Here is a 56,123-nt window from a genome sequence, read left to right as displayed (position 1 = left end):
CACGGCTGTCCGGCGACTACCGGCTGGACCACGATCCGCGCACCGTCGAATGGCTGACCGCCCGGCGCGCCGGTGGCGATGCCATCGTGTTGCACGGCTACGACGACGCGGCCACCAAGAAGCGCCGTGGCGAGTTCGCCATCCTGCGGGCACACGAGGCCAACCTTCGGCTGATGGCCGCCGACCGGGTGCTCGAGCACCTCGGACTGCGTACCCGGCTCTTCGCCGCACCGGGTTGGACCGTCTCACCTGGCGTGGTTAAGGCATTGCCGGGCAACGGTTTCCGGCTGCTGGCCGATTTGCACGGGATCACCGACCTGGTCCGTCACGCGACCGTGCGCACCCGGGTACTGGGCATCGGAGAAGGATTCCTCACCGAGCCGTGGTGGTGCCGCATGGTGGTGCTGTCCTCCGAGCGGATCGCCCGTCGCGGCGGGATTGTGCGGGTAGCGGTCGCGGCCCGCCAATTGCGCAAGCCGGGGCCGCTGCAAGCGATGCTCGATGCCGTCGACCTGGCTGCGATGCACGGGTGCACGCCGACGGTCTACCGCTGGCGGCCCGACAAGGCGGTTCTCGACGCGGCCTGACCTAAGCCGTCTGATTAATCGCTGCGGCCCGGGCACTACCCTGATCCGACATGGGCGATTCTTCGGCGGCCGGCTTCGTCGCTGACGCGATTGTTGTCGGGGCCGGCCTCTCCGGATTGGTGGCCGCCTGCGAGTTGGTGGACCGCGGGCTGCGGGTGCTGGTCCTTGATCAGGAGAACAGCGCCAACCTCGGCGGTCAGGCCTTCTGGTCGTTCGGTGGTCTGTTCTTCGTCGACAGCCCAGAGCAGCGCCGGCTGGGCATCCGGGACAGTCACGAGCTCGCGTTACAGGACTGGTTGGGCACAGCGGCTTTCGATCGCGAAGAGGACTACTGGCCACGGCAATGGGCACATGCCTACGTGGATTTCGCGGCCGGGGAGAAGCGCAGTTGGCTGCGCGAACGGGGCCTCAAACTGTTTCCGTTGGTCGGCTGGGCCGAACGTGGTGGCTACAACGCGCAGGGACACGGCAACTCGGTGCCCAGGTTCCACATCACCTGGGGCACCGGCCCAGCCCTGGTCGACATCTTCGCGCGGCAACTGCGCGATCGCTCCACGGTCCGCTTCGCGCACCGGCACCAAGTCGACGAACTGATCGTCGAGGCCGGCGCGGTGACCGGTGTCCGGGGTACCGTGCTCGAACCGTCGACCCAACCGCGCGGCGTGTCGTCATCGCGAAAAGCTCTGGGGCAATTCGAGTTTCGTGCATCCGCGGTGATCGTCACCAGCGGTGGGATCGGCGGCAACCACCATCTGGTGCGCAAGAATTGGCCAAAGCGAATGGGTCGTGTGCCCGAGCAGATGCTAAGCGGCGTGCCGGCCCACGTGGACGGCAGGATGATCGGCATTTCCCAGCAGGCTGGGGCCCGCGTGATCAACCCCGACCGGATGTGGCACTACACCGAGGGCATCACGAACTACGACCCGATCTGGCCGCTGCACGGCATCCGGATCATCCCGGGGCCCTCGTCGCTGTGGCTGGACGCGGCCGGCAACCGGTTGCCGGTTCCGCTGTATCCCGGGTTCGATACGCTGGGCACGCTGGAATACATCACCAAATCCGGGTACGACTACACCTGGTTTATCCTGAACGCCAAGATCATTGAGAAGGAATTCGCCCTTTCCGGGCAGGAGCAGAACCCGGATCTGACCGGGCAGAGTGTGCGCGAGCTGGTGCGCAACCGGGCCAGCTCCGGGCCGCCCGGACCGGTCCAGGCGTTCATCGATCGAGGTGTGGACTTCGTCAGCGCGGATACGTTGGGCGAGTTGGTAACCGGCATGAACAAGCTGCCCGACGTGGCCCCGTTGGACTATGCCACGGTGGAGGCGGAGGTGACCGCCCGCGACCGTGAGGTCGCCAACAAATTCACCAAAGACGGCCAGATCACCGCGATCCGCGCCGCTCGCGGGTATCTGGGTGACCGGTTGGGCCGAGTGGTGGCACCGCACCGGTTGACCGATCCGAAAGCCGGGCCGATGATCGCGGTCAAATTGCACATCCTGACGCGAAAGACGTTGGGCGGCATCGAGACCGACCTGGGGGGGCGAGTCCTCACCGACGGCGGCACCCCGTTGACCGGACTGTATGCGGCGGGAGAGGTGGCCGGGTTCGGCGGCGGCGGCGTGCACGGTTACCGCGCCCTGGAAGGCACCTTCCTGGGCGGCTGCATCTTCAGCGGCCGCGCCGCCGGTCGCGGTGCCGCCGACGACATCACCTAGCGAGCGCGAGCGTCACCTGCCGAATGTCACGCCAGAGTGACGGTGAACCGCGAACGTCGCGCTTGGCGTGACGCTCGAAGCCGCGGACGTCAGAAGGTGACCGCGCTTTCCTCCGGCAGCACCTGGAAGTCGGTGTCGGTCATCTCGGTGAACCGGCCGTAGTAGATGCCCCGTGCCTCGGGGGCGACGATGCCCTGGTGGATGGGCACCGCCCGCGTCGGGGACACCGCGCGCAGGTAGTCGATGGCCTCGGAGATCTTCATCCACGGCGCGGCCGCCGGTGCGGCCAATACGTCGACCGGCTCGTCGGGCACGAACAAGGCGTCACCGGGATGCATCAACCGCGCGCGATGGTCGCCGTCGTCGACCAAATACGAAAGGTTCTCGATCACAGGGATTTCCGGGTGAATCACCGCATGCTTTCCGCCGAGCGCCCGAATCCTCAGTTCACCGACCGTCAGCTCGTCGCCGGCGTGCACCACCTGGAAGGGCGCGTCGAGCTGCGCCGCGGTTTGTGAGTCGGTGTAAAGCGCCGCACCGGGGTTGGCCTCGATCAGCGCCGGCAGTCGCGCCGGGTCGACATGATCCGGATGCTGGTGTGTGATCAGGATGGCGTCCAGGCCGGTGATGCCCTCGAAGCCATGCGCGAAGGTTCCGGGGTCAAAGAGCACGGTAGTGTGATCGAACTCGGCAAGTAGGCAGGAATGCCCGAAATGCGTCAGTTGCATGCCTACGATTGTGCCCTGACGGGGGTGGTCGTGTGCGGGTAGTTTTCGCGACGATACTGGTTGCCGGCGGCCTGGTGGCCGCCCTCATCTTCGTGGTCCCGGCCTCGGCCGAACCGGAGGCCTGTCCGCCCACCTGTGACCAGATCCCGGCCACCGCGTGGATACAGCAGCGCGCCGTGCCGCTGAACTCCACCTACAACTGGCCCGCGCTGGCGGGCCTGGCGATGCAGGTGACCGGGGCGGGCAACGGGCCGCGGTTCAGGTTCGAGGAGCTGTGCGCCGCGCAACCGGTGGCCCAGGACCCCCGAGCCTCGGCGGTGGCGGCCCGCGCGAGCGTGGACCATCCGGGCGGCCAGTGGCAGCTCAAGGCTCAGATCGTGCACTGGCGCGGTGATACCGCCCGTGGCGGCGCGATCGCCTCCTCGGTGTTCGGCAATGCCGTCGCGGTGCTGCGCGGCTGCCAGCTGGGCGCGCCGCTGCAGTCGCCGTCGATCACGACCGACGAACCCAATCGGATGGCCGCGGTGATCAGCGGGCCCGTGGTGATGCATACCTACCTGGTCGCACACGTCGCGAGCAGCACGATCAGCGAGCTGACGCTATGGTCTACCGCCCCGCCGCAGCCGCCGTGGCCTTCGATGGCGGACAACCAGGTACTGGACTCCATGACGGCCCCGCTGTGCGAGGCGTATATCGCGTCGTGCCCGTGAGCCGCGTCCGGCAACGGCCGCCGGTAGAGTTGGCGCCGACAGCGACTCGTCAGGAGGAACGCCGGTGGCGCGGGTGATCGTTCATGTGATGCCCAAAGCGGAGATTCTCGACCCGCAGGGTCAGGCGATTGTCGGTGCGCTGGGCCGACTCGGACATCACGGGATCTCAGATGTCCGTCAGGGCAAGAGGTTTGAGCTCGAGGTCGACGATACCGTCGACGATTCCGCGCTCGCCGAGATCGCAGAATCGCTGTTGGCCAACACCGTGATCGAGGACTGGACGATCAGCCGGGAAGACCTGTGACGGCGCGGATCGGCGTCATCACCTTTCCCGGCACGCTGGACGACGTGGACGCCGCTCGTGCGGTGCGCCGCGTCGGCGCCCAGCCGGTGAGCCTGTGGCACGCCGACGCCGACCTCAAGGCGGTCGATGCAGTCGTGGTGCCGGGTGGGTTCTCCTACGGCGACTATCTGCGGGCCGGCGCGATTGCCCGCTTCGCCCCCGTGATGTCGGAAGTGGTCTACGCGGCGGGTCGCGGCATGCCGGTATTGGGGATCTGCAATGGTTTTCAGGTGCTGTGTGAGACCCGGCTGCTGCCCGGGGTATTGACCCGCAACGCGGGTCTGCATTTCATCTGCCGCGACGTGTGGCTTCGGGTGGCATCCAACTCGACGGCGTGGACGTCGCGCTTCGAGCCCGGCGCCGATCTGCTGGTCCCGCTGAAATCGGGCGAGGGCCGCTACGTGGCGCCGGAGAACGTGCTCGACGAGCTCGAGGGCGAGGGACGGGTGGTGTTTCGGTACCACGACAACATCAACGGCTCGATGCGTGGCATTGCCGGCATCAGCTCGGCCAACGGCCGCGTGGTCGGGCTGATGCCACACCCCGAACATGCCATCGAAGCACTGACCGGACCGTCTGACGACGGGCTGGGCTTGTTCTATTCAGCGCTGGACGCCGTGCTCGCCGCTTGACATATTCTGCGTGGGAAACCCTGCGGCACTGCGTAATTCGATGAAGGCCTGCGCCATGGCTTCAGTTGCTTCATGCGGGTCTTTGAACGTCTTGTCGTCGGTGAGTACCGCGATCCCGAGCCCGTCGGCGTAACTCCACACGGTGATATTGACCGGTGCGCCCGGCGAGAGCACCCCGGTGGAGTAGATCTCCGTGACAGCGGCGCCACCGAAATGGCCCCGCTCACGCGGCCCCACCACGCTCGAGACCGCCACGTTCATCAGGTTGTTCGGCACGTCGTGGCGGCCGAGCCACCGGCCGGACGGCTCAGCCGGCGTCTAACACCAACGGCTGCGAGGGGCACTCGGCGACCGAGTCCACATCGGCGAAGAACTCGATCGCGGCGGCGATGGTGTGGTCGATGTAGGTCGCGAAGTCGTCGAAGTCGACGGGCTCCCGAACCTTGCGGGAGCTGCGCGCGAGGACGCCGACCCGCTGTGGGTCAGAGGATCCGTGGACGGTCACCACGACGTCGCGGCTGCGCCGGTTCCACGAGTCGGCAAGCTCTGCCAGCTCGTCGCCGTCGGCGGCGGGGAAGAAGCAGCCGGGCGTGACCTGGATCGTGAACTCGTCGCGGTGCCAACGAGAGATACCGAGGTGGACGTGCAGCCGTCGCGGACGGGTGTTTGCGACGTAGAAGAATTCACCGTCGTGCTGGCCGCGGAAATATCGGCTGCCGCGGGTGCACAGGTAGCGTTCGATCAGGTCGGCGGACAACGCCTCAGTCGTCATGAGATTAATGGTGAGGCCTGCGGCTTTACGGATCCTTTGAGTCCAGCGATGTGTCGGCAAAGAAACTGGTGAGAATTTGCTGAGTTTGTCACGAATCAGTCACGCGAAGTGAACTGCCCTGCAACGGAATACGACTGAAGCGTTCAGGGCAGCACGCGCACCGGAACGTTCGACCTTCGCGCATCCGTCCACAGGCCGGATAAGGGTCATTGAGGAACTCCTTTGAGAGCGGATCGAAGGCCGGTTGCGCGGTTGCCATGATTGCTCCTGAACCCCAGCAAGGCGTGCTGAGGATCTGCTCAGCATTAGCCGTTGCGCCCGGTCAAGGGCGAGGGGTCAATGGACTGGTGGTCATGCGATCCACTCCGCGGGTAACGGGTCGAGTTAGCGCTGGGAAAGCCGGATTCGGCCGTTCGATTCAGGGTCGGGCGCGATCTGTAGTCTCGTTCTCAGTTCGAGCTAGGAGGGGTCGAAGATGGGGTTCGCGGTGCAACGGCTGGACCATATTGTGGTCAACTGCAACGATATCGAGGCGACGGCGGCGTGGTACGAGCGAGTGCTCGGCATGACCCGTGAGACTTTCGGGCCGTCCGGCCGTACCGCGCTGAGCTTTGGAAATCAGAAGATCAACTTGCGGCCCATCGGCGCGCTCGCCGACGATCCGGACTGGGTGACCGGGGCAGTCGAAGCGGCGGGCTCCGAAGACCTGTGCTTCATCACCGATTCCAGCCCCGGCGAGGTGCGTGCGCACCTGCAGGCATGCGGTGTCGAGATTACCGCGGGACCAGTCACCAAGACCGGTGCGCTGGGGCCGATGACCTCACACTATTGCCGGGACATCGACGGGAATCTCGTCGAAATCGCGGTCTACTGATCGCTTTCGAGCGGGTAGAGCGCGGGCAGATTGACCACGATCGCCTCCTGGCTGCTGCGCGCGATCACGACCTCGGCGATCGTGCTCGGGTCGGGATTCTCTTCACGGTGCGGCAGATACGGCGGGATGAAGACGTAGTCGCCAGGCGCGGCCGTGATGCGTACCTCGTCAACGCCGTCGTGAAAGACGAACTCCGGGTGGCCGCTTCGCACATATATGGCGGTCTCGGACTCGCCGTGATGATGGTTGGAAGAGACGGTCCCGGGTAGCGCGTGCGTCTCGCCCATCCACAGCTTCTCGGCGCCGACCGACTTACCAGACAGCGCCGCGAAGCGCCGCAGTCCGTCCGATTGCGCGGTGTCGGAACTGATGTCCGACGCCTTGATGTGGTGCACCCGGCCCTGCGGCACCTGCTGCCTGGTGGCGTCGAAGTCCGGGTGAAATCCGTCAGCAGTGGCCATCTGCGCTCCTGTCGCTACTCTCGGTTATCCGAATCCCGATAAGCCTCAAGGAGTCTCAGCCACGGTTCGCTGATCGTCGGAAAGCATGGCACCGCGTGCCAGAGCCGAGCGATAGGAACCTGGCCCGCGACGGCGATGGTGGCAGAGTGCAACATTTCGGTGGCACCCGGACCGACCAAAGTCACCCCGAGCAAATACGCTGATCCTCCTCGACCACCATACGCGCTCGGCCACGGCGGGTAATGGGGGCGCCGGATGGGTACATAGCGGGGACTCAGCTCGGCCCGGCGATGAGTCGGCCGGCCAGTTGGTGCAGGTCGTCGACCACCATCGTCGGCTGCGGCAGTCCCTCGGCCCGCAGCGGGGCATTGCCCGGACGGGTGACGAGCGCGGAGCTCAACCCCACATTCTGCGCGCCGAGTAGATCCCATACGTGGGCGGCCACCATCATGCAATCCGCGGGCGCCACACCGAGTGCCTCGCAGGCGTGCCGGTAGACCACGGGCGACGGCTTGAAGGCGCGACACGATTCCACGCTGAGCTGTCGATCGAAAAGGGATGCAAGCCCGGCATTGTCCAGCGGCGTCGCGACACCGGCCCGGTGTGGTGAGTTCGTCAGCGTCGCCAATCGAAAACCGTTGTCGCGCAGCTTAGCCAGCGATTCTGCGGCGTCGGGGTGCGCCGGCATGGTGCGCATCTGCTCTTGCAGGCGACCCGCGTCGGCGTCGGTGACCTGCACCCCGTACGCGTCGGCCAGCATGTGCAGTACACCGCGACCGAGGGTGAAGAAGTCAACATAGCGATCGGCCATCGTGGCCGTCATCGAGTACGTGACGAGCTGGCCGAACCACTCACGAAGCACCCGCTGCTCGCCGAACAGCTCGCCGAAAAGCGGTGCGATAGAACCGATATCGATCAATGTTTCATTCACGTCGAAAATCAGGACAGAGGGTGTCGTCGGCATACCTAATGTTTTCCCAACTCCTGATCGGTGTCCAGTTCGCGGCTAATCCAGCACCACGACGACCTTTCCGCCGGCCTCTCCCGACTCCGCCACCCGGTGCGCCTCGCGAATCTCGTTGAATGAGAAGACTCGCGCCGGCTTCGCGTCGAGCTTGCCGTCGGCGATCTCTTGGGCGATCTCGCTCAGCGGTATGTTCGACACCTCGAAGCCCGGATTTCCAAAGACGGGACTGGCGAAGAAGGAGAAGTTCACACCGCTGGCCATGCGTGCCAACGGGTTGAAGTCACCAATGGGCGCGAGTCCGCCCAGCCATCCTGCCAGACAGGCGGTGCCGCCTACGCGCAGCATGTCCAGGGAATCGAGGATGGTGCTGTTGCCGACCAGGTCCAGCACCGCGTCGATGTGCTTGGCCTCGGCGATGTGAGCGGCCAGGTCGGGCCGTTCCAATTCGACGCGAGCGGCGCCGAGTTGCTCCAGCATGGGGAAGCGCTTCTGGCTGCGGGCGGTGGCGATGATGTTGGCTCCGGCGATAACTGCCATCTTCAAGGCGGCCTGGCCCAGCGCCGACGTCGCGCCCCGGATCACCAGTGTCTGTCCGGCTGTCAGGTTGAGATTGCGAAACAGGCAAGTCCAGGACGTCGCATACGTTTCGGGCAAGGCCGCTAGTTGCGACCACGGCAGGTCGGATTCCAATAGGGTGACGTTCGCCGCGCGTACCCGGGTGTACTCCGCATAGCTTCCGTTGACAGTCCGGCCCAGGCCACCCATCAGTGCGGCGACCTTGGCGCCGACCGGGAACTCGGCACCCGGGCACGAGTCGACGATGCCGACGCATTCGATGCCGCTGACTTCGGCCGCTTCGGCCCACTCGCCGCGGCGCATGTGTATTTCGGCGTGGTTGACACCGAAGGCCTTGACTTCGATCACTACTTCGCCCGCCTTGGGCAGTGGTTTGGGGATCTCCGTATGGACCAGGCGTTCTAAACCCCCGAACCCGGTCAGGATGATCGCCCGCATCGTGTCCCCGCCGGGCTGCTCGCGTACCACTGCCGGAGCGGTCGGCAGCGCGGTCGCATGGCTGGTGGTGGTCATGACCTGCCTCTTCGCAAATCCTCAGTCAGACTTTGGACATCGACGTGTGCTAATAATGGGCCGTATGACCCACTATTATGGGCCGCTCGGCCCAGAATTGTCCACCCCGCGCCAAGCGATGGATGGGTGGGGATGCGGCGCTCAGGATTTTCGCTTGCGCGACAAGCGCTTTCGGCGTCGCACGTCGACCTCGAAGGAACGTACATAGTCGACGGCGGCATTGACGGCCACCCGCAGTGGTTCGGCCTCACCGGTGGCGTGCGTGACCATGGCGCCGCCTTGATGCGCGACGACCAGCGCGACGGCCAGATGCCGCGGGTCGGCGTCGGGGCGCAGTTCGCCGCGGCGGCGCATCGCGTCGATGCCGGTGCGGAACAGTTCGAGCCATTGGTCGTAGCCGTGCGCAAGGTCGTCGCGAACTTCGTCGTCGGCCTCGATCAGTTCGCCGGCCAGTGACCCGTAGACGCATCCGCCCAGCCGATACACGGTGTCGACGTTGTCGACGCAGGCGTCGGCCCAGGCCTGCAGCGCCGCGATGCTGTCGAGGCCCGCGAGTCGGGGTTGGGTATGAAACTCGATGACGTCGTTGCGGCGCGCGGCGATGACCTCACGGGTCAGGTCGCGTTTGTCGCGGAAGTAGTGCGACATCTGCGACCCGCCCACCCCGGCGGCGCCACGTACCTCGTCGATGCTGGTGTTGGCCACGCCACGCTGGAACATCAGCCGGGCGGCGGCCTCGACAATGCGCGCCCGCGTTGCCTGTCCCTTGCGGGTGAACGGCGACTTCCCCTCAGTCACGTTGTCGCCCTTGGCCTCCCGTGCCGCCCGCGGGGACGTCGCGGGGGCCGGGGCATGCGTTCGCCGGCATCGGCGGCAAACATTCGCAGGTAGTTGACCGCGAACCGGGTGGCATCGGCATGCGGCCACGCCGCCCGATAAGTGAAGGCCAACGTGCCGCCGCCCTGGTGGGCGCAGACAATGGCGAGTGCCAGTTCCCGTGGATCGGCGCCGGCGATCAGGACCCCGGTGTCCTTCATCCGTTGGATGGCGTGCTCGAGCAGATCCACCCACTGCCAGTAACCCGCGGCCAAGGTGGCGCGGGTCTGGTCGTCGGACTTGGCGAGCTGGGCGGTCAGCGCATGGTAGGTCGGTGTGCCACCGGAGGTTCCGATACGACGCAGGTAACGCATGTTGAGATCGATCCATCGCTCGAAGTCGTCGAACGAGTCCAGGCCGCCGAGTGTGGCTTGGCGATGGAAGTCCAGAACGACGCCGATCTGACGTCTGATCACCGCGCGAATCAATTCGCCCTTGTCGGCGAAGTAGTGGGCGAGCTGAGAGCCGCTGACCGACGCGGCCTTACGCACATTCTCCATGTTGGCGGCCGAAAGGCCTTCGGTGACGATGAGCTGGGCCGCGGCCTGCACAATCCTGTCGCGGGTGGCACGCCCCTTGGCGGTCAACCGTTGTTCGTGCTGAACATCGGGATGGGCCATCGCGTCAGGCTAACTCGCGAACGCCGCTGATTATGGGATATGCAGCCCATTGCTAACCGCGCCGCCCGCGAACCCCGGTTAGGCGGGCACGCGAGCCTCGAGGAAGGTGCGGATCAGCCCGGTGACTTCGTCGAGGGCGGACTCCAGCAGGAAATGCCCGCCGTCGAGCAGATGAATCTGCGCGTCGGGCAGGTCGTCGGCGAACGCTTCGGCGCCGGCGGGCCCGAAGATCTCATCGCCGCGGCCCCACACGGCGAGCAGCGGAACCCCGGTGGTGCGAAAGTACTCGTGCACCCGGGGATACATCGCAGCGTTGGTGGCATAGTCGCGGAACAGCTTTAGCTGCACCAGGTCGTTGCCGGGCCGCGATAGCAGCGCGAAGTCGTGATGCCAGCACTCGGGGTCTACGAGGGTCTCGTCGGGCACGCCCGTGACGTATTGCCAGCGGGTCGCGTCCAAAGTGAGAAATTGGCGTATCGGGGCCTCGGTCTCCGCGGTCGGGTTGGCCTGGTAGGCCCACACGGTCTTCCAGAAACTCTCCACGAACCCGGCGTCGTAGCCGTTGCCGTTCTGGCTGATGATCGCCGTCACGGCGGACGGCTGACGCAGCGCCAATCGCCATCCGATCGGGGCGCCGTAGTCCTGCAGGTAAATTGCGTACCGATCGAGCCCGAGGTTGCGTAGCAGGCCCGCCGTCAGGTCGGTCAGCGCCTCGAAGGTGTAGTCGAACTCGGTGACGGCTGGGGCGTCGGAGAATCCAAAGCCCAGGTGGTCGGTGGCGATCACGCGGTAGCGGTCGGCCAGCGCCGGAACCAGGTGCCGAAACATGTGGGAGCTGGTCGGAAACCCGTGCAAGAGAAGCAACGCCGGCTTACCCACGTCCCCGGCCTCACGGTAGAACAGCCGATGGCCCTCGACGGTTGCGTAACGATGATGAACAGCCGGCATGGGATTCCTCCTGCCGCACCTTCCATATTTTGGGATGCATATCCCAGTATGCACCAAAACTACCGCCTCGCAATAGTTCCGCAGAAGTTGACGACAGGGGCGCTCCGAAATATTCTGGGTCGTACATCCCAATCTGACCACACTGAGGAGCGCTGTGGGTGACACGTTGCGGGACAAGACCGTCGTGGTGGTGGGACGCGGCAGCGGGATCGCGCATGCGGTGGCTTTGCTGGCGCGGTCGGAAGGCGCACGCGTCATCGCGGCCGGCCGCGACAGAGGCAAACTCGTCGACGTGTACCGTGACAGCGAGATCAGTACTGAAGTCGTCGATCTCACCGACGACGAGTCGATTGCCGCCCTTGCCGGTCGGGTGGGCGCCGTCGATCATGTGGTGTCGACGGCTTCGGCGCGCGCTCGCGGCGAGCTGTCCTCGCTGCAACGTCGCAACCTTCAGCTGTCCTTCGACACCAAAGTCCTGGGACCCACAATGCTCGCCAAATACTTTGCACCCCTTATCAATCCGGGTGGTTCCTTGGTGTTGTTCTCGGGGGTGCACGCCTTCAAACTCAACGCCGGCTACCTGGGCGTGGGTATCACCAATGGCGCCGTTGATTTCCTTACCCGCTGGCTGGCCGTCGAGCTCGCACCGACAAGGGTCAACGCGATTTCGCCCGGTGTCATCGATACGGGTGCATGGGACGCCCTTGGCGACCAGGGGAAGCAGGATTACTTCGCACACGTCGCGGCGGCCAACCCGGTAGGGCGGATCGGCACACCGGACGATATCGCCAATGCGGTGCTGTTCGCGATGAACAACGCTTTCATGACCGGTATGACGTTGAAAGTCGACGGCGGCGAACCACTGATCTAGGCTCTTCTAAAGCCAAAGGAGACAACCGTGGGCAGCCTCGTGTCGGTGAACGTGGGCATGCCCAAAAACGTGCAGTGGCGCGACAAGACCGTCTACACCGGGATCTGGAAGACGCCGGTCCAGGGCCCGGTCATGGTGCGACGCCTCAACATCGACGGCGACGGACAGGGTGATCTCGGTGGTCATGGCGGTGAGCAACGCGCGGTCATGGTCTACCAGATCGAGTCGTACGACTTTTGGAAGGACTACCTCAAGCGTGACGATCTGGTTCCGGGCCAGTTCGGCGAAAACTTCACCATCACCGGGCTATCCGACTACGACGTCTGCATCGGCGACCGCTACCGCATCGGCGACGCCGAATTTGAAGTTACCCAGCCACGGGTCACCTGCTTCAGAGTTGGGCTGCGGCTCGACGAATCGGAGATGCCCAATCTCCTTGTTGCCCAACATCGTCCAGGGTTCTACTGCCGCGTAATCACCGAGGGTCACGTCCAGGCCGGCGACGACATCGTGCGAACCCGCCGCGGCCGACACGAGCTCAGCGTCGCCGACGTGGACGCACTGCTGTATCTGCCGAACAAAGATGGCGAAACGCTGCGCAAGATCGTCGACGTCGGGGCACTGAGTCCCGGGTGGCAGCAATCCTTCAACGACATGCTCATCTCGCAAACGCAGGCGAGTCCTGCCGTCGGAGTCGAGCCCGGGTGGAACGGGTTTCGGCCGTTGCGGGTCACCGCGATACGCCGGGAGAGTCCGTCGGTGCTGTCGATCCGCCTTGCGGCCGACGACGGTGCCTCGCTGCCCCCGGCGCTGCCGGGGCAATACCTCACGGTGCGCATTCCCGGGGCCGGCGATCCCGTACCGCTGCGCAGCTATTCACTCTCGGGCGATCCCGCCGCGGGCGATCATTACCGCATCAGCGTCAAACGTGAAGAGCGTGGCGTGGCCAGCGGATGGTTGCATGCGCACATCGAACCCGGATTGGTCATCGAAGCGGCGGCGCCGCGCGGCGATTTCTACCTCATCGACGACGACCGGCCGGTGGTCTTGATGTCGGCGGGAATCGGCATCACCCCGGTCTTGGCGATGCTGCACGCACTCGCGGCGGCCCACAGTGCCCGTGACATCTGGTGGCTGCACACCAGCCGCAATCGCGAAACTCAAGCTTTTGCAACCGAAGTCACGAGCCTGATCGAGTCGTTGCCGCATGCTCGCCAGCAGGTGTTCTACACCGAGACGCGGGGGCGTTTGGATCAGCCGGCCATCGCGGCGCTGGGACTGCCGGGCGACGCCGCGGCGTATCTCTGCGGCCCTGCCCAATTCATGGCCGACATGCGCGAGGCGCTGGCGGCCGCGGGTCTTGACACGACGCATATCCACAGTGAGCTGTTCGGTGCACTGCCGCCGATCAATCCCGGTGTCGTCGGCGGAGCCGCACGCACGCCCCCACACCCGCCGGCCGGGCCGCCGGGAACCGGACCGTCAATTACCTTCGCCCGCAGCGGACTTACCGCCAACTGGTCTGCCGGCTACGGCACCATCCTCGATTTCGCCGAGGCGTGCGACGTGCCGACTCGCTTCTCCTGCCGAAGCGGTGTCTGCCATATGTGCGAGACGGGGGTGGTGACCGGCACCACAAAATACGTCCTAGCGCCGCTGGAGCCGCCGCCACCTGCAACGGTGCTGGTCTGCTCGGCGGCCCCGGACAGCGACCTGGTGCTCGATCTCTGAGGGCTTGGCGCCTCGCCGAGCCGGCGAAAGCTGTTGTGGTGAAACGCGACGTCCTACGTGCCCAGCGCGACCGATGCCTCAGCGGTGTAGCACAGGAACGTCAGGGTCTCCTGCAGGTACAGCTGCACGGAGTCGGCGTCGTGACTGGTATAGCCGATCGAGACGTCGGTACCCAGCTGCAGGTCGAAGTCGCCGCCGCGGGTGGTCAGCACGAACGCGCCGTCGATGGCGGGCGCCCAGATGATGTCGCCGTTGACCAGTCGGTTGATGTGCTCGAGGATCGGATAGCCGTGCTCGGTGGTCTCGCTGACCTTGGTGTAGACGTCGGCAGACAGCAGAACCGAATACGGGCCGTCGACGCCGGCCAGCCGCAGCTCCGACAGCGCCTGCGTGATGATGTCGGGAATCGCGCGCGGGTCGTCGGGCAGCACCAGTGCGGGATTCGAGCTGCAGCTGCGGATCCCGTCGATCGACGCGGCGGGGTAGCCCTCGAAGATGGCGCGGTCCTCGACGAAGGCCAGCTTCTTGGCGGCGGCTTTGACCGGATCCCAGTCGGAGTCCTGCGAGCCGCGCTCGACATCGTCGATCTCGTCGCGCGAGAGGGTGAATGGAACCCGCAGGCGGACAAGCGGTTTGCTGGCCCGCAGATGTGCGATCACACCTTCGGTGGGTGCCTGCACGTCGTCCAGGCGTCCGGTGCTCACCGCGGCGGTGACGGGACCGCCGGGCTCGCTCACGTCGACCACCCGGCGTCCCGCGATGTGCCGTTTGAACGTCCGCGTCGCTTCCAATTCGATTTCGGCCCAAGCGACGTCGGTGATCGGCGCTAGTTCGCGGTACAGGTTGTTCTTCATTGAGTGGTTCCTTTCAGGCTGCCGATCGACAGTACGCCGTCGTTCGCCGTCGGTGGTTCCGGTCGCTCGGTCTCGAGTGGCGCGGGAAGGGGTGGTGGATCGTCGAGGAAGTCGACGGTCGGGGAGAAGAACAACCCGCCGGTGACAGCGGTAGAGAAGTCCAGGATGCGGTCGGTGTTGCCGGGCGGGTCGCCGATGAACATATTGCGCAGCATCCGTTCGGTGACTTCCGGTGTGCGCGAATACCCGATGTAGTAGGTGCCGAACTCGCCGGCGCCAAGTTCGCCGAATGGCATGTTGTGCCGGATGATCTTCAGCTCGTTGCCGTCGTCGTCTTCGATGACGTTGAGCGCGACATGCGAGTTGGCCGGCTTCACCTCGTCGTCGAGTTCGACGTCCTCCAGTTTGGTCCGGCCGATTACCCGTTCCTGCTCGGTCACCGACAGCAATTCCCATGCCGTCATGTCGTGTAGGTACTTCTGCACGTGGACATAGCAGGAGCCGGCGAAGTCGGGGTCCTCATCGCCGATGGTGCTCGCGCTGACAGCGATTGCGCCGTCGGGATTTTCGGTGCCGTCGACAAAGCCCAGCAGGTCGCGGTTGTCGAAGAATTTGAAACCGTGCACTTCGTCGACGACGGTGACCGCGCCCGTCATCGACTTGAGGATGCGGCCGGCCAGTTCGAAACACACGTCCATCGTCTCGGCCCGAATGTGGAACAACAGGTCGCCGGCGGTGGCAGGCGCGGCGTGTCGCGGTCCGTTCAGCTCGATGAACGGATGGAGTTCGGCGGGCCGTGACCCGCCGAACAACCTGTCCCAGGCTGCCGAGCCTATCGAGGTGATCACCGACAGGCGTTTGGTCGGGTCGCGAAAGCCGATGGCGCGCACCAGCCCCGAGATGTCGGGCAGCGCGTCGTGGACGGTCGCTTCGCCGCCGTCGTCGATGGTGACTACCAGAAAAATCGCGGCAGGCGTCAACGGAGCGAGGATGGGCTGGGGCTGAACCGTCGGCACTCTGCCGACCCTAGCGTGAACTGCGCGGCAACGAACAGCCATGATGTTGAACATGTCGGCCAGCGCCGCAGGCCTCTGCGAATTCATCGACGCCTCTCCTTCCCCGTTCCATGCCTGCGTGACGGCCGCGAACCGGCTGCTCGCCGCCGGCTACACCGAGCTGCGCGAAGCCGACCCCTGGCCCGCAGATCCGGGGCGCTTCTTCGTCGTCCGCGCCGGGTCACTGGTCGCCTGGCACACACCTGGTCCCGACGGCGCGTTCCGGATCGTCGGCGCGCACACCGACAGCCCGAACCTGCGGGTCAAGCAACATCCCGACCGCGTCGTCGCAGGCTGGCAGGTAGTGGCGCTGGAGCCTTACGGCGGCGCGTGGCTCAACTCGTGGCTGGACCGCGATCTGGGGATCAGCGGCCGATTGTCGGTGCGGGACGGCTCGGCGCTCGACCATCGACTCGTCCGGATCGACGACCCGATCCTGCGCGTGCCGCAACTGGCCATCCATCTGGCCGAGGACCGCAAGTCGGTGACCCTGGACCCGCAGCGCCACGTCAACGCGGTCTGGGGCTCGAATGCACCAGACGACCACGCACGTGGTTTCGTGGACTACGTGGCCGAGCGTGCCGGGGTCGCGCAGGCCGATGTGCTGGCCGCCGACCTGATGACGCACGACCTGACACCGTCCACGGTGCTCGGCGCCGACGCGAGTCTGCTCAGCGCACCCCGGCTGGACAACCAGGCCAGTTGTTATGCGGGCCTGGAGGCGTTGCTGGGTGCGCAACCGCAGGGCAACGTGGCGGTGTTGGTGCTGTTCGACCACGAAGAGGTCGGGTCGTCGTCGGACCACGGTGCTCAGTCCAACCTGCTGAGCACGATTCTGGAACGCATCGTGCTGGCGGCCGGCGGCAGCCGGGAAGACTTCCTGCGGCGGCTGCCGGTATCGCTGCTGGCCTCGGCCGACATGGCGCATGCCACTCACCCGAACTACCCGGAGCGTCATGAGCCCGGCCACCCGATCGCCATCAACGGCGGACCGGTACTCAAGGTGCATCCCAATCTGCGGTACGCCACCGACGGACGAACGGCGGCGGCATTCGCGCTGGCGTGTGAGCAGGCCGGGGTGGCGCTGCAGCGTTACGAGCATCGCGCCGACCTGCCGTGCGGTTCGACGATCGGGCCGCTGGCATCGGCGCAAACCGGCATCCCCACCGTCGACGTCGGTGCGCCTCAGCTCGCGATGCACTCCGCACGCGAGCTGATGGGTGCGCACGATGTGGCCGCGTATTCCGCTGCGCTGCAAGCATTTCTCTCGCCGGCGACATAGGGTTTCGCGTATGGCACTCCACGTGGAAATGATCACCATCGACTGCAGCGATCCGGCGACGTTGGCCGGTTGGTGGGCGGACCAATTCGGCGGCACGACGCACGACTTGCTCGCCGACGAATTCACGGTGGTGACCTTGTCTGAGGGGCTGCAGCTCGGGTTTCAGAAGGTGCCAGATCCCACTCCTGGCAAAAACCGCGTGCACTTGGATTTCGGTGCTGCGGACGTGGACGAAGAGGTGTCGCGGCTGACGGCCGCGGGAGCCACCGAGGTGGGTCGGCACAGCTTCGGAGATGATTTTCGCTGGGTAGTACTGGCCGACCCCGAGGGCAACGTGTTCTGCGTGACCCGTCAGTAGCTCGATACGCCGTCGAACAGCGCGTCGACGAGCCCGTCGAATCCGGTGCCCGCGGTCGGCCACCTCAACGCCCGGAAGAGCAGCGTGCCGGTCGGCGATCGCCGCGATCGCGGGCTGAGTTCAGCCCCGGCCCAGAAACAGCGGGTCGTAACGGATCACGTTCTCCACGACCAGGCCATCGCGAGTGCGCACCCGGTCGAGGCCGCGGATCTGGAACGGGCCGTCCGGCCCGGTGCCCCGGCCGGTGTAGTGCAAGAACACCAGCTGTTCACCCGCGGCGGACCCGGGGACCGTCGCGCTGTCGACGACTTGGAGCTGCAAATCCGGTGCGGCATCCAGTATTTCGGCGATCTTAGCCGTGTAAGCCGCAATCCCGCGGACCGGATCGGCGTCGCCCGGCCAGTAGCCGACGATGTCGTCGGCCAATATGTCCAAGCCACGCGACAAGTCGGGAGCGGCCCAAAACTGCGCGAACATCTCGGCGCTGAACGTGGGCGCAGCCGAGGCGATGTCGGTCATGATTTCCTCCAGGGGTCGACGCTCCGAACGAGCGCGTTGCAATCAAGCGTGTCCGCGCGTCCAGCGGCAGCACAATTACCTCCGAGGTCATCGCCTCGGGTACCCATCGTGGCTACCGTGAGTGCGTGAGTAACGCGCCGGTCGGTGTCCTCTTGCGCGAATGGCGCACGCGCCGGCGGGTCAGCCAGCTTGACCTGTCGTCGAGTGTGGGTGTGTCGGCGCGACATCTGAGCTTCATCGAGACCGGGCGCTCGCGTCCGAGCCCGGAGATGGTGCTGACGCTGGCCGAGGGCCTCGACATTCCCTTGCGGGAGCGCAACGCGCTGCTGCTGGCCGCAGGGTTCGCCCCGCGCTACCGGTCGCGCCCACTCGAGGACGCCGCCCTGTCCCCGGCCCGCGCCGCCATCCAGCGGCTCCTCGATGCGCACGACCCTTACCCCGGTGTGGTCATCGATCGGTGCTGGAACATCGTGGGGACCAACGCCGCCGCGTCCGCGCTAACCGCCGGCCTGCCCGAGGAGCTGCTCGGCCCGCCGATCAACGTCTACCGGCTGTGCCTGCATCCCGACGGGCTGGCCGGCCGGACGCTGAATTTCGGAGAATGGGCCGGCTACCTGCTGCACCAGCTGCAGCGGACGATCGCGCTGACGGGCGACCCGGCGTTGCGGGCGCTGCGCGACGAAGTACGCGGATACCCCGGCGTCGCGACGGCCGCAAACCCATGGGGCACGCCATCGGACGCCACGTCGCTGCTCGTGCCGTTCGTGCTCGATGCCGGCGCCGGTCAACGGCTGTCGATGTTCACCACGCTGACGACGTTCGGCACTCCGCTCGACGTGACGCTCGCCGAACTGGCCATCGAATTGTTCTATCCGGCCGACGCCCAAAGCGCCCGCCTGCTGCGCGGCGACTAGCTCTTTAGACTGTGTGCGTGACTGTCTCCGGAGCGGGCGCCCGTACTCACGTTGCCGACACCGTCGAACATGCGGCCGCCACCCCCGACCAGCCGCAGCCCTTCGGCGAATTGGGTCTTAAAGACGACGAGTACCAGCGGATTCGCGAGATTTTGGGCCGTCGGCCCACCGACACCGAGCTCGCGATGTACTCGGTGATGTGGAGCGAGCACTGCTCGTACAAGTCGTCCAAGGTCCATCTGCGCTACTTCGGTGAGACCACCACCGAGCAGATGCGCGCGGGCATGCTGGCCGGCATCGGCGAGAACGCGGGCGTCGTCGACATCGGCGACGGTTGGGCCGTCACGTTCAAGGTCGAGTCGCACAACCACCCGTCCTACGTGGAGCCCTATCAGGGTGCGGCCACCGGTGTGGGCGGCATTGTGCGCGACATCATGGCCATGGGCGCCCGGCCCGTCGCCGTGATGGACCAGCTGCGGTTCGGTGCCGCCGACGCGCCCGACACCCGCCGGGTGCTCGACGGCGTGGTCCGCGGTATCGGCGGCTACGGCAACTCGCTCGGCCTGCCCAACATCGGCGGCGAGACCGTCTTCGACGCGTCGTATGCGGGCAACCCGTTGGTGAACGCGTTGTGCGTCGGGGTGCTGCGCAAGGAGGACCTGCACCTGGCTTTCGCCTCGGGAACCGGCAACAAGATCATCCTGTTCGGCGCGCGCACCGGCCTGGACGGAATCGGCGGCGTATCCGTACTGGCGTCGGAGACCTTCGGCGGCGACGAGGGCGGCGGCCCCGGCCGCAAGAAGCTGCCCTCGGTGCAGGTTGGTGACCCGTTCACCGAGAAGGTGCTCATCGAGTGCTGCCTGGAGTTGTACGCGGCCGGGTTGGTGATTGGCATCCAGGACCTCGGCGGCGCCGGATTATCCTGTGCGACTTCAGAACTCGCATCCGCAGGGGATGGCGGGATGCGGGTCGAGCTGGAGACCGTGCCGTTGCGGGCGACCAACATGACGCCGGCCGAGATCCTCTCCAGCGAGTCGCAGGAGCGGATGTGCGCGGTCGTCGCTCCGGAGAACGTCGAGGCTTTCCTGGCGGTGTGCCGCAAGTGGGAGGTGCTGGCGACGGTCATCGGTGAGGTCACCGACGGCGACCGGTTGCGCATCACCTGGCACGGCGAGACCGTCGTCGACGTGCCGCCGCGCACCGTTGCGCATCAAGGGCCGGTCTACGAACGCCCGGTGGCTCGCCCGGAATCGCAGGACGCGCTGAACGCCGACACCTCGGCCAGCCTGCACCGGCCGACCACCGGTGAGGAGCTGCGCGCGACTTTGCTTGCGCTGCTGGGCAGTCCGCACCTGTGCAGCCGGGCATTCATCACCGAGCAGTACGACCGCTATGTGCGCGGCAACACCGTGCTGGCCGAGCACGCTGACGGTGGGGTGCTGCGCATCGACGAGTCCACCGGCCGTGGCATCGCGCTGTCGACCGACGCGTCGGGGCGCTACACCAAGCTGGACCCCTACACCGGAGCCCAGCTGGCGCTGGCCGAGGCCTACCGCAATGTCGCGGCCACCGGGGCCGTCCCGGTCGCGGTGACCAACTGCCTCAACTTCGGCTCGCCCGAAGATCCGGGGGTGATGTGGCAGTTCTCCCAGGCGGTCCGAGGACTCGCCGATGGCTGTGTGGCCCTGGGGATTCCAGTGACCGGCGGCAACGTCAGCTTCTACAACCAGACCGGGTCGGTCGCGATCCTGCCCACCCCGGTGGTGGGGGTGCTGGGCGTAATCGACGATGTCGATCGGCGCATTCCGACCTACCTGGGCACCGACCCGGGAGAATCCCTGCTGCTGCTCGGCGACACCCGCGACGAGTTCGACGGGTCGATCTGGGCCCAGGTGACCGGCGACCATCTCGGCGGCTTGCCGCCCGCGGTCGACCTGGCCCGCGAGAAGCTGCTGGCCGAGGTGCTCACCGCCGCCGCGCGCGACGGATTGGTGAGCGCGGCCCATGACCTGTCCGAGGGCGGCCTGGCCCAGGCCATCGTGGAGTCGGCTCTGGCGGGTGAAACCGGTTGCCGCATAGTGCTTCCCGAGGGCAGCGATCCGTTCGTGACGTTGTTCTCCGAGTCGGCGGGACGGATGCTGGTGGCGGTGCCGCGCACCGAGGAGAGCCGGTTTCGCTCCATGTGCGAGGCGCGCGGACTTCCCGCCGTCCGCATCGGCGTGGTCGACCAGGACTCGGACGCGGTCGAATTTCAAGGCCTGTTCACGGTGTCACTGGCCGAACTGCGCACGACGTCCGAAGCGGTGCTGCCGCGATTCTTCGGCTGACCCGCGCTATCCCGCGTGCACGCGGTCCTGCTGGTCGGGAACGAGGCTGCCATCAGGCCGCAGCAACGGCGCCTGGCCGCCGTCGGGTGCATCGAAACCCTGTGTCGCACAAGGGTAGGGCGGGCTGACGCCCAACGGGGTGGTGAACATCGGGTTGACCAGCCATCGCCCATCAAGATTGGCATAGGCCCGGCACATCAACTCGATCTGGTTGCGATTGATCACCAGGCGCAGCGCGGTCGCGTCCGCGGTGAACGTGGCGTCTCCGTCGGAGTCGCCGGCCCCGAACACCTGGCGCCGGTCCGGTGGTAGTTGCTCGAACGCCGCCGGCCCCCCGACGCCGAACACCTGCTCGTTGACCCGGCAGCGTTTGCCCTCGTTGAACGGAATCGAGGTCTCCCCACCGCAGGACGCCAACCGCGCGGTGATCAAGTCGCCGTCGTGCTCGGTGCGGGTGCCCATCACCCGGTCGGCGGAGATTCCGAGGTCGGCGGCCCACACCCGCACCACGGGCTCCGGTGAGGCAGAGATGATCCGCACGTCAAACCCGTTGGCCTGCAGCGTCGCAACCAAATCCCGCATCTGAGCGTAGTAGCGAATCCACCCGGTCTGGCGGCCACTGCCGACCGTCTGCTCGGTGCCCTCGGGTGCGTCCAGGTTCTCCTTGCGAGCCGCTTCGGCGAATCCGGTGACGTCGGCCTCGGTCCAACCGGCGAGCAGTTGTACCGCCCAGGCGGCGGCGGGAGCCATGCGCCGATGGTTGTATCCATCGAATGCCGCTGCCCCCGTTCGTATCTGGCGATCGTGGTATACCGAAACCAGTTCGTCAGCGCATCCGGGGTTGGTTCCCGTCGGCAACGGCTGTCCTGCAGGTGCCAACGGGCCGCACGCCGAGGCCAGCGCCGCCACGGCGGCAGCGGTGAGGTACGAGCTGGTGGTGCGCCAATTTCCGTCGGCGGGCTGGCGCACCTTGGAATTGCGCACCATCCAGAAGAAGGTCGCGTCGCCGATATCGTTTTTCACCATGGTGCCGTCCCAGTCGAACAATGCAAGCGGAGGATTGTCGGCCTCGGGTTCCAGCTTGCCGCAGGTGCCGAGGTGGCTGACCATCGCGTCGAGCCGGTCCCGGTTGTCGCCATACCAACCAGGATCGGCGGCCAGCGTGCGGCAGCCGTTATCGCTGGCGTCGCCTTCGCGGTGGTCGCCGGAGTCACCGCAGCCCGACACCGACAGCATTGCCGCGGTGATCGTCACCACCGTGAGCCGACGAGCGAGCGACGCCGCCCGGTGAGCAGCCAAGCGTGCGATTGTCATCGCCTCTGTTCGGACCTCTCTTCAGGGGTTGATGGTGTAGTCGCCCAGTTGGCGGCCCCACACATACTCCACGGCAACCGGTGAACCGACCTCGAAGTGGTTGTACGGGGCCACGCTGGCGCCGGTGTCCATGACGAGCAAGGGAGCGGGCCACAGTTCGCGGGTAATCGACTGCCAGCATCCCGGTCGCCCGCCGGGCCCGCCCCGGGCGTTGGTGCGCGGCAGGTTCTCGGGGTAGGTGTACGGGTTGGGCGCTCCCGCGATCGAGCCCGACGAGTGGGCGCCCAGCGCGTACCCGTTGTCGCCGAGTGCGACGTGGATCTTGGGTGCGACCTGGTTGAAATTGCGTATGGTGCAAAAGATCTCGGGGCTGTACTCGTCCAGCAGCTGGGCGCTGGGAACCAGATCGGCCGCACCGCGTGCCAGATAGGGTCCACCCCGGCCGAACACGTCGGCGCCGCTGTTGCCCAAGCCGGCCGCCGCCAGCAACGCCGCATCCAGATCTCCAAGCTGGCGGTCGAGTGTTCGCGCGGTGGTTATCGCATGCTCGAGCGCATTCCACAAGTCCGGCGCGGCGTCGGCGTAGGTGTCGCCCAGCGCCGCCAGCCGCGCAATGTCGAAGTGGAGCATCGGCATCCGAGGGTTCACGTCGTCGAGGATCGCGTTGCCGTTGAGCAACGATGTGCCGAATTTTTCGCCCAGCCCGGCCAGCGCCTGTGCCGTCGCGGACAGCGTCAGGTTCACCTTGACGGGATCGATTTTCTGGGTGATCGAGGTCAGCGTCTCGAAGACGGTGTTGAACTCGGTCGTGACTGTCGTCGCGTCGATTACCATCGAAGGTGTAATCGATTGTGGCGCGGGGTTTTTCGGTGTGCTCAGCGCAACGTATTTGTTGCCGAACACCGTGCTCGCCTTCACTTCGGCCACCACGTTGGCCGGAATCATGTTGACGTACTTAGGAGTCACGTCCAGCACCACCTTGGCGGCCGGCTTGCCGCCTCGGGTGATCTCCGAAATACCGGCCACCCGGCCGATCTCGACGCCGTTGTAAGTGACCTTGGAGCCAGGAGCCATCACCAGGCCCGCGCGGGCGACCACCATCGTCAACGTGGTTTTCGGGGTGAGGTCTCCGCGAAACTGCGAGTACAGGACCAACCCGATAAGCCCCATGACCACGATCGTCACGAGGCCGACGGTTTTATACGGTGGCCCGCGGCGCGGATCCATGGTTCTGAGACCCTAAGGCATGGCCGCCCGCGATACTGCCGATCCGGCCAAGACACGTCAGGTCCTGATGACCGTCGCGGACTGGCTGCGCGACCAAACCTTCCCGCCACCCGATCGCGCCACCCTGGCGACCGCTGTCCGGCTTACCGCGCGCACCCTGGGCGCACTGGCGCCCGGCGCCAGCGTCGAGGTCCGGATCCCGCCGTTCGTGGCGGTGCAGTGCGTGGCCGGGCCAAAACACACCCGCGGCACACCGCCCAACGTCGTCGAGACCGATCCGCGGACCTGGCTGCTGCTGGCCACCGGGATGTTGACGCTCGCCGACGCAAAAGCGAACGGATTGTTAACGCTCTCGGGCTCGCGCGCGGGTGAAATTGACCACTGGTTGCCCTTGTTCGATGTGAGCTGAATATAACTCTGAACTGCAGGTTTAGGGTGACACGCCGAGAACTTTCGTGCTCAACACGCCCAACAGATTCGTCCGCTGGGCTTACGTGCCCGTAAACTCCGAGGCGTCACTACCCCTCGCTAGGGAGCCGCCCACCGTGACCGTCGCTGGATCAGATGTATCCGATCAGGACCTGAACTCGCCCCGCGAAGAGTGCGGTGTATTCGGGGTATGGGCCCCGGGCGAGGAAGTCGCCAAACTCACCTACTACGGCCTCTACGCGCTGCAGCATCGCGGTCAGGAAGCCGCCGGCATCGCCGTCGCCGATGGATCTCAGGTATTGGTCTTCAAAGATCTCGGCCTGGTCAGTCAGGTGTTCGATGAGCAGACGCTGGCCGCCATGCCGGGCCACGTCGCGATCGGGCACTGCCGATACTCCACCACCGGCGACACCACCTGGGAAAACGCCCAGCCGGTGTTCCGCAACACCGCGGCCGGCACCGGGGTTGCGCTGGGGCACAACGGGAACCTGGTCAACACCGCTGAACTTGCCGGACAGGCCCGTGACGCCGGGCTGATCGCCAAGCGCGCCCCGGCCCCGGCGACGACCGACTCCGACATCCTGGGCGCGCTGCTCGCCCACGGTGCGGCCGACTCCACGCTGGAACAGTCTGCGCTGCAACTGTTGCCGACGGTGCGCGGCGCCTTTTGCCTGACGTTCATGGACGAGAACACGCTGTATGCGGCCCGCGATCCCCATGGGGTGCGGCCGCTGTCACTCGGACGCCTCGACCGCGGCTGGGTGGTGGCCTCCGAGACGGCCGCGCTCGACATCGTCGGCGCCTCATTCGTCCGCGACATCGAGCCGGGCGAACTGCTGGCCATCGACGCCGACGGCGTGCGCTCCACCCGCTTCGCCAACCCGACTCCCAAGGGCTGCGTCTTCGAATACGTCTACCTGGCCCGGCCGGACAGCACGATCGGCGGTCGATCCGTGCACGGCGCCCGCGTGGAGATCGGCCGCCGCTTGGCGCGCGAACGCCCGGTGGACGCCGACCTGGTGATCGGTGTGCCGGAATCGGGCACCCCGGCCGCGGTGGGATACGCGCAGGAGTCCGGCATTCCCTACGGCCAGGGCCTGATGAAGAACGCCTACGTCGGCCGGACCTTCATTCAGCCGTCCCAGACCATCCGTCAATTGGGCATCCGGCTGAAGCTCAACCCGCTCAAAGAGGTGATCCGCGGCAAGCGGCTCATCGTCGTCGACGACTCGATCGTGCGGGGCAACACTCAGCGTGCGTTGTTGCGCATGCTGCGCGAGGCCGGCGCCGTCGAGGTGCACGTGCGGATTGCCTCGCCTCCGGTGAAGTGGCCGTGCTTCTACGGCATCGACTTCCCGTCACCGGCCGAGTTGATCGCCAACGCCGTCGAGGACGAGGAAGAGATGCTCGAGGCGGTGCGGCACGCGATCGGCGCCGACACGCTGGGCTACATCTCGCTGCGCGGCATGATCGCCGCGACCGAGCAGCCGGCCTCCCGGCTGTGCACCGCCTGCTTCGACGGCAAGTACCCGATCGAGCTGCCCAGCGAGACAGCGCTGGGTAAGAACGTCATCGAGCACATGCTCGCCAACGCCGCCCGGGGCGCGGAGCTCGGCGATGTCGCGGCCGACGAGGTTCCCGTCAACCACTGACGGAAACCTTCAAAGACGTTTGATACCGGCGCGAAGCGCCTACCGGTAGCCTTTATCGCGATGACGGATCCCGGAAAAAGCCCCGGAGAAGAACCGGGCAGCCAGGGCATTACTTACGCATCGGCCGGGGTGGATATCGAAGCCGGTGACCGCGCGGTTGATCTGTTCAAGCCGCTGGCTGCGAAAGCCACCAGACCCGAGGTGCTCGGCGGGCTCGGCGGATTCGCCGGACTGTTTGCGCTGCGTGGCGACTACCGCGAGCCGGTACTGGCGGCCTCCAGCGACGGCGTCGGGACCAAGCTGGCGGTCGCGCAGGCGATGGACAAGCACGACACCGTCGGCCTCGACCTGGTAGCCATGGTCGTCGACGACCTCGTTGTCTGCGGCGCCGAGCCACTTTTCCTGCAGGACTACATCGCCGTGGGGCGCACGGTGCCCGAACGGGTGGCGGCCATCGTCGCGGGTATTGCCGAGGGATGCGTGCGCGCCGGGTGCGCGCTGCTGGGTGGCGAGACCGCTGAACACCCCGGGCTGATGGAACCCGACCACTACGACATCTCGGCCACCGGCGTCGGCGTGGTCGAAGCCGACGACATCCTGGGGCCCGATCGGGTCAAACCCGGCGACGTCATCATCGCGATGGGGTCCTCCGGCCTGCATTCCAACGGATACTCCCTGGCTCGCAGCGTCCTGCTGGAGATCGACCGGATGAATCTGGCCGGCTACGTCGAGGAGTTCGGCCGCACGCTGGGTGAAGAGTTGCTGGAGCCCACCCGGATCTACGCCAAGGACTGCCTGGCGCTGGCCGCCGAAACCCAGGTGCGCACGTTCTGTCATGTCACCGGTGGCGGGCTGGCGGGCAACCTGCAGCGCGTCATCCCGCACGGGTTGACCGCCGAGGTCGACCGTGGCACGTGGACGCCGGCGCCGGTGTTCGCGATGATCGCCCAGCGTGGCCGCATCGTCCGCGAGGAGATGGAGAAGACCTTCAACATGGGCGTCGGCATGATCGCCGTCGTCGCGCCCGAAGACACCGACCGCGCCCTGGCGATTTTGACCGCACGCCATCTGGACTGCTGGGTGTTGGGGACGATTTGCAAGGGCGGAAAAGATGGCCCGCGCGCGAAACTCGTGGGGCAGCACCCGAGATTTTAAGAGCCCGCGCCTAGCTGGGAACAACGCCTAGCTGGGAACAGCACTGTGCCGATGCACGCGGCATCGGCACGGAGCAGATTCTAGCGGCGCCAGTCGTCTTCGTAATCCGACGATTCGTCGGCGCCATCGAGGTGACCCGATTCGTCCCCACCGCTGCCCGCCAGCTCGCGCTGAAGCCGATCGAAGTCGGTCTGCGGGGAGCTGTACTTAAGTTCTCGAGCAACCTTGGTCTGCTTTGCCTTAGCCCGGCCGCGGCCCATGGGGGAACCCCCTCGCGCAATAACGGAGCGGCCTAACAAGTAGGCGGCTCCGATCTCTGGTGTCGTTATTGTCCTGCCAACAGCTTACCGTGCCGCGCGGATGAGCGTCGGTGCCCCCTGCCCGCCGTGTTGGACTTCAACGGACATTATCTCGTCCCGCCCCGCAACCGCTCGACGGCGAGCCGTCCCGCCCCGATCTGTTCGCTCGGCGGCAGCGTATCGGCGTCGATCACCGCCGCTACCGAGCCCTCCGGGCCGGTTGCCAGTTCGGTGTCGGCCGGTATCCCACGCTTGAGCAACGCCAGCGCGATCGGGCCCAGATCCGCGTGATCGACGACGGTGCCCAGCCGTCCCACCGCCCGCCCGCCCGCGAGCACCGCGTCGCCGGTCGACGGCCGGTCCACCGAGCCGTCGAGGTGCAACAACACCAGCATTCGGGGCGGTTTGCCCAGGTTGTGGACTCGGGCGACGGTTTCTTGGCCGCGATAGCAGCCCTTGTCCAAATGGACGGCCCCGTCACCCGGACCGCCGATCCAGCGCACCTCGTGCGGAATCGTGCGTTCGTCGGTGTCCACGCCGAGGCGGGGGCGCACGGCCGCGACCCGATGGGCCTCGTAGGCCCACACTCCGGCCGGGCGTACGCCGGCCTGCGCTAAACGGCTTTGCCAGTCGGCGGAATCGCTTCGCGGCACCAACAAGTCGAGTTCGATCTGGTCGGCGCCGGAGGCGGGCATCCGCCGCACGAAGCCGCCACCGGGTAGCGGGACCGCAGCCAGCTCGTCGGGCAGGGCGTCCAGGCCGAGCACCTCGAGCACCGCGCGGTCAACCAGCCGCGGGCCGATCAGCGACAACACCGCCAGGTCGGCGGCCGCGGGCGTGACGTCCGACCAGAACACCATCTTGCGCAGGTAGTTCAGCAGCGGCTCACCGCGCCAGGGTTCGGTGTCGAGGTAGCTGACGCCGCCGAGCTCGGTCTGCATCCAGTGGTCCTCCACCCGGCCCTGCCCGTCCAGGCTGAGGTTCTGCGTGCTGGCCCCGTCGTGCAGTTCGCTGACGTGTTGGGTCGAGATGTTGTGCAGCCAGCTCTGCCGGTCCGCGCCGGTCAGGGTGAGCACCGCGCGATGCGAGCGGTCCACCAGCACGGCTTCGGTTTCGGCCGCGCGCTGCTCGCTGAGCGGATCGCCGTAGTGCCAGATCGCGCCGGCGTCGGGCCCGGAATCGGGGGCGGGTACTGCCGTCATGTGCGCTGCTCCTCCTCATCGCTTCGTCCCCCGCAAGCGGGCGGAACCCCCACTGCATCGTCGCTAGCGCAGGTCACCCGTCAACTTTACGGATCGGCATGCTGGTCCAACGAGTGTGCGGCCAGCCGCACGCTGGGCGACGAGTGCGCGGCCGGCCGCACATTCGGCAGTGTCTGCGTGCTGTCGCCCGTTCGCGGCCGGCGTAATCACGCGACCCGATAGGCTCTTTCGGCATGGCAGCCCAGACGGGTGTGATCGTCACCCTCGACGGCGAGATACATCCGCCCGATACCCCTCTCTTGCACGCCGACGATCTCGCGGCCGTGCGCGGTGACGGTGCCTTCGAGACCCTGTTGGTCCGCGACGGCGGTGCCTGTCTCGTCGGGTCGCATTTGCAGCGACTGACTCAATCGGCCAAATTCATGGACCTGCCCGAGCCGGACCTTCCGAAGTGGCGGGCCGCGATCGACATCGCGACCCGGGAGTGGGTGGCGGGCTCGTCTGCCGAAGCCGCGTTGCGGTTGATCTACAGCCGGGGTCGTGAGAGTGGGTCCGAGCCCACCGCGTACGTGATGGTCAGCGCGGTCCCGGAAAGGGTTGCCGTGGTTCGCCATAATGGGCTGGCGGCGATCACGCTGGACCGAGGATTGCCCGCGACCGGTGTCGGCGAGATGCCCTGGCTGTTGGCTGGTGCGAAAACCCTGTCCTACGCGGTGAATATGGCCGCGTTGCGCCACGCCGCCCAGCGGGGCGCCGGCGACGTGATTTTCGTCAGCTCCGACGGCTACATCCTGGAAGGCCCGCGTTCGACGGTGGTGATCGCCACCGATTCCGATGCGGGCCCGGACCGCAATCTGTGCCTGCTGACGCCGCCGCCCTGGTATCCGATTCTGCGCGGCACCACCCAGCAGGCGTTGTTCGAGGTGGCGCGCAGTAAAGGCTACGACTGCGACTACCGGGCGCTACGGGTCGCGGATTTGCATGCTGCCCAAGGGGTCTGGTTGGTATCGAGCATGACCCTGGCCGCTCGCGTGCACACGCTCGACGGTCGTCCGCTGGGTCGATCGCCGATGACCGATGACTTTGCCCAGCTGGTCGACGCGGCGATCGTCAGTGATCGCTGAGCGCTGAATTGTGTTGTCGGCTCGCGTGGTGGCGGGTACGGTCGGCCGTACACAAGGAAGGAGGTGGTCCGCGAAATTGATAGCTTCATGGACATGTGAGGTGGCTACGCGCTAGCTGCATGGCTTCCGAAGAGCTAGCGATATACGCGCGCTGGCGAATTCCACGTAGCCACCCGGCCCCCGAGCTTCCCGGTCTGTCCAACCGGGAGCATGGCTCGGGGGCCGCTCCATGCTTGGGGCCTTTAGTCGTCCACCTTCTTGGCGATCTGCTCGGCGATCTTGCCGGCTTGGCCCGGCGCGGCATCCGGGCCGCACACATTCACCTCGATGACGTTGGCACCCTCCGCGTGCAGCACGTGGTGGCAGGTTTTGGCATTGTCCGAACGGGTGCGCTGCATCGCGATCCGGGGTACGGCCCCGTCGACTTGGGCGAATGTGTAATCGAAGCTCTTGCCATTGAGCTTCTCCGTCACCGTTTTTCCGGCGCAGGCCTTCCACTTTTCGGCGGATGCCGCGACGAACGCGCTCGCCTTCTCGGACGACGAGAATTCCGAGACGGCCTCGATGATCCGCAGCGGCGGGTCCTGTCCAGGCGAGTGCACGACCAGCGTGCTCGTGGCGGTGAATCCGCCGGCGTCCTGATAGACCGCCGCGATGGTGGGCTCGAAAGCGCCGGCGCACTCGGGATCGGACAGCGTGTACTTCGGGCTGCGTAGCCCACTGACTTTTTCGCCGGGCACCAACGTTGGGTCACCCACGATGGCGCCGACTTCCGGGGCGCCGATCAGGAAGGAATCCAGCTTCGCCGAGCCCGGATTGGGTGCCGAATTCGGCGCGGCCGGAGCCGAATTCGAGTTCGACGCCTGTGGAGCCGGCTTGGGCTTGCTGCTCTGCGTGGTCATCACCACGACGATCGCGATCGCGGCGATGACCGCGACCGCGGCACCGCCGATGATGAGCAGCCGCTTGTTCGACCCGCCGCCGCCGGCCGCGCCGCCGCTCACCGCGGTGGGGACGGTGACTGCGTTCGCGCCGCTGGGTGCTGTCGCGGGAGTCGGCGCAGCGGCGGCAGCCGGAGCCGCGGCCTTGGCGGCGCCTCCGGGCGAACCGTCCTTGGCCTCGATTTCGGCCAGCACGTTGTCGATTTCGCTGCGGGTGCGGTAGGTGACGTCGTGCCGCAGGCGCAGCATGCGCAACAGCTGCGCGATGTCGCCGCGGGCGCTGGGGTCGTCGCCGTCCTCGTCGAACCCGGAGCGCAGTTCGACCAACAGCTGGAGCTGTTGCTGCGGGCTCAGCTCTTTTTCGGCCAGGGTGTTCCCCAGCCGGGTGATGTAGCCGAACGGCACCGGGGGCTCTTCGGGCAGCGGGTCGGGCAACGGAACGGGCTTGCTGCGAAGCGCGTGCACGGCGGTGACCAACTGGATGCCGGCGTCCACCGTCGGTTCGCGGTAATCGATGATTTGCAATGCGGCAAGGGGATTCACGCGCATGCTGTCGACTTCACCGATCCGGACGGGAAGGATCGGACGGCCCAGCGCCTGGGCGTAGCGCAGCTCTGCCTGGCTCGGCTTGGATTGCAGCCAGTTGCTCGACAGCGCGACGATGAACACTTCACAATCGCGGATCTGCTCGAGGATCTTGGCCCACCACGAGTCGCCGCCGCCGAGCTCTTGGTCGAACCACACCTGGTTCTGTCCGCGGCGAAGGGCGGTGGTCAGGGCGTCGACCGTCGACCGATCTTGGCTCGAGTAGCTGATAAACAGCGCCATCGCACTCTCCTAGGGTGAAGCGGAGCTAACCAACTGGGGCGAAAGCCTGCCTGCGCGACCCGTACGCACATGCGCCGATACCGTATCAGTGTTGGGCCGCTTCAGGATGCGCAAATTTTCGGCGCAAATTGGACTCGGCAACGGGCGACTGTTCACCCCTCGCCACCGTCTGGGGCATGGGCTTCTTCGGGCGGTCGGTATGCGGCGTAGCGCCGGGCGAACTCGTCACCGGGCACCGGCCACTGCTCACCGCTGGCTCCGCGCACGACCCAATCGCCTTCGGTGGCATTCGTCGGCCCCTCCAGGGTGTTGATGGTCTCGCCCGGATACGCCGGGCGGGCTTGTACCCGCCCCTTGCGTTGCCACTGCCCGTCGCCCGCGGGCTCGTAGGTGTCCCGGAAAATGTCGTCACGCACCGACCAATGCTTGCCGTCCTCGGAGATCGCCCAGTCGCCCGCGCCGGCGCGCATCGTGTGTCCGGAGTCCGACGTCCATGTCCATGGCGCGCTTCGTTGTTCGGCGGTGACCGTCCCCACCCGGGTGAAGGACTGCCACAGCGGACGCGACCGGAAGCCCAGCTGCCGCAGGCTCCACAGCGTTCCCGCCAAACTGCGCACCGCGGCGTTGAGCAATTCCGGTTCGCTTTCCACCTCGGACCAGTCGACGAGCTTGTTGTGGATCTTGCGTGAGTCGTCGCGTGGGGAGCCGTATTTCCAGCCGTTGCGCCGGTAGTAGCGGCACCAGTCCTCGTGCTCTGCCTGGGCCATCCGCAGCGCGGAGTCGTGGTCGAAGCCCATTAGCGCAAGCTGTTCCAGCGGCGTCAACTCCGCCATCGCGCTGCCCGACAGCTGCTGTGGCGGGCTGCCCCAGGTGTTCCAGGTATGACCCGCGATCTGTTCGACCATCCACAACGCGTTGCGGACCTGGCGCCGGTTGGACCCGCGGTAGAACTCGTTGAGCTCGGCCCACGGCACCGATGCGGGTCCCCGCGTCCAGCTCGGATCGATCGTGGCGACATAGCGCTCGTGGATCAGCCGGGCCGCGCGCTCCCACGCGTCCTGAACCTGACCCTCCTGGGTGTCGAGCACCAGCGAGTAGGACTGCAGTCGGCCGACGACCTGGATCGAGTCGTCGGTGATGCTGGCGTTCAGGTCGGAAGCGTAGATGGGCATGTCGGGGAAGCGGGCGGCCAGTCGGGCCGCAGTTGTTCCGGCATGCGCGTCGACGAAGATGACCGCGCTGGTGGCAGGGTCGACATCGCCGATCAGCTTCAGCATGGTGGGTATGTTCGGGGCCTCGGCAATCGCGTCTATTGTCGGGCCCTCGGAGACGAATCCTGCTTGCTGGCGGTGGAACTCGTGATCACGCAGGTACTCTTCGGCGTCTCGTTCGACCAGGGTCAGCGCGGGCAACGTGACCGCGCCGGGCGGCGTGTAGAAGTCGCGCTCCAGTGCGCGCTGGGTCAGGTCCGCGCACAGTGCTAGTGTCAATTGTGAAGTGCCGCAGACGAATACGTGCTTGGTCCGCCCGGTCGCCAGAATGCTGTTGAGTAATCGGCCCGCGGTCACCTCGTATTTGCCGACCACGTCGGCCGCCCATCGGGTGTCCGACCCGCCGAACTGCTGGGCGCGCCACGCCTGGGCCAGCCAGGGATCGTCCATCCGCACGATCAACGGTAACCGCTGCTTGTGCGCGATTTCGGAGAGCCGGCGGCTGATCAGGTCGAGCCACAGCAGGTTGAGCGCCGGATCCGGCGCCATCAGGTAGAGCCGAGAAAGGCGGCGCCACAGCCGAAGTGACACCATGGTCGACGGGGTATTGAAGTCCACCAGCACCACCCGAGCGCCTTGGCGGCGGGCCTGCTGCACGCGGTCGTCGCTGGCGCCGGTGATGACGACCAGGGTGCTGCGCCGGTCCAAGGTGCGCGCGACGGCGCTGAGCATCGACTGGGTGTCACTATCGATACCGACGACCGCCGTGACGGATTCGGCCCAGTTGGCCCGTATCCGGTCCACCTGAGATCGGAAGACCCCGACCACGGCACCGCCCAATCCGGTGAAGATCGCCGACAGCGCGGCGATCCGGGCCAGTTCCAGGCCGACGGGCGTGGGGCTCGGGCAGGTCTTCCCGCCGACCGAGAAGTCCCCGGTGCCGCCCTTGACCAGACTCGCCGTCGCCATCAGGGGAGTGAAGAAGGCCGGATGGTTGGCATCGTGACATCCCCAGTACGAAGTCAGCCCGAGCAGCGCCGTCATCGGGACCAGGGCTGCAATCAGGGTGAACGAAACACCCACCACCCGGTGGCTACCCGAACGGAAATTCAGCACCGACGCCCAAATGAGCACGACGACAACGACGGCGAGCGTCGGCATCGATCCCGGCCGGCCGAACCACCCCAGCCAGGCTGGAAATGAGTCGTCGACCGACGGGCGCGCATCCAGCACGGCCAGGTAGGCGATGAACACCAGGCCGACCGCGGTTACGGCCCAACGCAAGATGGGCGAGGGTGCCCTCCTGGGACGCATCCGCCGATCTCCCTTCGCGCGGCCGCTCGGACGTCGAACAGTACACGCAAAAGATTGGGCGAAGGCAATGGTTTGGTGCGAGCGCGAATTAGCTAGTCGGGCAACAGCAGCGGGCCGCTAGCCGACGAATCGCGACAGCCGCGCCGACAGGTGCGGGACCAGTCCGCCGTCGGCGTCCACCCGCTCCTCCACGTAGGCGAGGTCGCCGCCTTCGACGATGCCGTAGAGGCGCTTGGCGCCGCCGACCAGAACACCCGATCGGCTGCGGGCCAGGGCGTCGGTCACCAGCTCCCACGACGACTGGTTGCGCGGTCGCCCATAGAAGAGTTCGACATAACCAGACGAGTGGGCCAGCAACAGCTCGATGGCCTGGGATTCGCTCAGGTCGTCGGGGTCGAAGACGAACCGCCAGAAGCCGGTCTCGCGCAGGCCGGGTTCCTGGTAGTTGCCGTCGGCGTCCAGGCGCCAGGATCTGGCTTCCCAATTCAGGTAGTCGCCGCCGTCGTGGGAGACCACGATCTGCTGCCCGAATCGGTAGTCGCCATCGGGTCCGCGGCCTTCGCCCTCGCCCCGCCAGACGCCGACCAGCGGCAACAAGGCCAGCAGCGCGTCGTTGAGGTTGGCGCCTTCACGCAGGTTCGCCGTGTCAGGCGGGACCGGCAGATCGTCGAAGGCGGGGATGTTGCGGGCCGCGGTCACCTTGGCGCGTTCGGCGGCGGCAGCCACCGCCCGGTCGCCGGAGCCTGCAGAACCGGCCGGTCCCTCAGGGTCCTCGTAAGTCACGACTCGTCGGTGATGAGTCGGTAGAGGGTGTACAACGCAAACCAGGAGATGACCACGACTGTCGCGACCAGCATGATCTCGAAGAACAGCACCACGCTGACGAGTCTATTCGCCTCGCGCCGTCAACCGCGCTCCCGGGGGATCCCCGTCGCGGCGTCGGCGGTCATGCGATCTTGACGTCCACCTCGTGGATACCGGCGCCCGACGGCGCGACGACAGCGTCGCCGTTGCCCGCCTTGGACAGCGCACGCAGCGTCCACGCTCCCGGTGCGGCGAAGAACCGGAAGTCGCCGGTGGCCGACGCGACGACCTCTGCCGTGAACTCGTCCGACGAGTCCAGCAGGCGAACAAAGGCGCCACCGACGGCCTGGCCGTCGCGGTCGACGACGCGGCCGGTGATCACGGTTTCCTTCTCCAGGTCGACGCTGGCCGGCAACGTCTGTCCTTGCCTAGGTGCAGAGCACATATCAGCTTCCCAACTCGATCGGGGCACCCACCAGGGAGCCGTATTCCGTCCAACTGCCGTCGTAGTTCTTGACGTTCTTATGCCCGAGTAATTCCTGCAGGACGAACCAGGTGTGCGACGAACGTTCCCCGATTCGGCAGTAGGCAATCGTTTCCTTGGTGCCGTCCAGGCCGGCATCGGCGTACAGCTTGGCCAACTCCTCGTCCGACTTGAAGGTCCCGTCCTCGTTAGCCGCGCGGCTCCACGGCACGTTGATCGCTCCCGGAATATGTCCGGGTCGCTGGCTTTGCTCCTGCGGCAGGTGCGCGGGCGCCAGGATCTTTCCGGAGAACTCGTCGGGGGAGCGCACGTCGACCAGGTTCTTGGTGTTGATGGCGGCGATGACCTCGTCCCGGAACGCCCGGATCGTGTTGTCCGGCGGCGCCGCGGTGTATGAGGTGGCCGGGCGGCTGACCGGGTCGGCGGTCAGCGGGCGTCCGTCGAGCTCCCACTTCTTGCGGCCGCCGTCGAGCAGCTTGACGTCGTTGTGGCCGTACAGCTTGAAGTACCAGTAGGCGTAGGCGGCGAACCAGTTGTTGTTGCCGCCGTAGAGCACCACGGTGTCGTCGTTGGCGATGCCGCGGTCGGACAGCAGTTTCGAGAACTGCTGGGCGTCGACGAAGTCGCGCTTGACCGGGTCCTGCAGGTCGGTGCGCCAGTCGAGCTTGATCGCACCGGCGATGTGGCCTCCGTCGTAGGCACTGGTGTCCTCGTCGACCTCGACGAACACGACGTTGGCCGTGTCGAGGTTTTTCTCAGCCCATTCGGCGGAGACCAGGACGTCAGAGCGTGCCATGGGGTGAATCCTTTCGATTACTTGCGATGAACTTGGGTCACGCCGGGCCGGCGGTCGGTCGTAAGCGAACCACAAGCGGATAAAGCTGGCAGCCCAGGCAGATGCCGAAGGCCGCGTTCAGGAACGCCGCCACCAGAGCGAAGGCCGTCGCGACGACGCCCACCAGGGGCGCGCCGACGGCGAATCCGGTAGTACCGACGATCGCGAAGACCAGGCCGACCAACTGGGCGAACTTCAGGGGAGCCACGGGTTCGCGTTCCTTGACCGGGCCCAGCCGGGGGGCCACCAGCGTGGCGAACACCCGGCCGTAGGGGTGGTGGCGCGGGCCGCGGAGAGCGCCGATCGCGAAGACCACGGCCTGCAAACCCAGGATGACCGCGGCCGCCAGCGGGCTCAGTGCCGAGACGAGCAGTGTGACGACCAGGACCGCGGTGGTGACCCAGGCGGCGAATCTGGGTCCACGAACGTCGACGCGGTCCAGCTGGGCGCTGGTGTTGGTGCTTGACACAAAAGACTCCTATTCGCCTGTTGCACGGAAAAGTAGAGACACACCACGGTGGGGTTCCGGGCTGCTCCGAGTGCTGCGCGGGCGGCGCGGCTACTCAGCAGCTACAGCAACAGCGACAACAACAACCCGCGATGCGGCACAGATCGACTGCGCGACGCCTGGTGAGCATGGGCTCCATGCGGGATGACACGTCGGTCAGCTTACCCAATGACATCGCGATCAAGCCAACAGCGGTTCGAGCGCGCAGCGCAGGTCGGCGGCCTTGGGGACACCCGATGCCCGGTAACGCTGACGTCCGTCGACGTCGAAGATCAGGGTTGTCGGCAGCGACAACACCGAAAACCGGCGTGCGGCCGCGGGGTTGGCGTCGATGTCGACTTCGACATGCGCCACGTCGCCCATGTTGTCGCACACCTGGCCAACCACCCGGCGGACACGATCACAGGGTCCGCACCACGGTGCGCTGAAATGCACGACGGTCGGCCCGGTACGGGACAGGCCCAGGTCCGCGGAGTCCGCGCCGGCGCTCTCGCCCGGGCCGGAATCGACCTCTTTCAGGCTTCCGGAGCGCCGGGTCATCAGCCAACCGGCTAGTGCCGCCAGGGCAACAGCCGCCAGGATCGCGACGACGACGGTGGTCATGGTCGCCGCTCCTTCTCATTGCTTCGCGTTGCATCGTCGCCGGCGCGGGTCATGATTGCTTAAACCCTTCGAGGGTCACGGTTACTCCCGTGGTGATGCCCTCGATGATGACGTCCGAGCCGCGAGCCCCCACCGTGCGCGGCGCCACGCCGAACGGAAGTCGCTGATTGGGCAGTCTGGCGGCGAACACGCGCAGCACGGCGTCGCGCTTGTCGTCCGGGACGGCCTGGTTGGCGGTATCGGGTCCGGTCATGATGCCGGTCGGAGTGAACACGAGTGTTGCCGGGTCATCGGGAGCGATCGACAGGTCCACCGACACGCTCACCCGGTGGTCGAAGTTTGCCGTTTTGGGGGTGCCGCTGAACACCAGCCCGTGGTTGCCGGAAATACCCGATTCGGTGGTGCCGCCGGTGGCGTCGTTGGTCTCGGCGGGCGGCGCCTCCACCATTAGGTCGTCCATGCCCAGGTAGCGGCCCAGGTGCGTCGAGTCGAGGATGATGCGGCTCTCCAGCTTGCCCACCGGCAGCTTCGCATCGGGTCTGATCAGCCACGACGCGTAGCTTAGGTCGATCGAGTGCATGGTGGCCTCCAGCGTGGCCTTGCCGGTCGGCGCGTGCTCGATGCCGTTTGCCTTGATCTCCAGCTCGTTGTAGTGGCGGTTCATGGCCTGCGGAATGAATGGGAAGGCCAGGATGGCCACGAAGGGGTCTGACCCCAGATCCGCCGCGCTGCGTACGGTGCGCGAGAGGTGGTATTCGGCGTAAATGCTGGCGCCGTAGTCCACGCCGACGGCACCGACGACGATGGCCGCCACGGCGGAAACCGAGGCGATCACACTGATCAGCACCCTGCGCATGCGCATATTGTGGCGTAGTTCGCCGCGGCGCGCGGCGGCGGATTACGGTCTGGATTGCCTCGTGGCGGGGCTCACAGTCGTTTGCAAGGACACGCACAAAGGCCAGGTAGCACGTTATCGTTAGATGGCCTGGCCACTAACGCCGCGTGGCTTTATGAATCTGGGAGATGCCTTTCCCACGAGCTGGAGGGGCTTGTTGGAGCTACTACTACTCACCTCTGAGCTGCACCCGGACCCAGTCCTGCCGTCGTTGTCGTTGCTTCCCCACACCGTGCGGACGGCGCCGCCCGAGCCTTCCTCACTGCTGGAGGCGGGGACCGCGGACGCGGTGCTCGTGGACGCGCGCACCGATCTGTCGGCCGCGCGCGGGCTTTGCCGCCTGTTGAGCACCGCGGGCCGCTCGGTCCCGGTGGTGGCGGTGGTGGCCGAGGGTGGGCTGGTCGCGGTCAGCGCCGACTGGGGGCTGGACGAAATCCTGCTGCCCGGCACCGGACCCGCCGAGGTTGACGCCCGGATACGACTCGTGGTGGGTCGCCGCGGTGGGCTGGCCGACCAGGAAAGCGCCGGCAAGGTCAGCTTGGGCGAGCTGGTGATCGACGAAGGCACCTACACCGCGCGGCTGCGGGGCCGCCCGCTGGACCTCACCTACAAAGAGTTCGAGCTGCTGAAGTACCTGGCCCAGCATGCGGGCCGGGTGTTCACCCGCGCCCAGCTGCTGCACGAGGTGTGGGGATACGACTTCTTCGGTGGTACGCGCACGGTCGACGTGCACGTGCGCCGGCTGCGGGCCAAGCTCGGACCCGAGTACGAGGCGCTGATCGGCACGGTCCGCAACGTGGGCTACAAGGCGGTTCGCCCGGCGCGCGGACGAGCGCCGATTCCCCAACCCGACGACGAGCCCGAAAGCGACGAGGCCGACTCCGAGGATCTGCAGGATCCACTGGCCGACCCGCTGCGCAGTCAGTGATCGCGCCTGACTGGCGCTCCGCACTGACCGCGCAAGAACAGCTGCAGGTGCGTGAACTGGTTGCTGCGGCAACCGAATTCGATGGGGTAGCGCCCGTCGGTGAACAGGTGCTTCGCGAACTCGGGCACGACCGCACGGATCACCTGCTGGTCACCGCGGACAACACCATCCAGGGCTACCTCAATCTCAGTCCGCCGCGTGACGATGGCGAACCGATGGCCGAACTCGTGGTCCACCCGCAGGCCCGCCGGCGCGGAATCGGCACCGCGATGGGACGTGCGGCCATCGCCAAAACCAGCGGGAATAACCGCTTTTGGGCACATGGCACGCTGGCGCCGGCCGCCGCGACCGCGGCTGCGCTAGGACTGATCGCGGTGCGGGAACTCGTCCAGATGAGGCTCTCGCTGCACGAGATCCCCGGGCCGGTAAGTGCGCTGCCCGGCGTGCGGGTGCGCACCTACGCCGGTACCGACGACGACGCCGAGCTGCTACGGGTCAACAACGCCGCGTTCGTCGACCATCCCGAGCAGGGCGGATGGACCGCGGCCGACCTGGCCGAGCGGCGCGGTGAGCCGTGGTTCGACCCGGCCGGCTTGTTCTTGGCGTTCGACGACACCGAGGCGCTACTGGGCTTCCACTGGACCAAGGTGCATCTCGACCAGCCGCGTCTCGGCGAGGTGTACGTCCTCGGTGTCGACCCGTCCGCGCAGGGCCGCGGGCTGGGGCAGATGCTGACGGCCGTGGGCATCGAGTCGCTGGCGCGCCGGCTCCTCGGGCCGCCGGATTCGGGCGGTGTCACCGTGCTGCTCTACGTCGAATCGGACAATGTCGCTGCGGTTCGGACCTATCAGCGGCAGGGGTTCACCACCCATAGCGTCGACACCGCCTATGCGCCGGCGTCCAGCACGGGCTGAAAGAAAGCGCAGGCAGAAGTGGCGTGCCAGCTGACAATTCACCGCACGTTCACCACTTAGGCACTCTTGTGAACCGTGCGTCAGCGCATAGTTTCGAGCGGCGGCGGGATGCGTCCATTCAGTGTCAGAAAGCGAGATCGGTGAGCCTGGAAAACGTGGGCAAGGCGCTGGCGGCAGCGGTGCTGACGATCACGATGACCAGTGCGGGCCTGACGGCCTGCGGCAGCGATGACAACCATCACGACCCGGCCTCGGTCGCGTCCTCAGGACCCGCCGGCACGCCGACCTGCGGCGGCAAAAACGAACTGACGGCCGAAGGGTCGACCGCTCAACAGAATGCGATGGCGGTGTTCGGCCATGTCTGGGGCCAGTACTGCCCGCGCAAGTCGGTGTCCTACAACCCGACCGGATCGGGAGCGGGCCGCGAGCAATTCATCGCCGGCCACGTCGATTTCGCGGGATCGGACTCCCCGCTGATCGCCGACCAGATCCTGCCCGCCACCAAGCGCTGCAACGGAAACCCCGCGTGGGACCTGCCGTTGGTGTTCGGCCCGGTGGCGCTGGTCTACAACCTGCCCGAGGTCAAGACGTTGATCGTTAACAGCGATGCGCTGGCCAGGATTCTGACCGGCCGGATCACCCGCTGGAACGACCCCGTCCTGACGGCGCTGAACCCCGGTGTCGCCCTGCCCGACATCAGGATCGCGCCGATCTACCGGATGGACTCGTCGGGCACCACCGACAACGTGCAGAAATTTCTGACCGCCGCGGCGCCCGAGAGCTGGTCGCAGGGAGTCGGTACCGAATTCCAGGGCGGTGTCGGGGAAGGAGCGACGAAGTCGTCCGGTGTCATCCAGGCGGTGCGGGCCACCCACGGCGCCATCGGATACGTCGAGAAGGGCTTCGCGGACCAGGCCGGCCTGCCCTACGCGCAACTCGCCACGGCCACTGGTGTGGTCCCGCTGACCACCGAGACGGCCAGCGCCGCGATCGACACGGCCACCTTCGTGACGGGAGGCAACGACCTGGTGCTGAACCTGAATTCGATGTATGCCGCCCAGCAGCCGGGCGCCTATCCGTTGGTGCTGGCCACCTACGAGATCGTCTGCTCGAAGGGTTATGACACCGAGACCGCCAAGGCGATCAAGTCGTTCCTGAGCGTGGCGGCGAACACCGGCCAGACCAACCTTTCCTCGGCCGGCTACATCCCGTTGACCGATAAGGTCAAGGAGCGACTGATCACCGCAATCAATGCGATGCAGTAGCCCGCGGGACCGAGGAGCGACACCAAAACCAGCAGTGACGGATTCACAATGACTACGCCAGATCCATCCCAGGCGGGTTCGGGTGCGGTTGTCGCCGGGTCCTTTCCTGAGGCGCCAGTCGTGCCCATCCGCTCGTGGAAGGCTGTCCAATCCCGCTTCGGGGACCGGGTCTTTCGCAAGTTCGCGGAGACCTCGGCGGTCCTGGTCGCCACCGTCGTCATCGCGATCGGCGGGTTTCTCTTGGCGCGCGCCGTACCGGCGTTCAAGCGCAACCAGGAAGACTTCTTCACCTACCGCGGCAACTGGGTCACCACCAACACCTCGGCGATGCACTTCGGCATCCTCGACCTGCTGCAGGTGACGGTGTTCATCTCGGTGTTCGCGTTGATCCTGGCGATGCCCGTGGCGCTGGGAGTCGCCATCTTCCTCACCCAGTACGCACCGCGGCGGCTCGCCGGGGCGCTGGCCTACACGGTCGATCTGCTGGCCGCGGTGCCCTCGATCATCTACGGCGTATGGGGCCTATATGTGCTGGCGCCGCAGCTGCGGCCGGTCGCGACTTGGCTGAACCAGTCGCTGGGCTGGTTCTTCCTGTTCGCCGACGGCACTGCGTCTCCCGCCGGCGGCGGCACCATCTTCACCGGCGGGATCGTGCTGGCGGTGATGATCCTGCCGCTGATCACCGCGGTCACTCGGGAAGTTTTCGTGCAGACGCCGCACGAGCAGATCGAGGCCGCGCTGGCGCTCGGTGCCACCCGCTGGGAGGTCGTCACCACAACGGTGTTGCCATTCGGCAGATCGGGGTACATCAGCGGCGCGATGCTGGGGCTGGGCCGCGCCCTGGGTGAGACGGTCGCTCTGCTGATCATCTTGCGCGGTACTCAAAAGGCGTTCGGCTGGTCGCTATTCGACGGCGGCTCGACCTTTGCGACAAAGATCGCGGCCACCGCTTGGGAATTCAACGACCGGTATAAGGCCGGCGCGTATATCGCGGCGGGGCTGGTGCTTTTCGTGCTGACCTTCGTGGTCGATGCGCTGGCGCGCGGCGCGCTGGCCGGGATCCGCAAGGGCGCGCGATGACCTCGATCTACGACCGGCCGCTCAAGGCTCGCACGCTGTCCGGGCTCGGACGCCGCCGCCGGGCTTCGAACATCGTTGCGACGGTGTTGGTTTCGCTGTCGATGCTGATTGCGCTGGCGCCCCTGCTGTGGGTGCTGGGCGCGGTTATCGTCAAGGGGTTCAACGCTATCGCGTCCACATCGTGGTGGACGCATTCGCAGGCGGGCACGACGCCGTTTGTACGCGGAGGCGGTGCCTACCACGCGATCGTCGGCACCCTGTTGCAGGGATTGATGTCGGCCGCGATCTCCGTCCCGATCGGAGTCATGCTCGCGATCTATCTGGTCGAGTACGGGGGTGGTACCCGGCTCGGCAGACTGGCGACATTCATGGTGGACATCCTGTCCGGTGTGCCATCAATTGTTGCCGCATTGTTCATCTACGCGTCGTGTGTGGCCACGTTGGGCCTTGGCCGTTCCGGGTTCGCGGTGTCGTTGGCGCTGGTCCTGTTGATGCTGCCGGTGATCGAGCGATCGACGGAGGAGATGCTGCGGATTGTGCCGATGGATCTGCGCGAGGCCAGCTATGCGTTGGGCGTGCCGAAGTGGAAAACCATTGTCAGGGTGGTGATTCCGACAGGGTTGTCGGGCATCATCACCGGGATCATGTTGGCGCTGGCACGGGTGACGGGCGAGACGGCGCCGCTGCTGGTCCTAGTCGGCTATTCGCAAACGATGAACTTCGATCTCTTCAAGGGATTCATGGGGACGTTGCCTGGCATGATGTTCAACGAGACAGCGGCGGGCGCAGGCGTCAACCCGGTTCCCACCGAGCGGCTCTGGGGAGCGGGGCTTACCCTGATCGTGATGATCGCCGTGATCAACGTCGGCGCCAGAGTGGTTTCGAAGATGTTTGCTCCCAAGAAGTCCTAGGCAGGAGTACCGGTGGCCAAGCGGTTGGACCTCAAAGACGTCAACATCTACTACGGGTCGTTTCAGGCGGTCGCGGACGTGACGCTGTCGATTCTCCCGCGCAGTGTGACGGCATTCATCGGCTCATCCGGCTGCGGCAAGACGACCGTCTTGCGCACGCTGAACCGGATGCACGAGGTCATCCCGGGTGCGCGGGTCGAGGGCGCGGTGATGCTTGACGACGAAAACATTTACGCCCCGGGAATCGACCCGGTTGCTGTGCGACGGGCGATCGGCATGGTGTTCCAGCGGCCAAACCCGTTTCCCGCCATGTCTATTCGGGACAATGTGGTGGCGGGCCTGAAGCTGCAGGGCGTGCGCAACCGCAAGCTGCTCGACGAGGTCACCGAGCACTCGCTGCGCGGCGCCAACCTGTGGGATGAGGTCAAGGATCGGTTGCACAAACCCGGCGGCGGTCTGTCCGGCGGACAGCAGCAGCGGTTGTGCATCGCGCGCGCGATCGCCGTTCAGCCCGACGTGTTGCTGATGGACGAGCCGTGCTCCGCGCTGGACCCGATCTCCACGATGGCGATCGAGGAACTGATCAGCGAGTTGAAGCAGGACTACACGATCGTGATCGTGACCCACAACATGCAGCAGGCCGCTCGGGTCAGCGATCAGACGGCGTTTTTCAACCTGGAAGCCGCGGGCAAGGCCGGCCGGCTCATCGAGATAGACGACACCGAGAAGATCTTCTCCAACCCCAAACAGAAGGCCACCGAGGACTACATCTCCGGTCGCTTCGGCTGACGGGTTACGGCGACGTCTGCGCCGCCTCGTCTTCGGGTAACTTGCCCGTCGCCTGGAAGATCACCCGCCTGGCCACCTCGACCGCATGGTCGGCGAAGCGTTCGTAAAAGCGGCCCAGCAGCGTCACGTCGACGGCGGCCGCCACGCCGTGCTTCCATTCGCGGTCCATCAGCACCGAGAACAAGTGCCGGTGCAGGTCGTCCATCGCGTCGTCTTCTTCGCGGATGCGGGCGGCCTTCTCCGGGTCGCGGGACAACACCACTTCCTGCGCGCTGTTGCCCAATTCGACTGCGACCCGGCCCATTTCAGCGAAATAGCCGTTGACCTCTTCGGGCAGTGCGTGCTGAGGATGGCGTCGGCGAGCGATCTTGGCGACGTGCAGCGCGAGCGCGCCCATCCGGTCGATGTCAGCCACCATCTGGATGGCACTGACGATGGACCGCAGATCGCCGGCCACCGGTGCCTGCAACGCCAGCAGGACGAAGGCGCTCTCCTCGGCGCGAGCGCTCAACTGGGCTATCTCTTCGTGTCCGGAGATCACCTGTTCGGCCAGGACGAGATCGGCCTGCAGGAGTGCCTGGGTTGCCTGCTCCATAGCCACCCCCGCCAGCCCGCACATCTCGCCGAGGCGCTCGGACAAATCCGAGAGTTGCTCATGATAGGCGGTCCGCATATCGCCAAGCCTACTGACTCAGCGTCGTAATCGGCGATCTACTGAGCCGAAATACGGTTATTCACAGGTGGTATCGGCGGCGTTCGTCACCGTCAGGTCGTCCGGCAATTTGGTCGGCGTGCTACTCGGACTGTGGTCGATCTGGACCGACAGCGACGAGCCGCTGGGCGCGGGAGTGCTCACCGACTTGAAGTCGGGTCCGAGCACGACCTGAACGACCTGTCCGTAGCCGGAAACCCGGGCAACCTTCGAGTTGGCGAACGCCGATGCCACCGTTGCGGCCGCTTGTTCGTTGCCGGGTGAGAAGAACACCGTCGTGGCGTTCAGCGAACTCGGATAGTCATCGGGTGACATGACGTTGAACCCGTTGCGTTTGAGTTGGCTAGTGGCGGTGGCGGCGAGTCCGCTCTGCGGGGTTGCATTGGAGACCCGCACGGTGACCTCGTCGGGCGAGGTCGTCGTCACCTGCTCGCGTCGCCCCTCGGGGGCGGCGCTCGGTGGCGATGACTTCTTGGTGGTGGGTGCGGTCGTCGGTCCCGAGCTCGGCGTCGTCGACAGGTTCTGCGCGTTCTGGTCGTTCTCCTCGGGCAGCGGATCGTCGTTGATGATCGCGCTGAAGAGGGCCTTCATGTCGGCGGTCCGCGGCGGTTCGTCGCCGTTCTGGTCTGTCACACCGGTGGGCACCGTGACGAAGGTGAAGTGCCCGGCCGCCATGCCCTGCAGCGACTGACCCAGCTGAACAAGGTCTTTGGTCTGGACATTGTCCACGCGGCTGTTGCTGATGAACATGTTGACGACGTTGTTGAGCTTGTTCAGGTCGGTCAGCGTGGATTCGGAGATCAGCGAACGCAGCAGCGACGACAAGAACAATTGCTGGCGTTTGATGCGCCCATAGTCGCCGTTGAATTCCGTGGTGATCTGGCGGGCCCGCACGTAGTTCAGCGCCGTTGGGCCATCGATGATCTGGCGTCCCGAATGCTCGAGGACGGTACCGAGTTCGTAGTCGTGCAGCGGGGTCTTGCTGCACACCTCGACGCCGCCGAGGGCTTCGACCATCTTGGCGAATCCGGCGAAGTCGACGGCGATGAACCGGTTGATGCTCAAGCCGGACAGCTTCTGAATTTCCTTCACCAGACATTTCGGGCCGCCGAAGGAGAACGCCGAGTTCAGCTTGGTCTCGGTGTAGACCATCTTGGGACCCCAGGTCTTGGTCTTCTCGTCGTAGAGGGGGCCGTACTTACCGGTTTCGGGATTCCACGCTTCGCATTGCATCGGGGTGATCGCCAGGTCGCGGGGGAAGGAGACCGCCACCACGCGTTTGCGGTTCGCCGGGATGTTGACCAGGATCACGGTGTCCGACCGGGCGCCACCGGCGTCCTCGGTGTCACCCGCGCCCATGTCGGCGTTCTCCCCGGAGCGCGAGTCCATGCCGACGATCAGGAAGTCTTCATCGCCGTACTGCCCACCGGGGTCGACGATGTCGCCGGAGTCCGGGTCGAGCGCATTGACGACGTTGAGGCGGTGGTTTTTCGACGCACTCCACTGGTAAGCCCCGCCAGTCACGGCCAGCGCCACCCCGGCACACAGGGCGGCCATCGATCGAACTGCCAGCAGTATCGGCCGACGACGGGACTTGCGTTTCGGCGCCGAGTTCGCGGGAGATTTCGGTCGACGGGTCCGCTTCGGCTTCACCGGACGTGCATCGCTCGGTTCCTCGACCGCGAGTTCCAGCTCGGGCTCGTCGCCATGCGGGAAGTTCGTGAGTTCGAGGTCCGGGACCTCCGAGATCACGTCGAGCATGTAGGCCGGGGTATCGATGACCTGGGTGTCCTGCAAGTCCGGCTCGGGTTCGTCGGGTCCGTCGTCGAGGGCGGCCCGGCGGTGCCGGGTGCCGGCGTTGGTGGCGCCGACCTTGGCGATCAGGTCCGCGACGCTGAGCGCACCGGAGGCATGGCTTCCACCGCCTCGCTCCGCGCTGCGGACCGACCGCTCAACAGGTTCGGCCGTCTCTTGGTCGGATGTCCGGGCGGGCGGCTCGATCTGCCAACGATGGACGCTGTCATCGGCGAGTGGTTCGGAGAATCGCTCCCACGGTGCGGCGCTCGAGCCGGTCGAACTCGGGGAGGCCGGTTGACGGTCGCGGGGGCCACGGCGATGGTCCAGAGTGGCGTCCACCTCGCCGTCACTCATGTCCTACCCGCCTCCGAAGCCCTGATGCCGCCGTCAGTGATGTCCGTGCGCCAATTCACCGCCGCGCCGCGCTAACAGCGCTGCGGCTTCGCCACCCCGTGGGTCGCGCCGTAATCCACAGCCCCTGGGCAGCGGGTTAAACCGACCGCTACCCAAACGCAATCAAGCAAGGTCCACATCGTACTGACTTATCGCCGCAGACGCGATTTCGAGCGCGGTCGCTCAGCCGCCCGAGTGCATGACGTCGGCCCCCGCCGGAACCGTGCAGTCGTCGGGGTCGTTCAGCCACCCTTCGGGCAGGCTGACGCGGGCCGGTGAACCCTGGCGGCCGCGCGGCCCGGTCGCCGCCTCCGGGAACTCGACGGTGCGGTCCAGCCGGTCCAGCAGCGCGTCGAGCTCGTCGAGCGTCTTGACCAGGGCCAGCGCGCGCCGCAGATCGGATCCGGCCGGGAAACCGTGCAGATACCAGGCGACGTGTTTGCGGATGTCGCGCATGCCCTTGTCCTCGCCGAAGTGCGCGGTGAGCAACTCGCCGTGCCGGCGCACGATGTCGGCGACCTCACCGAGCGTCGGCGGGGTGGGGGACGGGGTCCCGGTGAAGGCCGCCGACAGTTCGGCGAACAGCCAGGGCCGGCCCAGGCAACCGCGCCCGATCACGACACCGTCGCATCCGGTGCTGGCCATCATCGTCAGTGCGTCGCTGGCGTCGTAGATGTCGCCGTTGCCCAGCACCGGAATCGTCGTGACGTGTTGCTTGAGCAGGGCGATCTGCTCCCAGTCGGCGGTGCCGGAGTAGCGCTGCGCCGCGGTTCGGGCATGCAGCGCGACCGCGGCCGCGCCCTCGGCTTCGGCAATGTGGCCGGCGTCGAGGTGGGTGTGGTGCTCGTCGTCGATGCCGATGCGGAACTTCACCGTCACTGGGATGTCGGTGCCCTCGGTGGCGCGCACCGCGGCGGCGACGATCTGACCGAACAGGCGCCGCTTGAACGGCAGCGCCGCGCCGCCGCCACGCTTGGTGACCTTGGGCACCGGGCAGCCGAAGTTCATGTCGATGTGGTCGGCCAGGCCCTCGTCGGCGATCATCTTGGCCGCCGCGTAGGTGGTGGCCGGGTCGACGGTGTAGAGCTGCAACGAGCGCGGCGATTCGTCCGGGGCGAACGTCGTCATGTGCATCGTGACCGGATGCCGCTCGACGAGGGCACGCGCAGTCACCATCTCGCAGACGTAGAGCCCGCTGACGGTACCGACCCGGGTCAACTCCAGCTCCCGGCACAGCGTCCGGAAAGCAACGTTGGTCACGCCTGCCATCGGTGCCAAGACCACCGGGCTGGCGAGCTCGATGGAGCCGATGCGCACTGCTTGGTTACCGCCTGCTCATCGCCAGCTTGCCGGCGGTCTGGTGCAGCTCGAACGCGGTGACCTTCTTGCCCGTGCGAGCTTCCCGCTCGAGCTGGCGCTGCTTGGACACCTCGAACTTGTCGCAGGCATCCTCGAGTTCCTTGATCAGCAGGCCGAGGTCATCGCGCAGAGCGGCCGCCTCGCCGGTGATGTCCTCGCGCTCGAAGAAGCGCCATTTTTTCAGTACCGGCATCACGACCTCGTCGAGGTGGATGCGCGGATCGTAGACGCCGCCGACGGCGATGTAGACGGCCTTGCGGCGGAACTCGGGCACCTGGAAGCCGGGCATCTGGAAGTTGCGCAAGATCTTGTGCAGCGACCTCGTCGCCTGGTTGGGGTCGATCTCGAAGCCGGCCTCGCTGACATCGCGGTAGAAGATCATGTGCAGGTTCTCGTCGGCCGAGATCTTGCCCAGCAACTGGTCCGCGATTGGCTCGTTGCAGGCCCTGCCGGTGTTGCGGTGTGAAATCCGGGTCGCCAGCTCCTGGAAGGTCACGTAGATGACCGAGTCGAACAGGCTCTCGGCGAACAGATCGTCACGGACCTGGTGATTCTGGCCCGGGCTGAAGCCGCGGTTGACGACCTCGATGCGCAGCTTCTCCAGCTCGACGGGGTCGACAGCGCGGGTCACGACGAGGTAGTCGCGCAGCGCGATGCCGTGCCGGTTCTCTTCGGCGGTCCACCGGTTGACCCAGGTGCCCCAGGGGCCGTCGAGGCCGAAGTTCATCGCGATCTCGCGGTGATAGGAGGGCAGATTGTCCTCGGTCATCAGGTTCTGCACCATCGCCACCTGGGCGAGGTCGGAGAGCTTGCTCTGCTCCGGGTCCCAATCCTGTCCGCCGAGCGCGTAGAAGTTCTTGCCGTCCGACCACGGGATGTAGTCGTGCGGGTTCCACGGCTTGTGCATGCTCAGGTGCCGATTGAGATACTTCTCGACCACCGGCTCCAGCTCATGTAGAAGCTGCAAGTCCGTCAGGTCGGCTGTCGCTGGCATGACACCCCCAGTTATCTGTGTCTAATGGTTGCAGTCAATATATCTGTGTCGATCAGTAGCATCAAGTTCCGCCCTGGGCGCGCCGAGTCACAACTTGGCTACTTAATACGGTTGGCTCTTCGCGGGCAAACGGGTGTTACTCGGATACCCCGTCCAGGGGCGGAACATACGGGGCCGCCGTGTTGAAGAGCATGTTGACGCAATAGTCGATGAACTGTTTGCGAGTGGCCCCGAGCTGCCTGTTCAGGTAGGCAGTGAACAAGCTGGTCAGGCCGCCGACCAGGCTGGTGGCGATCATCTTCTGCAGCACCGGATCGCCGATGTTGGACAGCTTTTTCTGCAGCAGATCGATGAAGCTGGGCATCCACTCCGCGCCCGATTGCGTCAGGATCGGCTCGACGGCCGGTGCCAAGAGCAGCACGCGCCCGCGCACCGGGTCGTCGACCATCAGCTCGACGAACTGCTCGACCGCTTCCCTCGGAGTGTCCGCGGAGGTGAGGGCCGTCATGGCTCGGGCGCAGACATCGTCATAGACCGCGCGCACGAATTCGTCGCGGTCGGAAAAGCTCTCGTAGAAGTACCGTTCGGTCAACGCCGCCTTGCGGCAGACGGCCCGAACGGTCAGCGCTGGACCGCGTTCGCTGCCCAGTAATTGCACGCCGGCGGCGATCAGGTTGTCGCGTCGCAGGGCGTGGCGACTTTCCAGGGGGACGCCTGACCAACGGCCCCGTCGTTGACCGGACTGCACATCGCTCCTAAGCTCTAAATTGACAACGCACGTAGTCAGAATCTCGGCTAGCTACAGGAAGCCCAACAGTGACCCAACATACGTCCGCAGCCTGCCCTCTGACCAGCGCCGAAGCTGGTAGCGGCGCGACCACTCTCGGCGAGTTGGCAATGTCTGATCCCGCCTCCGGCGGGGTAGCGAGCGGGTGTCCGGTATCACAATTTGGATATAACGCTTCGCCACTAGGTCCCGATTCCCTGACGTGGCGCTACTTCGGGGATTGGCGCGGCATGTTGCAGGGCCCCTGGGCGGGCTCCATGCAGAATATGCACCCGCAACTGGGCGCTGCGGTCAGCGACCACTCGACCTTCTTTCGGGAACGCTGGCCCCGGCTGTTGCGGTCGTTGTATCCGATCGGCGGCGTCGTCTTCGATCAGGACCGCGCCCCGGTCACCGGCGCCGAGGTGCGCGACTATCACGTCAACATCAAGGGTGTCGACGAACAGGGTCGCCGCTATCACGCGCTGAATCCCGATGTTTTCTACTGGGCGCACGCCACCTTCTTCGTCGGGACTATCCATGTGGCGCAACGGTTCTGCGGCGGGCTGACCGAGGATCAGAAGCGCCAGCTGTTCGCCGAACACATCGACTGGTACCGGATGTACGGCATGAGCATGCGGCCGGTCCCGGCATCCTGGGAGGACTTCCAGGTTTACTGGGATCACATGTGCCGCAACGTGTTAGAGAACAACGAGGCCGCACGTGCGGTGCTGGATCTGACCGACCTGCCCAAGCCGCCGTTTGCCGGCAAGATTCCGGATTGGTTGTGGGCGGCGCAACGCAAACTGCTGGCGCCGTTCTTCGTCTGGTTCACCGTCGGTCTGTACGACCCGCCGGTGCGCCAGCTGATGGGCTACCAATGGTCACGCCGTGACGAATGGCTGCACCGGCGCCTCGGTGACCTGGTTCGTATCGTGTTCGCTTGTGTGCCAGCACGATTCAGAAAACACCCGCGGGCCAGGGCGGGGCTGGATCGGGCGTCCGGCCGGATCCCGGCCGACGCGCCGCTGGTGCACACCCCGGCGCGCAACCTGCCGCCCGTCGATGAGCGGAACAATCCAATGCATTACTGCCCCAACGTTTCCCAGGGCTAGGCTGGGACGACCGTCGATTTGCGCTCGCCGCCGTTGCGTTCGTTCCACAACCGGTAGACCTCGACCGCGGCGTCCTGGGGCTGGTATCGCATGGGCAGCCGTCGCTGGTCCCAGCTTTTCGCGAATTCGTGGTAAAACGTCGACACCTCAAAGTATTTGCGGTCGTCGAGGTAGTACTGCTCGTAGGACTCACGGGTGATCAAGAAGACGACTTCCGCAGGCGAGCAGTAGTACAGCGAGCCCAGGCACATCGGGCACGGATGGGCCATCACGTAGATGGTGGCGTCAACCAGGTGCTCGGTACCCAGCTTGATGCAGGCTTCGCGGATCGCGAGGATCTCGGCGTGGGCGGTCGGATCGTTGGACTGGGCGACCTTATTGGCGCTCTCGGCGAGCACCTGGCCGTCCTGGACGATCACGGTCGCGAACGGGCGGCCGCCCTCGGCGACGTTTCGACGGGCCAGGTCGATGGTCCGTTGGGCAAAATCGGTCACGGGTCCTCCCCGGGGGCATCAGATACGTCGCAGAGTAGTCCCGATCGGTGCGGCGGCCGCCGGTCGTGGTAATAACTAGCTTGTCTATGTTTGTTGGAGATACCGATCCAGGGGAGCACTGTGGCGCGCACCGATAGCGATCGCTGGGACCTCGCGACGAGCGTCGGGGCGACGGCAACCATGGTCGCCGCCCACCGGGCGCTGTCCCACCACGAGAAGCTGATCGACGACCCGTATGCCGCGGATTTGGTGCGGGCAGTCGGGATTGATGTGTACGTCCGGATGGTCGACGGGCAGATTCCGGTCGGCGGGGACGCCCAATTCGACCCTCGCCGCACGGCCGAGGGGATGGCCTGTCGCACCAGGTTCTACGACCAGTACTTCCTGCAAGCCGCACGCAGCGGCGTCGCGCAGGCGGTGATTCTCGCCTCGGGTCTGGATGCGCGCGCCTACCGTCTGCCGTGGCCGGCGGGCACCGTCGTCTACGAGGTCGACCTGCCCGACGTGATCGAGTTCAAGACCCTGACTCTGGGTGATCTCGGCGCACAGCCGACCGCGCAGCGGCGCACCGTCGCGGTCGATCTGCGCGACGACTGGGCCGGGGCGCTACAGGCCGCGGGATTCGACCCGAAGGCGCCCTCGGTGTGGAGCGCGGAGGGCTTGCTGGTGTACCTGCCCGACGAGGCTCAGGACACGTTGTTCGACAACATCACCGAGCTCAGCGCCCCGGGCAGCCAGCTGGCTTTCGAATTCGTCCCCGACACAGCGATTTTCGCGGATCCCCGGTGGCGTGCACACCACGACCGGATGAGCGAACTCGGCTTCGAAGTCGACTTCAACGATCTCGTCTACCACGGCCACCGCAGCCACCTCGTCGACCACCTCACGCAGCGTGGCTGGGATGTGTCGTCACAGACGGTCAAGGACCTTCACGCGGCCAACGGATTTCACTACCCCGAAGACCACGTTGCGCAGGCTTTCGCGGATGTGACCTACAGCAGGGCGGTGCGTACCAGATAGGGCATCAGGCCTGCAGGTCATCCTTGAGGCGGCTGGTGAGCATTTCCTGAAACACCGCACGGGCCGGCTCGTAGAGATTGTGGAACGTCGCACGGACCGCATCCCGGTTGTATTCGGGGATCGAGGCTGCCGGGGTCCAAAAGCTGTCGATATCCAGCTGGAAAAACGGTCCAGGCTGCGCCGGCAGGGTCCGGCGCAGGTAGTAGTTGGGGTCCAGGGCCTGGCCAATGCCCGGTCCGTAGCGCACGATCATCGATTTGCCCGGTTGCTGTTCGCGGTAGACCGCGGCGCCCTGCCATTCGGTCAGGGCCAGCCCGCCGGGAGCGATGCGTTGCGGGCCGAGCAGCGGCTCGGCGATCCATTCGGCCCAGTCGATGCGACCGTCGGCGCCCAATGGGACGCGGATCTCCAGCAGATAGCGCAGGCCGATGCGTTCCACCCCGACGATCGACGACACCTGGGAACGAGCCTCGATGACGCGCATCGCGACGTCCGACAGGGCATCGAAGGTGGAGTAGGCGGTGGTCTCGATGACGATGGCCTGGTTCTTGATCGAGGCGGCCAGCGTGCCGTCCCGATTGACATAGCGGGCGAACTGCTCCGCCGTTGGCGCCGGGCCTCCCCCCGGGGCCATCGCCCAGGCGACATCCTGAGCTTGGCGTTCGATGGGCAGGTCGTCGGCGAGCAGGCTTTTGAGCTCTCGGCTCGACGATTCGGTGAGGGAATCCGTTGCGGGGTGACGGATTTCCATCGTTACCAGGGCTGCGGGCGCGTTTTGCCAGGCCGGTTCGACACTCACCCGCGAAGCATAGCCAAGTCGGGTGCGAGCCAAACGAGGACTTCGGCCCGCTGTCATTGCCCGTAACGGCCGACGCCAACGGGGTTCGTACCGCGTTTTGGTGCCCCCACTAGGACTCGAACCTAGGACCTGCGGATTAAAAGTCCGTAGCTCTACCAACTGAGCTATAGGGGCGGCGAACGTTCAGGATACTTGGGCGCCAAACACGGCTCGAACGGCGCTCGTTTGAGGATTAGGCCTGCGGTGACCTAAGCTGGTGCGGCTCCCAACGGTAGTTGGACTTTGGCCCCCATCGTCTAGTGGCCTAGGACGCCGCCCTTTCACGGCGGTAGCACGGGTTCGAATCCCGTTGGGGGTACGCGCAACGGCGGTAACGTCGGAGCGAGCAGGACAAGTAGGAAAGCAAGGCCCTGTGGCGCAGTTGGTTAGCGCGCCGCCCTGTCACGGCGGAGGTCGCGGGTTCGAGTCCCGTCAGGGTCGCCCATAAGGCGAGGCACGTTATCGGTGCCTTCCGGGCCAGGTAGCTCAGTTGGTACGAGCGTCCGCCTGAAAAGCGGAAGGTCGGCGGTTCGATCCCGCCCCTGGCCACCACATTGTTTATGCAGCTCAGAGTGCTGCAGAACGGCCTCGGCGCCTCCTCGACCACGTGAGCAACGGATGAAATGGGGCCAAAATGGGGCCAAACTGGATTAACCGCGGCCCGCGCGAAAACTATCGTCGAGCGAGTCAAGCGCGGTTGCAATGTCGTCGAGCTCGTCGTCGAACAGGTCCGCGTAGGTGTGTGCGGTCACGGTGATTGATGCGTGGCCCATCGCCTTTTGGAGGAGTCGCAAGTCGGCGCCGGCCCGTCGTGACAGCGATGCATAGGTGTGCCGGAGGTCATGCACGCGCAAGTTGGCCCGGCCGATCTCAGTCACAGACTTCCGCCAGTTGACCGCACGCTTCCAGTTCTCCAGGCTCAGCCGGGAACCCTTCGGCGACGCGATCGCCGGCGCGCCACCGGGTCGTGCGTCGAGCCGCGCCTTAAGTGCCGGCATCAAGCGCTCGGGGATAGGGACAGAACGTCGGCCGGCTTGCGATTTCGGATTCCCTTCAACGAGTTTGCCGCCGACTTGGGTCATCGACCGGCGAACACGGATTCGACGAGCGCCCAGGTCGACATCCTCGACATTGAGGCCGGTGAGTTCACCGAATCGTAGGCCTGTGTAAGCCAGCAGCAAGACGACGTCGCCTTGAGCCCCGCATGTTTGGGCAAGTGTTGCGACTTCGCCGACGGTTAGATAGACGTGGGTGGCTTGCCGCATCGGTGGGAATTTGGTGCGTGATGCGGGGTTCTTGCCGAGGAGCTGGTCTTCCTCGACGGCGCGGTCAAGGGTCATCTTGAGGACCGAGTGCGTCCACCTCACCGTCCGCGGTCCAAGACCCGACGCTGACATGGCATTCACCCATCGCTGGATCGACTCGTGGTCGATCCTTGCGATCGGCCACGAACCAAACTGTGGCTCGATACGCAGCCTCCAGTTGTCTTCGTATCCGCGGCGGACTTTCGCGCTCAGGTCGGGTCGGGAGGCTAGCCAGGATCGATAGACGTTGCGGAGCAGGATTTTGCCGCCGCGTGGGTCCACCCTGACGCCCGCGGCGCTGTCGGTGACGAGCCTTGCTTCGAACTGGCGCGCCTCGCGCTCCGTTCGGAAGCTCTTCTTGCGCTTCGAACGATCCGGTAGGCGCCATTGGACGTCATAACGCACGCCGTCCTTCGTCTCGCGGCGCTTTATGGCCAAGATTCCTCCCGAATGCCGTTGGGGGAATTGAGGATCAGTGCCTCCAGCCAGCAGTGACCGTGTGCGAGCTTAATCGTTAGCTCAAAATTTGCGGTTGCGCTAAGTAGTCTGTGAGGGCGAATCGCTCTACACCCGAGTCGATTCCAGCCAATCTTTGACGTCATCCAGTAACCATCGACGGTGCCGATCGCTAAGCCTGAGGTGATGTGGACCAGGCGCATCGATCCCACGTTCCCGCCTGGCCGCCCAATCATGCAGCGTTGAGACCGGAACTCCGGTCATCGCTCGAACTTCATGAGCGGTGAGCATGACCGACGCATTTTCTATAGTCATCGTCTCCAACCCCGTCTCCCGCCGTCGGTACTAGCCGGCAGGTCATACCGAGATCATGAGGCCTAGTTCTCGATTCCCGCTACCAGCAGTGCGACATTCGATCGGAAATGCACCGTCGAGTGCGGTCAGGGGGTCGAAATCTGCGAGACCAGCTCTAGGAGAGCCTAGAAGCCCGAACGGGTGAGACGCCGGAAGTGCATCTGAAATGGTCATATTGCGGCATCGGACACCAGGCGAAACCACGGTGTGTCGGCCAGTGCATCTAGCGGGTTTGAGGCTGCGGTACGGGGCGTCGTTGGCATACGTGTGCGTTAGCCCGTGAATGAGCACACCCGACCGTTTCCCGGATCGGTCAAGTCCACGGACGTGGTGTACGACGTCGTCGTGTGATTCGAGCTTTCATTTAAGCGGTCAGTGCCGCCGGGGTGGCCTCCTGTTCTGTGGGGGTATTGGTGGTGAGCCGCGATTTGCTGAGGACATCGAGGCCGAGGTAGCGGCGTGATTCGGCCCATTCGTCGTGTTGTTCGGCCAGGACTGCCCCGACGAGCCGGATCAGGGCGTCGCGGTCGGGGAAGATGCCGACGACATCGGTTCGGCGCCGGATTTCTTTGT

At 65.9% G+C, this 56,123-nt stretch carries 56 protein-coding genes, 4 tRNA genes and 4 pseudogenes (1 of these 64 running past the window's edge); 27 read left to right on the top strand and 37 right to left on the bottom strand.

Annotated elements, in window-relative coordinates; all coding sequences use genetic code 11:
- Both AAHS21_RS18330 and AAHS21_RS18325 read left to right on the top strand, forming a co-directional pair.
- Positions 1–587: the 3' portion of a DUF2334 domain-containing protein gene (locus tag AAHS21_RS18330; RefSeq protein ID WP_342929016.1), read on the top strand. 118 nt of this gene lie to the left of the window's left edge; only the last 587 of its 705 coding nucleotides appear in the window; its start codon lies off the left edge, out of view; the stop codon is at positions 585–587.
- A 50-nt stretch (positions 588–637) separates the two neighbouring features.
- Positions 638–2,305, top strand: coding sequence for an FAD-binding dehydrogenase (locus AAHS21_RS18325; RefSeq protein WP_342929015.1), 1,668 nt, complete (start codon positions 638–640; stop codon positions 2,303–2,305).
- Positions 2,306–2,394: 89 nt separating this feature from the next.
- On the opposite strand, the gene AAHS21_RS18320 is transcribed toward AAHS21_RS18325, so the two are convergent.
- Complete coding sequence (locus AAHS21_RS18320) at positions 2,395–3,033, bottom strand: MBL fold metallo-hydrolase (RefSeq protein ID WP_342929014.1); 639 nt, start codon at positions 3,031–3,033, stop codon at positions 2,395–2,397.
- Between the two features lie 32 nt (positions 3,034–3,065).
- Here AAHS21_RS18320 and AAHS21_RS18315 point away from each other — a divergent pair, with 32 nt between their 5' ends.
- The 3 genes from AAHS21_RS18315 to purQ all read left to right on the top strand — a co-directional run bounded on the left by AAHS21_RS18315 (position 3,066) and on the right by purQ (position 4,718).
- Positions 3,066–3,743 (top strand): ATPase, encoded by a 678-nt coding sequence (locus AAHS21_RS18315; RefSeq protein ID WP_342929013.1) that lies wholly within the window; start codon positions 3,066–3,068, stop codon positions 3,741–3,743.
- Between the two features lie 64 nt (positions 3,744–3,807).
- Entirely contained in the window at positions 3,808–4,047 is a 240-nt protein-coding gene (purS, locus tag AAHS21_RS18310; RefSeq protein ID WP_342929012.1) for a phosphoribosylformylglycinamidine synthase subunit PurS, read from the top strand.
- Entirely contained in the window at positions 4,044–4,718 is a 675-nt protein-coding gene (gene purQ / locus AAHS21_RS18305; RefSeq protein ID WP_342929011.1) for a phosphoribosylformylglycinamidine synthase subunit PurQ, read from the top strand. Before purS ends, purQ begins: the two co-directional genes overlap by 4 nt.
- On the opposite strand, the pseudogene AAHS21_RS18300 reads toward purQ, so the two are convergent.
- Together AAHS21_RS18300 and AAHS21_RS18295 are read right to left on the bottom strand one after the other, a co-directional pair.
- Positions 4,689–5,015: pseudogene (locus AAHS21_RS18300) on the bottom strand (WS/DGAT domain-containing protein); the annotation flags it as partial. The gene purQ and the pseudogene AAHS21_RS18300 sit on opposite strands and share 30 nt — an antisense overlap.
- Positions 5,016–5,025: 10 nt before the next feature.
- The gene (locus AAHS21_RS18295) at positions 5,026–5,490 is read right to left on the bottom strand and encodes a hypothetical protein (RefSeq protein WP_342929010.1); all 465 of its coding nucleotides are present in this window, start codon (positions 5,488–5,490) and stop codon (positions 5,026–5,028) included.
- 475 nt (positions 5,491–5,965) lie between these two features.
- On the opposite strand from AAHS21_RS18295, the gene AAHS21_RS18290 reads away from it, so the two are divergent.
- The gene (locus AAHS21_RS18290) at positions 5,966–6,364 is read left to right on the top strand and encodes a VOC family protein (protein WP_342929009.1); all 399 of its coding nucleotides are present in this window, start codon (positions 5,966–5,968) and stop codon (positions 6,362–6,364) included.
- On the opposite strand, the gene AAHS21_RS18285 is transcribed toward AAHS21_RS18290, so the two are convergent.
- The 7 genes and pseudogenes from AAHS21_RS18285 to AAHS21_RS18255 form a co-directional block, all read right to left on the bottom strand.
- On the bottom strand, positions 6,358–6,825 hold the full coding sequence (locus AAHS21_RS18285) for a cupin domain-containing protein (protein WP_342929008.1): 468 nt from the start codon (positions 6,823–6,825) through the stop codon (positions 6,358–6,360). The two genes, AAHS21_RS18290 and AAHS21_RS18285, sit on opposite strands and share 7 nt — an antisense overlap.
- A 14-nt stretch (positions 6,826–6,839) precedes the next feature.
- Positions 6,840–7,057, bottom strand: a pseudogene (locus AAHS21_RS18280) (pyridine nucleotide-disulfide oxidoreductase); the annotation flags it as partial.
- A gap of 42 nt (positions 7,058–7,099) precedes the next feature.
- On the bottom strand, positions 7,100–7,789 hold the full coding sequence (locus tag AAHS21_RS18275; protein ID WP_342929007.1) for a haloacid dehalogenase type II: 690 nt from the start codon (positions 7,787–7,789) through the stop codon (positions 7,100–7,102).
- A gap of 42 nt (positions 7,790–7,831) precedes the next feature.
- Entirely contained in the window at positions 7,832–8,881 is a 1,050-nt protein-coding gene (locus tag AAHS21_RS18270; protein WP_342929006.1) for a zinc-binding dehydrogenase, read from the bottom strand.
- Positions 8,882–9,022: 141 nt separating this feature from the next.
- Entirely contained in the window at positions 9,023–9,679 is a 657-nt protein-coding gene (locus tag AAHS21_RS18265; RefSeq protein WP_342929005.1) for a TetR/AcrR family transcriptional regulator, read from the bottom strand.
- Positions 9,676–10,377, bottom strand: coding sequence for a TetR/AcrR family transcriptional regulator (locus AAHS21_RS18260; protein ID WP_342929004.1), 702 nt, complete (start codon positions 10,375–10,377; stop codon positions 9,676–9,678). The genes AAHS21_RS18265 and AAHS21_RS18260 overlap by 4 nt, the downstream gene beginning before the upstream one ends.
- Positions 10,378–10,455: 78 nt before the next feature.
- Positions 10,456–11,325 carry an alpha/beta hydrolase gene (locus tag AAHS21_RS18255; protein ID WP_342929003.1) on the bottom strand — a complete coding sequence of 290 codons (870 nt, stop codon included), beginning with the start codon at positions 11,323–11,325 and terminating at the stop codon, positions 10,456–10,458.
- Positions 11,326–11,479: 154 nt separating this feature from the next.
- Here AAHS21_RS18255 and AAHS21_RS18250 point away from each other — a divergent pair, with 154 nt between their 5' ends.
- On the top strand, positions 11,480–12,196 hold the full coding sequence (locus AAHS21_RS18250) for an SDR family oxidoreductase (RefSeq protein WP_342929002.1): 717 nt from the start codon (positions 11,480–11,482) through the stop codon (positions 12,194–12,196).
- A gap of 27 nt (positions 12,197–12,223) precedes the next feature.
- Positions 12,224–13,927 (top strand): MOSC domain-containing protein, encoded by a 1,704-nt coding sequence (locus AAHS21_RS18245; protein ID WP_342929001.1) that lies wholly within the window; start codon positions 12,224–12,226, stop codon positions 13,925–13,927.
- Between the two features lie 53 nt (positions 13,928–13,980).
- On the opposite strand, the gene AAHS21_RS18240 is transcribed toward AAHS21_RS18245, so the two are convergent.
- Positions 13,981–14,781: a family 1 encapsulin nanocompartment shell protein gene (locus tag AAHS21_RS18240; RefSeq protein ID WP_342929000.1), complete on the bottom strand. Its 801-nt coding sequence runs from the start codon at positions 14,779–14,781 to the stop codon at positions 13,981–13,983.
- Entirely contained in the window at positions 14,778–15,839 is a 1,062-nt protein-coding gene (locus AAHS21_RS18235) for a Dyp-type peroxidase (protein WP_342929143.1), read from the bottom strand. Before AAHS21_RS18235 ends, AAHS21_RS18240 begins: the two co-directional genes overlap by 4 nt.
- A 10-nt stretch (positions 15,840–15,849) precedes the next feature.
- Here AAHS21_RS18235 and AAHS21_RS18230 point away from each other — a divergent pair, with 10 nt between their 5' ends.
- Both AAHS21_RS18230 and AAHS21_RS18225 read left to right on the top strand, forming a co-directional pair.
- Positions 15,850–17,118, top strand: coding sequence for a M18 family aminopeptidase (locus tag AAHS21_RS18230; protein ID WP_342928999.1), 1,269 nt, complete (start codon positions 15,850–15,852; stop codon positions 17,116–17,118).
- A 10-nt stretch (positions 17,119–17,128) separates the two neighbouring features.
- Positions 17,129–17,476, top strand: coding sequence for a VOC family protein (locus AAHS21_RS18225; RefSeq protein WP_096290177.1), 348 nt, complete (start codon positions 17,129–17,131; stop codon positions 17,474–17,476).
- 120 nt (positions 17,477–17,596) lie between these two features.
- Here AAHS21_RS18225 and AAHS21_RS18220 read toward each other — a convergent pair whose 3' ends face one another.
- A complete protein-coding gene (locus AAHS21_RS18220; protein ID WP_342928998.1) occupies positions 17,597–17,995 on the bottom strand; it encodes a nuclear transport factor 2 family protein in 399 nt (132 codons plus the stop codon).
- A 125-nt stretch (positions 17,996–18,120) separates the two neighbouring features.
- On the opposite strand from AAHS21_RS18220, the gene AAHS21_RS18215 reads away from it, so the two are divergent.
- Together AAHS21_RS18215 and purL are read left to right on the top strand one after the other, a co-directional pair.
- Positions 18,121–18,909: a helix-turn-helix transcriptional regulator gene (locus tag AAHS21_RS18215; protein ID WP_342928997.1), complete on the top strand. Its 789-nt coding sequence runs from the start codon at positions 18,121–18,123 to the stop codon at positions 18,907–18,909.
- Positions 18,910–18,926: 17 nt separating this feature from the next.
- Positions 18,927–21,236 (top strand): phosphoribosylformylglycinamidine synthase subunit PurL, encoded by a 2,310-nt coding sequence (gene purL, locus AAHS21_RS18210; RefSeq protein WP_342928996.1) that lies wholly within the window; start codon positions 18,927–18,929, stop codon positions 21,234–21,236.
- Between the two features lie 6 nt (positions 21,237–21,242).
- On the opposite strand, the gene AAHS21_RS18205 is transcribed toward purL, so the two are convergent.
- Both AAHS21_RS18205 and AAHS21_RS18200 read right to left on the bottom strand, forming a co-directional pair.
- Positions 21,243–22,472, bottom strand: coding sequence for a haloacid dehalogenase-like hydrolase (locus AAHS21_RS18205; protein ID WP_342929142.1), 1,230 nt, complete (start codon positions 22,470–22,472; stop codon positions 21,243–21,245).
- Between the two features lie 99 nt (positions 22,473–22,571).
- Complete coding sequence (locus tag AAHS21_RS18200; RefSeq protein ID WP_342928995.1) at positions 22,572–23,777, bottom strand: MCE family protein; 1,206 nt, start codon at positions 23,775–23,777, stop codon at positions 22,572–22,574.
- 19 nt (positions 23,778–23,796) lie between these two features.
- On the opposite strand from AAHS21_RS18200, the gene AAHS21_RS18195 reads away from it, so the two are divergent.
- From AAHS21_RS18195 to purM, 3 genes are all read left to right on the top strand, one after another.
- Complete coding sequence (locus tag AAHS21_RS18195; protein ID WP_342928994.1) at positions 23,797–24,186, top strand: sterol carrier family protein; 390 nt, start codon at positions 23,797–23,799, stop codon at positions 24,184–24,186.
- A 136-nt stretch (positions 24,187–24,322) separates the two neighbouring features.
- Positions 24,323–25,858, top strand: a complete 1,536-nt coding sequence (gene purF, locus AAHS21_RS18190) for an amidophosphoribosyltransferase (RefSeq protein WP_342928993.1) — start codon at positions 24,323–24,325, stop codon at positions 25,856–25,858.
- A gap of 60 nt (positions 25,859–25,918) precedes the next feature.
- A complete protein-coding gene (gene purM / locus AAHS21_RS18185) occupies positions 25,919–27,013 on the top strand; it encodes a phosphoribosylformylglycinamidine cyclo-ligase (RefSeq protein WP_096290169.1) in 1,095 nt (364 codons plus the stop codon).
- 80 nt (positions 27,014–27,093) lie between these two features.
- Here purM and AAHS21_RS18180 read toward each other — a convergent pair whose 3' ends face one another.
- The 3 genes and pseudogenes from AAHS21_RS18180 to AAHS21_RS18170 form a co-directional block, all read right to left on the bottom strand.
- Entirely contained in the window at positions 27,094–27,273 is a 180-nt protein-coding gene (locus tag AAHS21_RS18180; RefSeq protein WP_096290168.1) for a DUF3073 domain-containing protein, read from the bottom strand.
- 146 nt (positions 27,274–27,419) lie between these two features.
- Positions 27,420–28,514, bottom strand: coding sequence for a folate-binding protein YgfZ (locus tag AAHS21_RS18175; protein ID WP_342928992.1), 1,095 nt, complete (start codon positions 28,512–28,514; stop codon positions 27,420–27,422).
- Positions 28,511–28,582, bottom strand: a pseudogene (locus AAHS21_RS18170) (16S rRNA (guanine(966)-N(2))-methyltransferase RsmD); the annotation flags it as partial. The gene AAHS21_RS18175 and the pseudogene AAHS21_RS18170, both read right to left, overlap by 4 nt.
- Positions 28,583–28,765: 183 nt before the next feature.
- On the opposite strand from AAHS21_RS18170, the gene AAHS21_RS18165 reads away from it, so the two are divergent.
- Entirely contained in the window at positions 28,766–29,638 is an 873-nt protein-coding gene (locus tag AAHS21_RS18165) for an aminodeoxychorismate lyase (protein WP_342929141.1), read from the top strand.
- Positions 29,639–29,880: 242 nt separating this feature from the next.
- Here the strand turns inward: AAHS21_RS18165 and AAHS21_RS18160 are convergent, their stop codons facing one another.
- From AAHS21_RS18160 to lmeA, 8 genes are all read right to left on the bottom strand, one after another.
- On the bottom strand, positions 29,881–31,407 hold the full coding sequence (locus tag AAHS21_RS18160; RefSeq protein WP_342928991.1) for a sensor domain-containing protein: 1,527 nt from the start codon (positions 31,405–31,407) through the stop codon (positions 29,881–29,883).
- A gap of 152 nt (positions 31,408–31,559) precedes the next feature.
- A complete protein-coding gene (locus tag AAHS21_RS18155) occupies positions 31,560–33,902 on the bottom strand; it encodes a RyR domain-containing protein (protein WP_342928990.1) in 2,343 nt (780 codons plus the stop codon).
- A gap of 147 nt (positions 33,903–34,049) precedes the next feature.
- On the bottom strand, positions 34,050–34,715 hold the full coding sequence (locus tag AAHS21_RS18150) for an FABP family protein (protein WP_342928989.1): 666 nt from the start codon (positions 34,713–34,715) through the stop codon (positions 34,050–34,052).
- 163 nt (positions 34,716–34,878) lie between these two features.
- Positions 34,879–35,181 carry a DUF1416 domain-containing protein gene (locus AAHS21_RS18145; RefSeq protein ID WP_036471607.1) on the bottom strand — a complete coding sequence of 101 codons (303 nt, stop codon included), beginning with the start codon at positions 35,179–35,181 and terminating at the stop codon, positions 34,879–34,881.
- Position 35,182: 1 nt separating this feature from the next.
- Complete coding sequence (locus AAHS21_RS18140) at positions 35,183–36,016, bottom strand: sulfurtransferase (RefSeq protein WP_342928988.1); 834 nt, start codon at positions 36,014–36,016, stop codon at positions 35,183–35,185.
- 37 nt (positions 36,017–36,053) lie between these two features.
- The gene (locus tag AAHS21_RS18135; protein ID WP_342928987.1) at positions 36,054–36,524 is read right to left on the bottom strand and encodes a DUF4395 domain-containing protein; all 471 of its coding nucleotides are present in this window, start codon (positions 36,522–36,524) and stop codon (positions 36,054–36,056) included.
- Between the two features lie 219 nt (positions 36,525–36,743).
- Positions 36,744–37,166, bottom strand: a complete 423-nt coding sequence (locus AAHS21_RS18130; protein WP_342928986.1) for a thioredoxin family protein — start codon at positions 37,164–37,166, stop codon at positions 36,744–36,746.
- Positions 37,167–37,215: 49 nt separating this feature from the next.
- Positions 37,216–38,028, bottom strand: a complete 813-nt coding sequence (gene lmeA / locus AAHS21_RS18125; protein WP_342928985.1) for a mannan chain length control protein LmeA — start codon at positions 38,026–38,028, stop codon at positions 37,216–37,218.
- A gap of 187 nt (positions 38,029–38,215) precedes the next feature.
- Here lmeA and AAHS21_RS18120 point away from each other — a divergent pair, with 187 nt between their 5' ends.
- From AAHS21_RS18120 to pstB, 6 genes are all read left to right on the top strand, one after another.
- Entirely contained in the window at positions 38,216–38,989 is a 774-nt protein-coding gene (locus AAHS21_RS18120; protein ID WP_330977660.1) for a response regulator transcription factor, read from the top strand.
- Positions 38,986–39,903, top strand: coding sequence for a mycothiol synthase (gene mshD, locus AAHS21_RS18115; protein WP_342928984.1), 918 nt, complete (start codon positions 38,986–38,988; stop codon positions 39,901–39,903). The genes AAHS21_RS18120 and mshD overlap by 4 nt, the downstream gene beginning before the upstream one ends.
- 194 nt (positions 39,904–40,097) lie before the next feature.
- Positions 40,098–41,168, top strand: coding sequence for a phosphate ABC transporter substrate-binding protein PstS (gene pstS, locus AAHS21_RS18110; RefSeq protein WP_342929140.1), 1,071 nt, complete (start codon positions 40,098–40,100; stop codon positions 41,166–41,168).
- A gap of 48 nt (positions 41,169–41,216) precedes the next feature.
- Complete coding sequence (gene pstC / locus AAHS21_RS18105; protein ID WP_342928983.1) at positions 41,217–42,248, top strand: phosphate ABC transporter permease subunit PstC; 1,032 nt, start codon at positions 41,217–41,219, stop codon at positions 42,246–42,248.
- Complete coding sequence (gene pstA, locus AAHS21_RS18100) at positions 42,245–43,159, top strand: phosphate ABC transporter permease PstA (RefSeq protein ID WP_342928982.1); 915 nt, start codon at positions 42,245–42,247, stop codon at positions 43,157–43,159. The genes pstC and pstA overlap by 4 nt, the downstream gene beginning before the upstream one ends.
- A 12-nt stretch (positions 43,160–43,171) precedes the next feature.
- A complete protein-coding gene (pstB, locus tag AAHS21_RS18095) occupies positions 43,172–43,948 on the top strand; it encodes a phosphate ABC transporter ATP-binding protein PstB (protein WP_342928981.1) in 777 nt (258 codons plus the stop codon).
- 4 nt (positions 43,949–43,952) lie between these two features.
- Here the strand turns inward: pstB and phoU are convergent, their stop codons facing one another.
- The 5 genes from phoU to AAHS21_RS18070 form a co-directional block, all read right to left on the bottom strand.
- Complete coding sequence (gene phoU, locus AAHS21_RS18090; RefSeq protein ID WP_096290154.1) at positions 43,953–44,621, bottom strand: phosphate signaling complex protein PhoU; 669 nt, start codon at positions 44,619–44,621, stop codon at positions 43,953–43,955.
- 57 nt (positions 44,622–44,678) lie between these two features.
- Positions 44,679–46,811, bottom strand: coding sequence for an LCP family protein (locus AAHS21_RS18085; protein ID WP_342928980.1), 2,133 nt, complete (start codon positions 46,809–46,811; stop codon positions 44,679–44,681).
- A 222-nt stretch (positions 46,812–47,033) separates the two neighbouring features.
- A complete protein-coding gene (dusB, locus tag AAHS21_RS18080) occupies positions 47,034–48,167 on the bottom strand; it encodes a tRNA dihydrouridine synthase DusB (RefSeq protein WP_342928979.1) in 1,134 nt (377 codons plus the stop codon).
- Between the two features lie 7 nt (positions 48,168–48,174).
- Positions 48,175–49,203 carry an acyl-ACP desaturase gene (locus AAHS21_RS18075; RefSeq protein ID WP_342928978.1) on the bottom strand — a complete coding sequence of 343 codons (1,029 nt, stop codon included), beginning with the start codon at positions 49,201–49,203 and terminating at the stop codon, positions 48,175–48,177.
- Between the two features lie 136 nt (positions 49,204–49,339).
- Positions 49,340–49,951, bottom strand: coding sequence for a TetR/AcrR family transcriptional regulator (locus AAHS21_RS18070; protein ID WP_342928977.1), 612 nt, complete (start codon positions 49,949–49,951; stop codon positions 49,340–49,342).
- A 149-nt stretch (positions 49,952–50,100) separates the two neighbouring features.
- On the opposite strand from AAHS21_RS18070, the gene AAHS21_RS18065 reads away from it, so the two are divergent.
- Positions 50,101–51,084 (top strand): oxygenase MpaB family protein, encoded by a 984-nt coding sequence (locus AAHS21_RS18065; RefSeq protein WP_342928976.1) that lies wholly within the window; start codon positions 50,101–50,103, stop codon positions 51,082–51,084.
- On the opposite strand, the gene AAHS21_RS18060 is transcribed toward AAHS21_RS18065, so the two are convergent.
- Positions 51,081–51,578 (bottom strand): nucleoside deaminase, encoded by a 498-nt coding sequence (locus AAHS21_RS18060; RefSeq protein ID WP_342928975.1) that lies wholly within the window; start codon positions 51,576–51,578, stop codon positions 51,081–51,083. The genes AAHS21_RS18065 and AAHS21_RS18060 overlap by 4 nt on opposite strands.
- A 120-nt stretch (positions 51,579–51,698) precedes the next feature.
- Here AAHS21_RS18060 and AAHS21_RS18055 point away from each other — a divergent pair, with 120 nt between their 5' ends.
- Positions 51,699–52,598 (top strand): class I SAM-dependent methyltransferase, encoded by a 900-nt coding sequence (locus AAHS21_RS18055; protein WP_342928974.1) that lies wholly within the window; start codon positions 51,699–51,701, stop codon positions 52,596–52,598.
- A 4-nt stretch (positions 52,599–52,602) separates the two neighbouring features.
- Here AAHS21_RS18055 and AAHS21_RS18050 read toward each other — a convergent pair whose 3' ends face one another.
- Positions 52,603–53,397: a TIGR04255 family protein gene (locus AAHS21_RS18050; protein WP_342928973.1), complete on the bottom strand. Its 795-nt coding sequence runs from the start codon at positions 53,395–53,397 to the stop codon at positions 52,603–52,605.
- Positions 53,398–53,495: 98 nt separating this feature from the next.
- Positions 53,496–53,571, bottom strand: a tRNA-Lys gene (locus AAHS21_RS18045).
- 111 nt (positions 53,572–53,682) lie between these two features.
- On the opposite strand from AAHS21_RS18045, the gene AAHS21_RS18040 reads away from it, so the two are divergent.
- The 3 genes from AAHS21_RS18040 (at position 53,683) to AAHS21_RS18030 (ending at position 53,988) form a co-directional block, all read left to right on the top strand.
- A tRNA-Glu gene (locus AAHS21_RS18040) sits at positions 53,683–53,755 on the top strand.
- Between the two features lie 48 nt (positions 53,756–53,803).
- Positions 53,804–53,877, top strand: a tRNA-Asp gene (locus tag AAHS21_RS18035).
- Between the two features lie 34 nt (positions 53,878–53,911).
- Positions 53,912–53,988, top strand: a tRNA-Phe gene (locus tag AAHS21_RS18030).
- A gap of 98 nt (positions 53,989–54,086) precedes the next feature.
- On the opposite strand, the gene AAHS21_RS18025 is transcribed toward AAHS21_RS18030, so the two are convergent.
- From AAHS21_RS18025 to AAHS21_RS18015, 3 genes and pseudogenes are all read right to left on the bottom strand, one after another.
- Positions 54,087–54,776: a site-specific integrase gene (locus tag AAHS21_RS18025; RefSeq protein WP_342929139.1), complete on the bottom strand. Its 690-nt coding sequence runs from the start codon at positions 54,774–54,776 to the stop codon at positions 54,087–54,089.
- Positions 54,777–54,842: 66 nt separating this feature from the next.
- Positions 54,843–55,022: pseudogene (locus AAHS21_RS18020) on the bottom strand (site-specific integrase); the annotation flags it as partial.
- An 892-nt stretch (positions 55,023–55,914) separates the two neighbouring features.
- Positions 55,915–56,123, bottom strand: a 209-nt coding sequence (locus AAHS21_RS18015; protein ID WP_342928972.1) for a transposase, incomplete at its 5' end; no start/stop codon positions are given.

The sequence above is a fragment of the Mycobacterium sp. 050272 genome (genome assembly GCF_039023525.1).
Classification (GTDB): domain Bacteria; phylum Actinomycetota; class Actinomycetes; order Mycobacteriales; family Mycobacteriaceae; genus Mycobacterium.
Note: the sequence above shows the minus strand (reverse complement) of the source record. Positions and strands in the feature narration are given on the sequence as shown.

Coding starts and splice junctions, on each gene's coding strand:
- AAHS21_RS18325 (WP_342929015.1), top strand. CDS start 638: ATGGGCGATTCTTCGGCGGCCGGCTTCGTCGCTGACGCGATTGTTGTC.
- AAHS21_RS18320 (WP_342929014.1), bottom strand. CDS start 3,033: ATGCAACTGACGCATTTCGGGCATTCCTGCCTACTTGCCGAGTTCGAT.
- AAHS21_RS18295 (WP_342929010.1), bottom strand. CDS start 5,490: ATGACGACTGAGGCGTTGTCCGCCGACCTGATCGAACGCTACCTGTGC.
- AAHS21_RS18290 (WP_342929009.1), top strand. CDS start 5,966: ATGGGGTTCGCGGTGCAACGGCTGGACCATATTGTGGTCAACTGCAAC.
- AAHS21_RS18285 (WP_342929008.1), bottom strand. CDS start 6,825: ATGGCCACTGCTGACGGATTTCACCCGGACTTCGACGCCACCAGGCAG.
- AAHS21_RS18275 (WP_342929007.1), bottom strand. CDS start 7,789: ATGCCGACGACACCCTCTGTCCTGATTTTCGACGTGAATGAAACATTG.
- AAHS21_RS18270 (WP_342929006.1), bottom strand. CDS start 8,881: ATGACCACCACCAGCCATGCGACCGCGCTGCCGACCGCTCCGGCAGTG.
- AAHS21_RS18260 (WP_342929004.1), bottom strand. CDS start 10,377: ATGGCCCATCCCGATGTTCAGCACGAACAACGGTTGACCGCCAAGGGG.
- AAHS21_RS18255 (WP_342929003.1), bottom strand. CDS start 11,325: ATGCCGGCTGTTCATCATCGTTACGCAACCGTCGAGGGCCATCGGCTG.
- AAHS21_RS18240 (WP_342929000.1), bottom strand. CDS start 14,781: ATGAAGAACAACCTGTACCGCGAACTAGCGCCGATCACCGACGTCGCT.
- AAHS21_RS18235 (WP_342929143.1), bottom strand. CDS start 15,839: ATGGCTGTTCGTTGCCGCGCAGTTCACGCTAGGGTCGGCAGAGTGCCG.
- AAHS21_RS18230 (WP_342928999.1), top strand. CDS start 15,850: ATGTCGGCCAGCGCCGCAGGCCTCTGCGAATTCATCGACGCCTCTCCT.
- AAHS21_RS18225 (WP_096290177.1), top strand. CDS start 17,129: ATGGCACTCCACGTGGAAATGATCACCATCGACTGCAGCGATCCGGCG.
- AAHS21_RS18220 (WP_342928998.1), bottom strand. CDS start 17,995: ATGACCGACATCGCCTCGGCTGCGCCCACGTTCAGCGCCGAGATGTTC.
- AAHS21_RS18205 (WP_342929142.1), bottom strand. CDS start 22,472: ATGCTGTCGGTGTCGGGCTGCGGTGACTCCGGCGACCACCGCGAAGGC.
- AAHS21_RS18200 (WP_342928995.1), bottom strand. CDS start 23,777: ATGGATCCGCGCCGCGGGCCACCGTATAAAACCGTCGGCCTCGTGACG.
- AAHS21_RS18195 (WP_342928994.1), top strand. CDS start 23,797: ATGGCCGCCCGCGATACTGCCGATCCGGCCAAGACACGTCAGGTCCTG.
- purM (WP_096290169.1), top strand. CDS start 25,919: ATGACGGATCCCGGAAAAAGCCCCGGAGAAGAACCGGGCAGCCAGGGC.
- AAHS21_RS18180 (WP_096290168.1), bottom strand. CDS start 27,273: ATGGGCCGCGGCCGGGCTAAGGCAAAGCAGACCAAGGTTGCTCGAGAA.
- AAHS21_RS18175 (WP_342928992.1), bottom strand. CDS start 28,514: ATGACGGCAGTACCCGCCCCCGATTCCGGGCCCGACGCCGGCGCGATC.
- AAHS21_RS18160 (WP_342928991.1), bottom strand. CDS start 31,407: ATGGCGCTGTTTATCAGCTACTCGAGCCAAGATCGGTCGACGGTCGAC.
- AAHS21_RS18145 (WP_036471607.1), bottom strand. CDS start 35,181: ATGTGCTCTGCACCTAGGCAAGGACAGACGTTGCCGGCCAGCGTCGAC.
- AAHS21_RS18140 (WP_342928988.1), bottom strand. CDS start 36,016: ATGGCACGCTCTGACGTCCTGGTCTCCGCCGAATGGGCTGAGAAAAAC.
- AAHS21_RS18130 (WP_342928986.1), bottom strand. CDS start 37,166: ATGACCACCGTCGTCGTCGCGATCCTGGCGGCTGTTGCCCTGGCGGCA.
- lmeA (WP_342928985.1), bottom strand. CDS start 38,028: ATGCGCATGCGCAGGGTGCTGATCAGTGTGATCGCCTCGGTTTCCGCC.
- pstS (WP_342929140.1), top strand. CDS start 40,098: ATGACCAGTGCGGGCCTGACGGCCTGCGGCAGCGATGACAACCATCAC.
- pstC (WP_342928983.1), top strand. CDS start 41,217: ATGACTACGCCAGATCCATCCCAGGCGGGTTCGGGTGCGGTTGTCGCC.
- pstA (WP_342928982.1), top strand. CDS start 42,245: ATGACCTCGATCTACGACCGGCCGCTCAAGGCTCGCACGCTGTCCGGG.
- phoU (WP_096290154.1), bottom strand. CDS start 44,621: ATGCGGACCGCCTATCATGAGCAACTCTCGGATTTGTCCGAGCGCCTC.
- AAHS21_RS18085 (WP_342928980.1), bottom strand. CDS start 46,811: ATGAGTGACGGCGAGGTGGACGCCACTCTGGACCATCGCCGTGGCCCC.
- AAHS21_RS18075 (WP_342928978.1), bottom strand. CDS start 49,203: ATGCCAGCGACAGCCGACCTGACGGACTTGCAGCTTCTACATGAGCTG.
- AAHS21_RS18065 (WP_342928976.1), top strand. CDS start 50,101: ATGTCTGATCCCGCCTCCGGCGGGGTAGCGAGCGGGTGTCCGGTATCA.
- AAHS21_RS18025 (WP_342929139.1), bottom strand. CDS start 54,776: ATGACCCTTGACCGCGCCGTCGAGGAAGACCAGCTCCTCGGCAAGAAC.